This window comes from Pseudomonas sp. JV241A (genome assembly GCF_900275665.1).
Classification (GTDB): domain Bacteria; phylum Pseudomonadota; class Gammaproteobacteria; order Pseudomonadales; family Pseudomonadaceae; genus Aquipseudomonas; species Aquipseudomonas wadenswilerensis.
Genome location: NZ_OPYO01000033.1, coordinates 285,373 through 341,804, shown reverse-complemented (window position 1 = coordinate 341,804; position 56,432 = coordinate 285,373). Strand labels below are relative to the sequence as shown.

At 64.0% G+C, this 56,432-nt stretch carries 54 protein-coding genes (2 of these 54 only partly in view); 19 read left to right on the top strand and 35 right to left on the bottom strand.

Annotation, left to right across the window (positions count from 1 at the left end):
• Together JV241A_RS23220 and JV241A_RS23215 are read right to left on the bottom strand one after the other, a co-directional pair.
• On the bottom strand, positions 1-287 hold the 5' end (the start) of the coding sequence (locus tag JV241A_RS23220) for a carbon-nitrogen hydrolase family protein (RefSeq protein ID WP_166675738.1). The gene continues 463 nt to the left of window position 1, outside the view; only the first 287 of its 750 coding nucleotides appear in the window; the start codon lies at positions 285-287; its stop codon lies off the left edge, out of view.
• Positions 288-312: 25 nt separating this feature from the next.
• Entirely contained in the window at positions 313-1,194 is an 882-nt protein-coding gene (locus tag JV241A_RS23215) for a Dyp-type peroxidase (protein ID WP_134064655.1), read from the bottom strand.
• 127 nt (positions 1,195-1,321) lie between these two features.
• Here JV241A_RS23215 and JV241A_RS23210 point away from each other — a divergent pair, with 127 nt between their 5' ends.
• A complete protein-coding gene (locus JV241A_RS23210) occupies positions 1,322-2,233 on the top strand; it encodes a bile acid:sodium symporter family protein (RefSeq protein ID WP_134064653.1) in 912 nt (303 codons plus the stop codon).
• Between the two features lie 9 nt (positions 2,234-2,242).
• On the opposite strand, the gene JV241A_RS23205 is transcribed toward JV241A_RS23210, so the two are convergent.
• From JV241A_RS23205 to JV241A_RS23175, 7 genes are all read right to left on the bottom strand, one after another.
• On the bottom strand, positions 2,243-3,070 hold the full coding sequence (locus JV241A_RS23205; RefSeq protein WP_166675737.1) for an AraC family transcriptional regulator: 828 nt from the start codon (positions 3,068-3,070) through the stop codon (positions 2,243-2,245).
• On the bottom strand, positions 3,071-3,988 hold the full coding sequence (locus tag JV241A_RS23200; RefSeq protein ID WP_134064651.1) for a pyridoxal-phosphate dependent enzyme: 918 nt from the start codon (positions 3,986-3,988) through the stop codon (positions 3,071-3,073). It lies immediately after the preceding gene.
• Positions 3,985-4,461, bottom strand: a complete 477-nt coding sequence (locus JV241A_RS23195) for a RidA family protein (protein ID WP_115086686.1) — start codon at positions 4,459-4,461, stop codon at positions 3,985-3,987. Before JV241A_RS23195 ends, JV241A_RS23200 begins: the two co-directional genes overlap by 4 nt.
• A 138-nt stretch (positions 4,462-4,599) precedes the next feature.
• Positions 4,600-5,064, bottom strand: coding sequence for a sterol desaturase family protein (locus JV241A_RS23190; protein WP_134064649.1), 465 nt, complete (start codon positions 5,062-5,064; stop codon positions 4,600-4,602).
• A 54-nt stretch (positions 5,065-5,118) separates the two neighbouring features.
• The gene (locus JV241A_RS23185; RefSeq protein ID WP_134064646.1) at positions 5,119-6,060 is read right to left on the bottom strand and encodes an HlyD family secretion protein; all 942 of its coding nucleotides are present in this window, start codon (positions 6,058-6,060) and stop codon (positions 5,119-5,121) included.
• 3 nt (positions 6,061-6,063) lie between these two features.
• Complete coding sequence (locus JV241A_RS23180; protein ID WP_115086689.1) at positions 6,064-6,264, bottom strand: DUF1656 domain-containing protein; 201 nt, start codon at positions 6,262-6,264, stop codon at positions 6,064-6,066.
• A complete protein-coding gene (locus tag JV241A_RS23175; protein ID WP_115086690.1) occupies positions 6,254-8,401 on the bottom strand; it encodes an FUSC family protein in 2,148 nt (715 codons plus the stop codon). The genes JV241A_RS23180 and JV241A_RS23175 overlap by 11 nt, the downstream gene beginning before the upstream one ends.
• 463 nt (positions 8,402-8,864) lie before the next feature.
• On the opposite strand from JV241A_RS23175, the gene JV241A_RS23170 reads away from it, so the two are divergent.
• A complete protein-coding gene (locus JV241A_RS23170) occupies positions 8,865-9,572 on the top strand; it encodes an MgtC/SapB family protein (protein WP_038995292.1) in 708 nt (235 codons plus the stop codon).
• On the opposite strand, the gene JV241A_RS23165 is transcribed toward JV241A_RS23170, so the two are convergent.
• Positions 9,569-9,784, bottom strand: coding sequence for a hypothetical protein (locus tag JV241A_RS23165; RefSeq protein ID WP_134064644.1), 216 nt, complete (start codon positions 9,782-9,784; stop codon positions 9,569-9,571). The two genes, JV241A_RS23170 and JV241A_RS23165, sit on opposite strands and share 4 nt — an antisense overlap.
• A 192-nt stretch (positions 9,785-9,976) precedes the next feature.
• Between JV241A_RS23165 and JV241A_RS23160 the strand changes: the two genes are divergently transcribed.
• Positions 9,977-10,888: a LysR substrate-binding domain-containing protein gene (locus JV241A_RS23160; RefSeq protein WP_134064642.1), complete on the top strand. Its 912-nt coding sequence runs from the start codon at positions 9,977-9,979 to the stop codon at positions 10,886-10,888.
• Between the two features lie 105 nt (positions 10,889-10,993).
• Here the strand turns inward: JV241A_RS23160 and JV241A_RS23155 are convergent, their stop codons facing one another.
• The 8 genes from JV241A_RS23155 to JV241A_RS23120 form a co-directional block, all read right to left on the bottom strand.
• Positions 10,994-12,034, bottom strand: coding sequence for an ABC transporter substrate-binding protein (locus JV241A_RS23155; RefSeq protein WP_134064640.1), 1,041 nt, complete (start codon positions 12,032-12,034; stop codon positions 10,994-10,996).
• Positions 12,035-12,088: 54 nt separating this feature from the next.
• The gene (locus JV241A_RS23150; protein WP_115086693.1) at positions 12,089-13,471 is read right to left on the bottom strand and encodes an aspartate aminotransferase family protein; all 1,383 of its coding nucleotides are present in this window, start codon (positions 13,469-13,471) and stop codon (positions 12,089-12,091) included.
• Complete coding sequence (locus JV241A_RS23145) at positions 13,468-14,907, bottom strand: APC family permease (RefSeq protein ID WP_115086694.1); 1,440 nt, start codon at positions 14,905-14,907, stop codon at positions 13,468-13,470. The genes JV241A_RS23150 and JV241A_RS23145 overlap by 4 nt, the downstream gene beginning before the upstream one ends.
• Before the next feature lie 85 nt (positions 14,908-14,992).
• Positions 14,993-16,459: an aldehyde dehydrogenase gene (locus tag JV241A_RS23140; protein WP_240047901.1), complete on the bottom strand. Its 1,467-nt coding sequence runs from the start codon at positions 16,457-16,459 to the stop codon at positions 14,993-14,995.
• Positions 16,460-16,502: 43 nt separating this feature from the next.
• Entirely contained in the window at positions 16,503-17,666 is a 1,164-nt protein-coding gene (argE, locus tag JV241A_RS23135) for an acetylornithine deacetylase (protein ID WP_134064636.1), read from the bottom strand.
• Positions 17,659-18,333, bottom strand: coding sequence for a DUF1028 domain-containing protein (locus tag JV241A_RS23130; protein WP_134064634.1), 675 nt, complete (start codon positions 18,331-18,333; stop codon positions 17,659-17,661). Before JV241A_RS23130 ends, argE begins: the two co-directional genes overlap by 8 nt.
• Before the next feature lie 10 nt (positions 18,334-18,343).
• Positions 18,344-18,754: a RidA family protein gene (locus JV241A_RS23125; protein WP_003201555.1), complete on the bottom strand. Its 411-nt coding sequence runs from the start codon at positions 18,752-18,754 to the stop codon at positions 18,344-18,346.
• Positions 18,754-20,070, bottom strand: coding sequence for an NAD(P)/FAD-dependent oxidoreductase (locus JV241A_RS23120; RefSeq protein ID WP_134064632.1), 1,317 nt, complete (start codon positions 20,068-20,070; stop codon positions 18,754-18,756). Before JV241A_RS23120 ends, JV241A_RS23125 begins: the two co-directional genes overlap by 1 nt.
• Positions 20,071-20,343: 273 nt before the next feature.
• Between JV241A_RS23120 and JV241A_RS23115 the strand changes: the two genes are divergently transcribed.
• A complete protein-coding gene (locus JV241A_RS23115; RefSeq protein ID WP_134064630.1) occupies positions 20,344-20,856 on the top strand; it encodes a GNAT family N-acetyltransferase in 513 nt (170 codons plus the stop codon).
• Positions 20,857-20,868: 12 nt separating this feature from the next.
• On the opposite strand, the gene JV241A_RS23110 is transcribed toward JV241A_RS23115, so the two are convergent.
• Both JV241A_RS23110 and JV241A_RS23105 read right to left on the bottom strand, forming a co-directional pair.
• Positions 20,869-21,453, bottom strand: coding sequence for a hypothetical protein (locus tag JV241A_RS23110; RefSeq protein ID WP_134064628.1), 585 nt, complete (start codon positions 21,451-21,453; stop codon positions 20,869-20,871).
• A 124-nt stretch (positions 21,454-21,577) separates the two neighbouring features.
• Positions 21,578-22,549, bottom strand: a complete 972-nt coding sequence (locus JV241A_RS23105; RefSeq protein ID WP_134064626.1) for a DNA-binding protein — start codon at positions 22,547-22,549, stop codon at positions 21,578-21,580.
• A 179-nt stretch (positions 22,550-22,728) separates the two neighbouring features.
• On the opposite strand from JV241A_RS23105, the gene JV241A_RS23100 reads away from it, so the two are divergent.
• Positions 22,729-23,688: a site-specific integrase gene (locus JV241A_RS23100; protein WP_134064624.1), complete on the top strand. Its 960-nt coding sequence runs from the start codon at positions 22,729-22,731 to the stop codon at positions 23,686-23,688.
• A 23-nt stretch (positions 23,689-23,711) separates the two neighbouring features.
• On the opposite strand, the gene JV241A_RS23095 is transcribed toward JV241A_RS23100, so the two are convergent.
• Entirely contained in the window at positions 23,712-24,875 is a 1,164-nt protein-coding gene (locus tag JV241A_RS23095) for a glycerate kinase (RefSeq protein ID WP_134064622.1), read from the bottom strand.
• Positions 24,876-24,985: 110 nt separating this feature from the next.
• The gene (locus tag JV241A_RS23090; RefSeq protein ID WP_115086704.1) at positions 24,986-26,086 is read right to left on the bottom strand and encodes a sugar diacid recognition domain-containing protein; all 1,101 of its coding nucleotides are present in this window, start codon (positions 26,084-26,086) and stop codon (positions 24,986-24,988) included.
• A 161-nt stretch (positions 26,087-26,247) separates the two neighbouring features.
• Here JV241A_RS23090 and JV241A_RS23085 point away from each other — a divergent pair, with 161 nt between their 5' ends.
• Both JV241A_RS23085 and JV241A_RS23080 read left to right on the top strand, forming a co-directional pair.
• A complete protein-coding gene (locus tag JV241A_RS23085; RefSeq protein WP_134064620.1) occupies positions 26,248-27,582 on the top strand; it encodes an MFS transporter in 1,335 nt (444 codons plus the stop codon).
• A gap of 127 nt (positions 27,583-27,709) precedes the next feature.
• Complete coding sequence (locus tag JV241A_RS23080) at positions 27,710-28,717, top strand: aldo/keto reductase (protein WP_115086705.1); 1,008 nt, start codon at positions 27,710-27,712, stop codon at positions 28,715-28,717.
• Here JV241A_RS23080 and JV241A_RS23075 read toward each other — a convergent pair.
• From JV241A_RS23075 to JV241A_RS23065, 3 genes are all read right to left on the bottom strand, one after another.
• Positions 28,695-31,241: a PAS domain-containing hybrid sensor histidine kinase/response regulator gene (locus JV241A_RS23075; protein ID WP_134064715.1), complete on the bottom strand. Its 2,547-nt coding sequence runs from the start codon at positions 31,239-31,241 to the stop codon at positions 28,695-28,697. The genes JV241A_RS23080 and JV241A_RS23075 overlap by 23 nt on opposite strands.
• Positions 31,204-32,367, bottom strand: a complete 1,164-nt coding sequence (nosP, locus tag JV241A_RS23070) for a nitric oxide-sensing protein NosP (protein ID WP_115086707.1) — start codon at positions 32,365-32,367, stop codon at positions 31,204-31,206. The genes JV241A_RS23075 and nosP overlap by 38 nt, the downstream gene beginning before the upstream one ends.
• Before the next feature lie 366 nt (positions 32,368-32,733).
• Positions 32,734-33,915 (bottom strand): porin, encoded by a 1,182-nt coding sequence (locus JV241A_RS23065; RefSeq protein ID WP_134064618.1) that lies wholly within the window; start codon positions 33,913-33,915, stop codon positions 32,734-32,736.
• Positions 33,916-34,253: 338 nt separating this feature from the next.
• Here JV241A_RS23065 and JV241A_RS23060 point away from each other — a divergent pair, with 338 nt between their 5' ends.
• Both JV241A_RS23060 and JV241A_RS23055 read left to right on the top strand, forming a co-directional pair.
• On the top strand, positions 34,254-35,324 hold the full coding sequence (locus tag JV241A_RS23060) for an enoyl-CoA hydratase/isomerase family protein (RefSeq protein ID WP_134064616.1): 1,071 nt from the start codon (positions 34,254-34,256) through the stop codon (positions 35,322-35,324).
• Positions 35,325-35,340: 16 nt separating this feature from the next.
• Positions 35,341-36,492 (top strand): acyl-CoA dehydrogenase family protein, encoded by a 1,152-nt coding sequence (locus JV241A_RS23055; protein WP_115086710.1) that lies wholly within the window; start codon positions 35,341-35,343, stop codon positions 36,490-36,492.
• 84 nt (positions 36,493-36,576) lie between these two features.
• Here the strand turns inward: JV241A_RS23055 and pedF are convergent, their stop codons facing one another.
• A complete protein-coding gene (pedF, locus tag JV241A_RS23050) occupies positions 36,577-37,014 on the bottom strand; it encodes a cytochrome c-550 PedF (protein WP_010226528.1) in 438 nt (145 codons plus the stop codon).
• Positions 37,015-37,274: 260 nt separating this feature from the next.
• Between pedF and exaA the strand changes: the two genes are divergently transcribed.
• Complete coding sequence (gene exaA, locus JV241A_RS23045) at positions 37,275-39,146, top strand: quinoprotein ethanol dehydrogenase (protein WP_134064614.1); 1,872 nt, start codon at positions 37,275-37,277, stop codon at positions 39,144-39,146.
• A 111-nt stretch (positions 39,147-39,257) separates the two neighbouring features.
• On the top strand, positions 39,258-39,896 hold the full coding sequence (locus JV241A_RS23040; RefSeq protein ID WP_115086712.1) for a pentapeptide repeat-containing protein: 639 nt from the start codon (positions 39,258-39,260) through the stop codon (positions 39,894-39,896).
• Here the strand turns inward: JV241A_RS23040 and JV241A_RS23035 are convergent.
• Positions 39,893-40,519, bottom strand: a complete 627-nt coding sequence (locus JV241A_RS23035) for a response regulator transcription factor (protein WP_134064612.1) — start codon at positions 40,517-40,519, stop codon at positions 39,893-39,895. The genes JV241A_RS23040 and JV241A_RS23035 overlap by 4 nt on opposite strands.
• Positions 40,520-40,681: 162 nt before the next feature.
• Here JV241A_RS23035 and JV241A_RS23030 point away from each other — a divergent pair, with 162 nt between their 5' ends.
• The 8 genes from JV241A_RS23030 (at position 40,682) to JV241A_RS22990 (ending at position 50,037) form a co-directional block, all read left to right on the top strand.
• Complete coding sequence (locus JV241A_RS23030) at positions 40,682-41,347, top strand: response regulator transcription factor (protein WP_115086714.1); 666 nt, start codon at positions 40,682-40,684, stop codon at positions 41,345-41,347.
• Between the two features lie 548 nt (positions 41,348-41,895).
• On the top strand, positions 41,896-42,957 hold the full coding sequence (locus JV241A_RS23020) for a 3-deoxy-7-phosphoheptulonate synthase (RefSeq protein ID WP_115086715.1): 1,062 nt from the start codon (positions 41,896-41,898) through the stop codon (positions 42,955-42,957).
• 116 nt (positions 42,958-43,073) lie between these two features.
• Entirely contained in the window at positions 43,074-43,355 is a 282-nt protein-coding gene (locus JV241A_RS23015; RefSeq protein WP_010226518.1) for a peptidylprolyl isomerase, read from the top strand.
• A gap of 117 nt (positions 43,356-43,472) precedes the next feature.
• The gene (locus JV241A_RS23010; RefSeq protein ID WP_240047900.1) at positions 43,473-45,302 is read left to right on the top strand and encodes an extracellular solute-binding protein; all 1,830 of its coding nucleotides are present in this window, start codon (positions 43,473-43,475) and stop codon (positions 45,300-45,302) included.
• Positions 45,299-46,357, top strand: coding sequence for a microcin C ABC transporter permease YejB (gene yejB / locus JV241A_RS23005; protein ID WP_115086717.1), 1,059 nt, complete (start codon positions 45,299-45,301; stop codon positions 46,355-46,357). The genes JV241A_RS23010 and yejB overlap by 4 nt, the downstream gene beginning before the upstream one ends.
• Complete coding sequence (locus tag JV241A_RS23000) at positions 46,357-47,379, top strand: ABC transporter permease (protein ID WP_115086718.1); 1,023 nt, start codon at positions 46,357-46,359, stop codon at positions 47,377-47,379. Before yejB ends, JV241A_RS23000 begins: the two co-directional genes overlap by 1 nt.
• A 29-nt stretch (positions 47,380-47,408) precedes the next feature.
• Positions 47,409-48,800 (top strand): sigma 54-interacting transcriptional regulator, encoded by a 1,392-nt coding sequence (locus tag JV241A_RS22995; protein WP_115086719.1) that lies wholly within the window; start codon positions 47,409-47,411, stop codon positions 48,798-48,800.
• A 307-nt stretch (positions 48,801-49,107) separates the two neighbouring features.
• The gene (locus JV241A_RS22990; RefSeq protein WP_134064610.1) at positions 49,108-50,037 is read left to right on the top strand and encodes an IS110 family transposase; all 930 of its coding nucleotides are present in this window, start codon (positions 49,108-49,110) and stop codon (positions 50,035-50,037) included.
• A 90-nt stretch (positions 50,038-50,127) separates the two neighbouring features.
• On the opposite strand, the gene JV241A_RS22985 is transcribed toward JV241A_RS22990, so the two are convergent.
• From JV241A_RS22985 to gshB, 8 genes are all read right to left on the bottom strand, one after another.
• On the bottom strand, positions 50,128-51,399 hold the full coding sequence (locus tag JV241A_RS22985; protein ID WP_115089252.1) for a dihydroorotase: 1,272 nt from the start codon (positions 51,397-51,399) through the stop codon (positions 50,128-50,130).
• Complete coding sequence (locus JV241A_RS22980) at positions 51,396-52,400, bottom strand: aspartate carbamoyltransferase catalytic subunit (protein WP_010221491.1); 1,005 nt, start codon at positions 52,398-52,400, stop codon at positions 51,396-51,398. Before JV241A_RS22980 ends, JV241A_RS22985 begins: the two co-directional genes overlap by 4 nt.
• A 12-nt stretch (positions 52,401-52,412) precedes the next feature.
• Positions 52,413-52,931 carry a bifunctional pyr operon transcriptional regulator/uracil phosphoribosyltransferase PyrR gene (pyrR, locus tag JV241A_RS22975; protein WP_134064608.1) on the bottom strand — a complete coding sequence of 173 codons (519 nt, stop codon included), beginning with the start codon at positions 52,929-52,931 and terminating at the stop codon, positions 52,413-52,415.
• A gap of 62 nt (positions 52,932-52,993) precedes the next feature.
• Complete coding sequence (gene ruvX, locus JV241A_RS22970; RefSeq protein ID WP_134064606.1) at positions 52,994-53,425, bottom strand: Holliday junction resolvase RuvX; 432 nt, start codon at positions 53,423-53,425, stop codon at positions 52,994-52,996.
• The gene (locus JV241A_RS22965) at positions 53,425-53,994 is read right to left on the bottom strand and encodes a YqgE/AlgH family protein (RefSeq protein ID WP_115089249.1); all 570 of its coding nucleotides are present in this window, start codon (positions 53,992-53,994) and stop codon (positions 53,425-53,427) included. The genes ruvX and JV241A_RS22965 overlap by 1 nt, the downstream gene beginning before the upstream one ends.
• A gap of 71 nt (positions 53,995-54,065) precedes the next feature.
• A complete protein-coding gene (locus tag JV241A_RS22960) occupies positions 54,066-55,049 on the bottom strand; it encodes an ankyrin repeat domain-containing protein (protein ID WP_115089248.1) in 984 nt (327 codons plus the stop codon).
• An 84-nt stretch (positions 55,050-55,133) separates the two neighbouring features.
• A complete protein-coding gene (locus JV241A_RS22955) occupies positions 55,134-56,039 on the bottom strand; it encodes an energy transducer TonB (RefSeq protein ID WP_134064604.1) in 906 nt (301 codons plus the stop codon).
• A gap of 111 nt (positions 56,040-56,150) precedes the next feature.
• Positions 56,151-56,432, bottom strand: the 3' end of a protein-coding gene (gene gshB, locus JV241A_RS22950; RefSeq protein ID WP_115089246.1) for a glutathione synthase. 672 nt of this gene lie beyond the right edge of the window; only the last 282 of its 954 coding nucleotides appear in the window; the start codon falls outside the window, past its right edge; its stop codon occupies positions 56,151-56,153.

The window sequence follows — 56,432 nt, the reverse complement described above, 5'->3', positions numbered from 1 at the left end:
AGCAACACCTGACCACTGCCGGGCACGCGCACCGGTGCACCGACCACGCTGTACATCGCCTGTTTACGGGCAAGTTCGCGCAACGGGTCCAGGCGCGGATCGTCCGAGCTCAGGGCCAGGTCGGGCGCGGCGTCAAGTTCATAGCCGGTCAGCGACAGTTCCGGGAACAGCAGAAACTGCACGCCCTGTTCAGCGGCCAACTGCATCATCTGCAGATGACGCTGCACATTGCCGGTAATGTCCCGGGCAATGGCAACGGTTTGAGCGCAAGCGACAGTCATTGTCATGCTTTCATCCTTAAGGAGGGGCTGTTCAACCCGTGAGCACGGCGCTCAGGTCAAGCCCGTGGGCGCCCAGTGGCGGGCACCAGTAGTAGCCGCCGGTGAGCGGCCGGCTGAAGCGGTACAGGGCGTCGACCACGCCGTCTTCCAGGCCGCTCATGCGCCGCAGCTGTACTTCGAAGGCGTCGAAGGAGTGACCGAAGGCGAGGAAGGCCAGGCCGGCGCCGCGCTCGTCTGCCCAGGGCATCGAGCGACGGACGATAAAGGCCTCAGGCGCGAAGCTTTCCTGGGCGGTGCGCTTGACGTGGGCCGATTCCGGCGCGTCGTCGAGTTCTTCGTTGTCGGCCTTGCGCCGGCCGATGATGTCGTCCTGCTCGGCTTGCGGCAAAGCCTTGAAACAATTCAGGTCGTGGCGCCACAGCTGGAAGGCGGCAAAGCTTGAGCCGTTCAGGCCCGGCACATCGCTGGAGAGGATCGCCGCTTCGATGGCGGCGTCTTCCACCGGGTTCTCGGTGCCATCTTCGTAGCCGGTCAGGTCATGGCCGGTCTTGTGGCGGAAGGCATCGGTGGCCTCGGCCAGGGTGAAGGCCGGTGCCAGCAGTTGCTCCAGGTCCTGGCTGAGCAGCCACAGGTCGCCGCGGTCTTCACCGCGCAGCCACAGCCACAGATCGTGCTGGGTGCAGGGGTTGTCGACCGCCGCAGTCAGGCGTGGGAACTCGCGCAGGCCGTCGATGCTGCGGCCCAGGGCCTGCACCAGCGGCGCACCGAAACCGGCCACCACACGGCTGCCATCGACCTGTTGCAGCAGCGCATCGAGCACGCCCGGCAGCGCAGCTGGCGAGTGCAAGGTGAAAAACAGGTGGCGGGCCTGGGCGGGAACGGGGGCGGCGAGAATGCCTGGCTGAAACTGCATCGGGAATCGGGTCCTGGGGTAAAAGCGGCGATGCTACTGTCTGCTGGGCATAAACCGCAAGATAAGTAATGGATATTGAAATCCTTTCCTACACTGGCCTACATCGCCCCTTTTAAGAGTCTATGCCATGACTGCATCGCCCTTGCTCAGTGCCTTCCTGCCCATTGCCCTGGGCTTCATCATGCTCGGTCTGGGGCTGACCCTGACCCTGGCCGATTTTGCCCGGGTGGTGAAGTTCCCCAGGCCCGTGCTGATTGGCCTGGCCTGCCAGATCCTGCTGCTGCCGTTTATCTGCTTCCTGATTGCCAACGGCTTTGGCCTGGCGCCTGCGCTGGCGGTCGGGCTGATGCTGCTGGCGGCCTCGCCGGGTGGCACCACCGCCAACCTGTTCAGCCACCTGGCCCATGGTGATGTAGCCTTGAACGTGACGCTGACGGCGGTCAACTCGCTGATCGCGATCCTGACCATGCCGCTGCTGGTCAACCTGTCGCTGGCCTACTTCATGGCCGCCGACCAGGCCATCCCGTTGCAGTTCGCCAAGGTGCTGCAGGTGTTTGCCATCGTCCTGGTGCCGGTGGCCCTGGGGATGCTGATTCGCTATCTGGCGCCGGGATTTGCAACGCGCATGGAGCGGCCGATGAAAATCATTGCCGCACTGTTTCTGGTATTTACGATTGTCCTGGCGATGGTCAAGGACTGGCAGACCGTCGTCGACTATGCCCCGGTGGTAGGCGGCGCCGCGCTGTTGTTCAACCTGTTGAGCCTGAGCATCGGCTACTGGCTGCCACGCCTGCTGAAAATCCCCAAACGTCAGGCGATTGCCATCGGCATGGAGATCGGCATTCACAACGGCACCTTGGCGATTGCCCTGGCGCTGAGCCCAACCCTGCTGAACAACTCGACCATGGCGATACCGGCGGCGATTTACAGCCTGATCATGTTCTTTACCGCGGCTGGGTTTGGCTGGTGGGTGAGCCGTGGGCATGAGCCCCTGACGGCAGGAGCGGCGCAGCAGCGCCCCGACTTGACTCGCGATTGACCGCGACGCCTACCCTTCAGCGCGCGCCAGCCTGCCGACGCCTTTGCCCTGCGCCAGGCCGCGGGGTGGCGCGCCATAGGTTCGGCGGAACAAGCGGCTGAAATGGGCCTGATCGTAGAAGCCCAGGTCCAGGGCGATGGCACTTAACGGCTGGCCGGCCAGCACCCTGGGCAAGGCCCGTTCCAGGCGCAGTTGGGTCAGCCATTGCTGCGGTGGCAGGCCGCAATGGTTGCGAAAGCGGCGCAGCAACTGCCAGGGGCTGAGGTCGGCGAAAGCGGCCATCTCTTCCAGGCTTGGCGGCAGGTCCAGGCGCGACTCCAGCCATTCGCGCAGTTGCCGCCAAAGCAGCGGATCGAAGCCCTGCCCGTGTTCGCTGACCTTGAGGGTCGAGCCCAGCCCGAGCAACAGCGCCAGGGTTTCCCACAATTGGCTCTGGAACGCCAGCGGGTCGCGTTGCCGGTGCAGGCCATCGAGCAACTGCTGCAACTGCGGATGGCGCAGCTGCAGGGCATTGAGGTTGGGCAAACCTTGTCGGCCGTCGCTCAGATCGCGACTCACCTCGGCCAGCCAGGCTGGGTCGAGGGTCAGGATGCGGATGCCGTAGCCCTGGTCATCGGCACTGGCACCGTCGTGCACATGCTCCGGGGCCATCAGCAGGATGTCCCCGGCTCCGGCCAGCTGGCGCGTGCCACCGGCGGCGTAGCGCTGCTGGCCGGTGACGATCAGGCCGATGTGGTACTCCAGGTGAAAATGCCGGGGAAAGGCAAATTGCTGGTAGCGGGCATCGATCAGGCGCACGCCTGGATGCCCGGGGGCCTGATGGACGACGCTATCCAACTAGCAGGCCGCCCGCCATTGGCGGATCTGGTCGAGGGTTGCGGTCACGCCACCACATACGATCACCAGCACTTTCTGGTGGCGCTTGAGTTCGGCCGTTGGTGCGTAAGCCAGGGCCAAAGCCGCACCACAGGCGGGCTCAACCAGGATGCGCTGGTCCAGCAGGAACTGCTCGCAGGCATCCAGCGCCGCCTGATCACTGACCACATGGCTGTACACCGGCCGCTGCTGACTCCACTCGAAGGCCCGCTGGCACACCTGTTTGGCCGCCAGCGAAGTAGCCACGGTGTTGACGCCGTCCAGCGCCACCAACTGCTTTTTCGCCATGGAAGCTGCCAGCGACGCGGCGCCGGCGGTCTCGACGGCGAATACCGGCACCTGGCCCCAGCCATTGCGCGCCAAGCCTTCGCAAACCCCGGACAACAAACCACCGCCACCGACCGCGACCACCACCGCATCAGGCTTGAAACCCGTGGCGGCGACTTCATCGATCATGGTCGCGTGGCCCTGCCACAGCAGCGGGTCATCGAAGGGATGGATATAGGCGTCGTCCTCGCCCATCAGCGACAGCGCCAGGGCGTTGGCCTCGTGCCAGGCCTTGCCATGCACGATTACCTCGGCCTGTTCCTGACGGATCAGCTGCTTGGCCCGCTCGGTGGTGGTCTCTGGCACCACCACGGTTACCGGCAGGCCCAGAATGCGCCCGGCAACGGCCACGGCAATCCCGGCATTACCGCCAGACGAGGAGACGAAACGGCGCTTGCCCTGCTTGGCATAGGCTTCACAGGCGGCCCCGATGCCGCGCAGCTTGAACGAACCGGACGGCTGCAGCGCGTCGAGCTTGAGCCAGATGTCCAGGCCACTGGCCAGGCTCAACGGGCGTGACGCCACCAGCGGGGTTTCGATGTGCAGGCTCATAAGGTTTCTCCACTGGTCAATTCAACGATCAGTTCTATTTCGACACAGGCGCCCAGCGGGATCTGGCTGGCACCGAAAGCGCTACGGGCATGCTTGCCACGCTCGCCGAAGACTTCTTCGAACAGTTCCGAGCAGCCGTTGGCGACCAGGTGCTGTTCGGTGTACTCACTGCTGCTGTTGACCAGGCACAGCAGCTTGACCACTTTGGCGATGCGGTTCAAGTCACCCGTGGCCGCAAGCAAGGTGCCGAGCAAGTCGAGGCCGACCCTGCGCGCGGCCATGTGCCCGGTGGCGGTGTCCAGTTCGCGGCCGAGCTGGCCGACCCAGGGGGCACCGTTGTGCTTGGCGATATGGCCGGAGATGAACAACAGATTGCCGCTCTGCACCCAGGGCAGATAGGCGGCGGCCGGTGGGCTGGGCGGCGTGAGGGTGATGCCCAGTTGTTCGAGGCGCTGATGAGGGGATACGGACATGGCAGGTGGCCTTGAGAAGGGAACCTGGCCAGCCTACTGCTACTGGGCTGTGGGAATCTTGTATGAAATTGCGCTCGATCGCTGGCAGGTCCGGCGTGCACAGATCCCCTGTGGGAGCCGGCCTTGCCGGCGAAAATCTCAGCCGCGCTGCCGCGCCCGCAGCTGTTGCTTCAACCTGCGCAGCGGCGGCGCGTACAAAAAGCCGAACGACACGTTGTTGTCCCGCCCCTTCAACGCATGGTGGAGCATATGCGCGCGGTACAGACGCTTGAGGTAGCGGTTGCGCGGCCGTGGCCGGAACGGCCAGTGCCGGTGGACGATGCCGTCATGGACGATCACGTAGATCACCCCGAACGCCGCCACTCCCGCCCCCACCCACTGCAACGGCGCATGCCCGGCCCGGCCCAGCGCCAACAGGGCCAAGGCGATCAGGGCCAAGGCCAGCAGGTAGACATCGTTGGTTTCCAGCGCCCCCAGGTGCGGCTCATGGTGCGAGCGATGCAGGAACCAGCCCCAGCCGTGCATGATGTAACGATGCGCCAGGTAGCCGATGCCCTCCATGGCCGTCAGGGTGCAGAGAAATACAGCGAGGTTGAGGATCATGCGTCGAGGTTCGCGTGGCTGGGCAGAAACGCCACAAAGCCTACCACCTCGGCCCTATTCGCGCACCGTCACCGTGGCCGTGGTACCGGCACGCAGGTTGGCCTTGCCGGCATAGTCCGGGTCGATCTCGATGCGCACCGGGATGCGCTGGGCCAGTTTTACCCAGGTGTAACTGGGGTTGATATTGGCCAGCAGGCGGTTGCCGGGGGCGTTTTCGCGGTCGGTAATGGCATAGGCGATGCTCTGCACCGTGCCCTGGAAGCGTTCGCCGCTCATCAGGGCGATATCCACCTTGCTGCCGGGGTGAATGCGCGGCAGCTTGGTTTCCTCGAAATAACCGCTGATATGGAACGAGCCGCTATCGACCAGCGCCAGCAGCGGCCCGCCGGCAGTGGCGTAATCCCCCTGACGGGTCAGCAGATTGGTCACATATCCGCTGACCGGCGCGTAGATCCGCGTGCGTTGCAGGTCCAGCTCGGCCTGGGTCAAGGCGGCGCTGGCCAGTTGCACGTTTGCCGTTGCCAGGCTCAGGTTGGCCTGGCCGCGCATCAATTCGGCCTGGGCCACGGCAACGTCGGTGCTGGATTTCTCCCATTCTTCACCGGAGATGGCAAAGCCCTGCTTCAAGGTACGCCGCCGTTGCTCTTCGCTCTGGCGCTGCTTGAGCAGGGCCTGGCTGGAGATGATCGCAGCCTGGGCCAGGCCTTCGCTGGCCTGCGCCACCTCGATGGCGCGGCGCGCATGCTCGACCGCCAGGGCGTAACGTTCGGGGTCGATCTCCAGCAGCAGCTCGCCCTTGTCCACGTGCTGGTTGTCCGCCACCTTGAGGCTGACGATGCGCCCGGCGACATCTGCCGACAGCGTCACTACATCGGCGCGCACCCGCGCATCGCGGGTCCACGGCGCACGGGTGTAATGCTCCCAGGCAAACCAGCCGAGCACCAGCGCCAGCACCACCACAACCAGGGTCGAGACCTGGGCTACACGTTCGTTCAAGGTTCAGCTCCCCATGTACAGGATGATCAACGCGCACAGGCAGGCGTACAGCGCGCCTTCAAACAGGGCCGGATGCCAGACCCGCTGCATGACCCCCAGCTTTTGCAGCAGCCAAAGCACGGCAATCAACAGCGGCACCGCCAGCAACAAGGCCTGGGCAATCGGCGGCAGATAGACGCCGCCAATCTCGAAATCAATGGGCAAGGGCCGGGGCTCCTTCTGCAGCAGGTTCAAGATAGGGGCTGTAGTGGCGCAAGAAGCCGGCAATCACCAGCAAGGCGACACGGATACGGAACAGCGAGCGTAGCTGCTCGGCAGGCGCCTGCAGCTGTTCGCCGTGCAGGTTGTCGAGGCTTTCACCCAGCGCCTGCAGGGTCTGCAGCAAGCTCGGCAGCACCACCGAGGTGCGCCCGGCGATGTATCGGCCGGCATTGCGCAGCACCTGCTCAAGCTGCACGCGCAATGCCTCTGGCAGCAACGGGTTGGCCCTGCCCTGCTCCTGCAACTGGCGCATGGCAACGCCCAGGGCCATGCAACCCAGGTTGACCTCGAACAGTGCCCGCGAGCGTTCGTCGCGGGTCGCCGGCAGCAGGCCGATAATCAGGGTCAGGCGGTCGACCATGCGGCTTTCAAAGGCGAACTGGCGTTCATCCGACGCCGGGCCCTTGAGCAAGGCATACACCTGTTCACGGGTTTCGCGAAACAGGCGCTCGATGCGTAATTGTGGGTTAAACGGGAAAATCCAGGCATACACCATCAGCGACAGCGCCGCGCCACAGACATACGCGCCAGCGAACTCGAACCACTGGATGGCGGTGTTTTGCCAGGCGCCGATGTTCTGCGGGCCGAACAGCAAAAAGCTCGACAGCCCCAGGCCCATGCCGATCCCTGCGGTCATCGGCCCCGACAACCCCACCGCCACCACATACAGCAAAGGCAACAACAGCAGTGCGAGCATTTCGAAGTCGACTACCTGGGGGATCAGCCAGAACTGGTACAGCGCCGACACCACCAATGCCAACCCCAGGCCGCGGGCATAGTTCTGCGCGGCCATCAGCGGGCGCGGAAAGGTCGCCATCAGCGAGCACAGAATCCCCACCAGGATCATTCCGGCGCGGGCACCGTCCCAGGCGGTCTCTATCCAGATCAGCCCGGCAGCGACCAGGGCGATAAAGGCGCGGCTGGCGTTCATTGCCGCCAGACGCCAGTCCAGGTGCAAGGGATTGGTGCGCCCTTGGCGGTACAGGCAGTCTCCGGGCCGGCCTTCCTGGATGGCATCGCTGAGCTCGAGCATTTCGCCCAGCTGTTCAAGCAGGCGCGCCTGCTCCCAGCGCAAGGCCCAGGCCAGCGAGCGCAGCGGGGTTGGCAGGTCGCTTTGCAGTTGCTCGGCTTGCAGCGCGGCCTGGTCGAAGCGCCGCTGCAAGGCACTGAAGTGCTCGCGGGCCTCCGCTGGCAAGGCCCGGCCCTGTTGCGCCAGCAGGTCAAGGAAGGCCAGCTCATCGGCCAGCAGGCGGCTGATGAATTGCGGGTAATCGCCTTGCCAGCGCTCGGCGATCATCAGCTTCTGGTTACGCAGCACCGTCAGCCGCGAGCTGAGCAGCACCAGTTGGTTGCCCAGCAGTTGCACCAGGCCATTGGCCCCGCGCAAATGCGGCGCGTCGAAGTACAGGTGCCGACGCAAGCCTTCCAGGGCGCTGATCTCGCCGAGGATCTGCATCTGCCGCTGGCTGAACTCGGCAGCGCTCTCTTCGCCGCGAATCGCCGCCGCGGCATGGCTGGCCATGAGTTTGATCAGGTTGTCGACCTTGGCAAAGTACCCGCTGGCCACCGCCTGCGGCCGCGCACTGAGCAGGCTGACCGCACATACGCAGGCCACTGCCAGCAGGGTTTCAGTGACCCGGGTAATCGCCAGCATCAGGGTGTTGTCCTGTTCCGGGATCGCCAGCATCGCGACCACTACGGCGGTAAAACCGCTGAGCACGAAGGCATGCGAACTGGTGTAGCGCAGCAAGGTGCCGCCGGCGGTACACAGGGCCAGCCACAGCGCCAGGGTAATGATGAACGGCAACGGCGCCTGCGGGAACAACGCCATGATCAGCACCGCCACCGCCGCCCCCAGGGTCGTGCCGACCACCTGGGCGAAGCTGCGCTGCAAGGTCATGCCGCCCAGGGGCTGACTGACGATGAACACCGCCATGATCGACCACTTGGGTTGGTCCAGGTCAAAGATGAACGCCAGGTACAGGGTCAACAGGCAGGCGACGATGGTCCGCAGGGCGAAGCGCAAGGTGTCTGCGCCTGGGTGCAGCACCAGTCGCCAGTAATTGATCAAAGGTTGCACACAGGTCTCTCGAAAGTCCTTTGAGGGAAACAGTAGCTATTGAAGCCCATCAGGGAAAGACAACGAGATGACCCTCAGCGTTGCATATCTGGAACGATCCGCTGCGGATGCAAAAATTGTCATGCTTTTAACCTTGACCCTGCGCTGCCCGAGAGTTAGTTTCTCGCCCGCATTTTTGCATGCCTACACAGGAGTCCTGCATTGGACAGTAGCTCTAGTCGATTGCGACAGGTCCACACGGCGCGCTAGTTCAGCAGGTTCCTTCTGCCACTGGCACGCCGAACACGGCGGTTAGTGGCGATTCGCATCCCTTGCGGATGACAAATCCTCATTCTCCCTCCCGCACACCTTGCACCTTCAATGGTGATGAAGGTTCGTGGCCCTGCGCATTCTCTTTATTCACGTGCATCACCCCCGGGGTTCGGTGCCAAAGCGGCGTATTGCCGTGGATTCGAGGTTTGCTATGGATTGGAAAGTATTTCTGCTGCGCGTCACCGTCGCGCTGGTACTCGGGGCGCTGATCGGCGCCGAACGTCAACTGCGCCAGCGCCTGACCGGCCTGCGCACCAACGCCCTGGTCAGCACCGGCGCCTGCCTGTTCGTGCTGATGACCCAGGCGGTGCCGGGCATGGCCGCGACCGACGCCTCGCGCGTCGCTGCCTATGTGGTCTCGGGCATCGGCTTTCTCGGCGGTGGCGTGATTATGCGCGATGGCCTAAACGTGCGCGGCCTGAACACCGCCGCCACCCTCTGGTGCACCGCCGCCATCGGCGTGCTGTGCAGCCTGGGGCTGCTGCTGGAGGCGGCGCTGGGCAGCTGCGTGGTGCTGTGCGCCAACATCCTGCTGCGCGACATCGCCCAGCGCCTGAATCATCAGGACGTGCTGCCGGCCAACGAGGCCGAGCAACGTTTCGAAGTGCGTATTACCTGCCGTGCCGAGGACGAGATCCAGGTGCGCAGCCTGATGCTGCACAGCTTCGGCAACGACGGCCTGCGCCTGCAGTCGTTGCACAGCGAAGACCTGGCCAACCCGGCCAAGCTGGAAGTGCGCGCCGAGCTGATGGGCAGCCCCGATGCACCCACCCAGCTGGAACGCCTGGTCAGCCGGGTGAGCCTGGAGAAAGGCGTCAGCTCGGTGCGCTGGCAAGTGCAGGAGCTGACGGCGGACTAACGGCGTTCGTCCGACAGCGGCGTGGGCTGATCCGGCTCGGGCAAGCGGCCATCCTGGTCCGGAGCATCGGGCAGGCGCTCGATGTCCTGGGGCTGGTCGCGCCGCTGCGGCTCGCCGGGAACATTCGGGTCGGTGACCGGATCATGTTCACGTTGCGGGTTGTTAAGCGGATCTTTCCAGAGCGGATCATCTTCGGGACGTGGCTGACTCATGACAACTACCTCGCAAAAGCGGCGCAAGCAAATGCGCGCCGTACAGTTTCGAGGCTTGGCACTGGCCCGCCGTGCCGTCCAGGCGATCAACGGTACACCCGCGAAAATATGCTCAATGGCCAGCAAAATCCGCTGCAGCACCCAGCCGCTCAAGGGGTATCGTGTAGCAAAATAATCAGCCAGAGGTGCACTGTGGCGTCCTATACCTTGCGACAACTGAAGTATTTCGTCACCACCGTAGAATGCGGCAGCGTCGCCGAGGCATCGCGCAAGCTGTACATTGCCCAGCCGTCGATTTCCACGGCGATCAAAGGCCTGGAAGACAGCTTCGGCGTACAGCTGTTCATCCGCCATCACGCCCAGGGCGTGTCGCTGACACCCGGTGGCGCGCGTTTTTACCGCAAGGCCCAGGAGCTGCTGCGCATGGCCCGCGAGTTCGAGCAGAACGCCCTGGCCGACAACGACGTGGTCTGCGGCCAGATCGACATCGGCTGCTTCGAAACCGTCGCCCCGCTCTACCTGCCGCGCCTGATCGCCGGCTTTCGCGAGCGCTTCCCGGGCGTGGAGATCCGCCTGCAGGACGGCGAGCAGCAGGAACTGGTGCAAGGCCTGACGGGTGGGCGTTTTGACCTGGCGATCTTCTACGAACACGACCTCGACAGCACCATCGAGACCGAAGCCCTGACCGCACCGCAGCGCCCCTATGCGCTGGTGCCGGCCGGCCATCGCTTTGCCGGACAGGCCCAGGTGTCGATCCGTGACCTGGCCCTGGAGCCGATGATCCTGCTGGATGTGCAGCCGAGCCGGACGTATTTCGTGAGTATTTTCGAAGAGCTGCAACTGAGCCCGAACATTGTCTTCAGCTCGCCATCGATCGAGATGGTGCGCGGCATGGTGGGTCAGGGCTTTGGCTTTGCCCTGCTGGTGACCAAGCCCCATGGCCACAGCACCTATGACGGCCAGGAAGTGGTCTGTGTGGAGATTGCCGAGGATGTCACCGGATCGGCACTGGTGGCCGGCTGGCTCAAGCGTGCGCAGCTGACCAAGCCTGCGCAGCTGTTTGTCGATTACTGCAAGGAGCAGTTTGCCGCCTGGCTGAACTGAAGCACTCATCGCCGGCAACGCGGGCTCCCACAAGGGATCGGTGTACACCTGACCTGTGGGAGCTGGCTTTGCCGGCGATGCAAGGCAAAGCCTTGCCAATCAGCCTCAGCGCGCAGCCCAGGCGTTAAAGCGCTGCTCCAGCTCCTCGCCATGGTCCACCCAGAACCCGGCATCCACCGCCCGCGCCCCGGCCAGGTTGGCTTCGGCGGTCGGCAACTGCTGCTGGACAGTCGCCGGTAGCAGCTTCAATGCCTCGCGGTGTACCGGCCCGTAGGGGATCTGCTCGGAGAACACCTTCTGGGTCTGTGGCTGGCTGGCAAAGGCGATGAAGTCCTCGGCCAGGGCCTTGTTCGGCGTGCCCTTGACCACCGCCCAGTATTCCGGATCGTACAGGCTCTGCGGCCAGACGATACTGAGCTTCATGCCCTCCTTCTGCGCCGAGGCAATCCGGCCGTTGTAGGCCGCGCTCATGACCACGTCTCCGGCGATCAGCCACTGCGCCGGTTGTGCGCCGGCCTCCCACCACTGGATATTGCCCTTGATCTGGTCCAGCTTGGCAAAGGCGCGGCTGACGCCCTCGGCGGTGCCCAGCACTTCATACAACAGCTCGGATTTGACGCCGTCGGCGAGCAAGGCGATTTCCAGGGTGTACTTGGCGCCCTTGCGCAAGCCGCGCTTGCCGGGGAAGTCGGCGACGTTCCAGAAGTCCGCCCAGGAACTCGGCGCCCTGGCCAGCTTGCCGTTGTCATACGCCATGACCATCGACCACACGTAGGTGGCCACCCCGCACTCGCTGAGGGTGCCCGGGACGAACTGCGCCGGGTCGCCGAAGCGCGCCGGATCGAGGCGCTCGAACAGACCCTCGTCACAGCCGCGCAGCAGCTCCGGGCTTTCGACTTCGACCACGTCCCAACTGGTATGGCCGACATCGACCATGGCCTTGATTTTCGACAGTTCACCGTTGTACTCGCCGGCAACCACGCGTCCTGCGCCGCTGGCGTTGAAAGGTTGGAAGTAGGCCTTGTCCTGGGCCTGCTTGGTGGCACCGCCAAAGGAGATGACAGTGAGGTTCTGCGGCGCAGCCGACACCGCGCTGCACAGCAAAACCAGGGCAAAGGGAACACAGCAACGCAAGGATCTGGACATGAAGCGGTTCCTCTAATAGGCCGGCACGCCCGCGCGCGCCGGCCGCTTTTGGGCTTACAGGCGACCGAATTCGCGGGCGGTACGGTCTACGGCGGTACGGGTCTTGTCGACCAGTTCATCGATGTCGGCGTGGCTGGCCACCAGGGCCGGGGCCATGATCATTCGGCCCAGGGTCGAGCGGATGATCAGGCCTTCTTCAAAGCCGAGGGTGCGGCAACGCCAGGCCATGTCGTTCTCGTTGGCAAAACGCTTGCGGCTGGCCTTGTCTTCGGCGAACTGCAAGGCGGCAACCAGGCCGGTGCCCTGCACCTCGCCAATCAACGGATGGTTGCCGAACACTTCGCGCAGGCAGCGCTGCAGGTACGGGCCGGTCTCGTGCTTGACCCGGCTGACGATGCCTTCGTCGCGCAAGGCCTTGAGGTTGGCAATCGCCACCGCCGCCGCCACCGGGTGGCCGGAATAGGTCAGGCCGTGGGCGAACACCCCGCCCTGCTCCACCAGCACTTGCGCCATGCGTTTGGACAGGATCAGGCCGCCCATGGGGATGTAGCCGCTGGTCAGGCCCTTGGCGATCGACAGGGTGTCGGGCTCGAAACCGAAGTGCTGGTGGGCGAACCACTCGCCGGTACGGCCAAAGCCTCCGATCACTTCATCAGCGCACAGCAGCACGTCGTACTGGCGGCAGATACGCTGGATTTCCGGCCAGTAGCTTTCTGGCGGGAAGATCATGCCGCCAGCGCCCTGGAATGGTTCGGCAACGAAAGCAGCAACGTTCTCGGCGCCAAGTTCGAGGATCTTTTCTTCCAGCTGGCGCGCCGCGCGCAGGCCAAACTCGGCCGGGGTCAGGTCGCCTTCGTGGGCGAACCAGTACGGCTCGTCGATGTGCGCGACATCGGGGATCACCCCGCCCATGTCGTGCATGAATTTCATCCCGCCCAGCGCCGTGGCGCCCAGGGTCGAGCCGTGGTAGCCGTTCCAGCGGCCGATCATGATCTTCTTCTGCGGCTTGCCGAGGATCTGCCAGTAGCGGCGCACGGTACGGATCAGCACCTCGTTGGCTTCGGAGCCGGAGTTGGTGTAGATCGCGTGGCTGTAGTGCGCGGGCAACAGGCTGAACAGCAGCTCGGACAGCTCGACCACCGCCGGGTGGGTGGTGTGGAAGAACATGTTGTAGTACGGCAGCTGCTCAAGCTGCTGGCTGGCAGCCGCGGCCAGGTCCTTGCGGCCATAGCCGAGGTTGGTGCACCACAGCCCCGACATGCCGTCCAGGTAGCGCTTGCCGTCGTTGTCCCACAAGGCCAGGCCTTCGCCACGGACGATCACCCGCGGGCCTTCGGCGTTCAGCGCTTTCTGGTCGAGGAAGGCATGAATGTGGTGCGCGGCATCCGCTGCCTGGTAATCGCCGGTGCTACGGACAGGTTTCACTTGAGCGGTCATTGCGAGTCTCCTTGCGGGTTTTTATCGTTTTGAGTGCCCAGCACGCTTTCCAGCGGCTCGGGCTTGAACAGCGGCTTGCCCATCACGCCCTTGATCCACAGCACGGCGATGATCGAGACGATCAGCAGCACCAGGCCGGCGTAGGCAAAAATCGAAAAGGTCATGTCCGGGCTGGGCGAGACGTTCCAGATCGCAAACAGCATGCCGGCGATGCCGAACAGCTGCGGCAACGGGTAGAACGGCGTACGGAACGGCCGCGCCACCTGCGGGTAACGCCGGCGCAGGGCAATGACGTTGACATGGGTGATGATGTACGCCAGCAACCAGGCCAGGGCGGCGGACAGCAGCAGCTGGTTGATCGCATCGGCATGGTCGTGCATCAGCAGCAACGGCAGGCCGGTGACCGCCGCGATGAACAGCACCGCCACCCACGGCGCGCCGGTGCGCTTGCCCTGACGCTTGAAGATGCCGAAGGCCTGGCCGTTGCGCGCCATGCCGAAGAGCATGCGCGGGATGGCGGCCAGCGAGCTGTTGAGGGTGCTGCAGGTGGCGGTAATTGCGGCGGTGACCAGGAACACCTTGCCGGCCTCACCGAAAACGGTGGTGGCGAACAGGTAATGTGGCAGGCCGTTACTGGCCAGTTCCGCCTGCGGCACGGTGAGCAAGGCGCCCAGCCCGTACAGGCTGATGATCACGAAGATGATGGTCAGGCCGAGCATCATCGAGCCCGGGATGTTGCGCTCCGGACGGCGGGTTTCTTCTACCAGCGGGCAGACGAACTCGGCGCCGACAAAACCCCACACCGCCATCGCCGTCAGGGCAATCACCCCCAGGCCCAACGGGTTCCAGTGGGCACTGTCGAACAGGGCCGGGTTGGGCGCGACAATATCGCTGTTCATCGCGCTCAGGCCCATCACCAGCAGCACCACGGTCATCACTACCGCCAGCACCGTTTGCAGGCGGGCGAAGATGTCGATGTTGAACAGGTTGAGCACCGTGAACAGCGCCAGTACCGCCAAGGCCACGGTCAACGGCGGCATCGAGTGCGGGTAGACCTTGTCAATGATGAACTCCATCAGCAGCAGTTCGGCTGACAGCGCGAACATCGCCACCACGATGTAGCCGGAAAAGGTCGCGAGGATCGCCGGGAACTGGCCGATGGCAACTTCGGTGTAGGTGCTCAGGCTGCCGGCGCGGGGGATCATCAGCGCCAGTTCCGAGAACGAACAGGCGTAACTCAGGGCCAACAGGTAGGCCAGGCCCAGGGGCACGATAAAGCCCAGGCCGGCGATGCCGACGCCCTGCAGCATCAGCACCATCACGCCCTGGGACACCACCAGGCCGATGGCCACCGCCAACAGCGCAGTGAGGCCGAGTTTCTTGCGACTTGCAGGCGGCGCCAGGGCGCCGGTTTGCACGCTTGCATTGCTGTTCATCGGTTGCTCCGAGTTGTTGTTATTGGAAGAACAGAGTTGTTGCCTGTGCTGGCCTCATCGCGGGTCAAGCCCGCTCCCACAGGCCTCAACCACGCAGCTGAATCCAGGTCGTCTTCAACTGCGTGTACTTGTCGAACGAATGCAGCGACAGATCCCGCCCAAAGCCCGACTGCTTGCCGCCGCCAAAGGGCACGGTCACATCCAGGGCATCGACGGTATTCACCGACACCGTGCCGGCATTCAGCCGTCGGGCGACGCGGTGGGCGCGGTTGAGGTCGTCGCTCCACAGCGAAGCCGCCAAGCCATAGATATGGTCATTGGCCATGGCCACCGCCTGGTCTTCGTCATCGAACACGCTGACCGCCAGCACCGGGCCGAATACCTCTTCGCGGGCCAGGGTCATGTCGGCAGTGACACCAGTAAAAATCGTCGGCTCGATGAAGTTGCTCGAGCCGTCGAAGCTCAGTTGCCGTCCGCCACAGACCAATTGGGCGCCCTCGGCCTGGGCCTGCGCGATGTAGTGCATGATCCGCTGCGCCTGGCGAGAGTCGACAATGGCCCCGGCGCGGCTCGCCGGGTTCAGCGGATTGCCCGGTAGCCATTGGCGCGCCTTGTCGATCAGGCGCTGAATGAACTCATCGGCAATCGAGCGCTGCACCAGCAGGCGCGAGTTGGCCGAGCAGACTTCGCCCTGGTTGAAGAAGATGCCGAACGCGGCTTTCTCGGCCGCCAGGTCCAGGTCCTGGCAATCGGCGAACACCAGGTTCGGGCTCTTGCCGCCGCATTCCAGCCACACCTGCTTGAGGTTCGACTGCGCGGCGTACTGCATGAAGTACTTGCCGACCTCGGTGGAGCCGGTAAACACCAGGGCATCGACGTCCATGTGCAGGCCCAGGGCGCGACCGGCCTCTTCACCCAGGCCCGGCACGACGTTGAGCACGCCCTTGGGAATGCCCGCTTCAATCGCCAGCTCGGCCAGGCGCAGCGCCGAGAACGGCGATTGCTCGGCGGGCTTGAGCACCACGCTATTGCCCGCAGCCAATGCCGGGGCGAGCTTCCAGGCGGCCATGTCCAGCGGGAAATTCCACGGCACCACCGCACCGATCACCCCCAGCGGCACCCGGGTGATGGTCGCCAGGGCATTGCTGGCAGTCGGCGCCACCTGGTCGTAGAGCTTGTCGAGGCTTTCGCCGTACCAGGCAAACACATGGGCGGCGCCCGGCACGTCGATGTTCCAGGCATCCATCACCGGCTTGCCCATGCTCAGCGAGTCGAGCAAGGCCAGCTCGTCACGGTGCTCCAGCATCAGTTGCGCCAGGCGCAGCAGCACGGCCTTGCGCTCGGCCGGTGCCCGCTTCGCCCAGGAGCCTTGCTCGAACGCCTGGCGAGCACTGTGCACGGCCTGGTCGACCTCGATCTGGCCGCACGCGGCGACCTGGGCCAGCAGCTTGCCGGTGGCCGGGTTGATGACATCGAATCGCGCCCCGCTTGCGGCCTGACAGGCCTCGCCTTCGATAAACGCGCTGTCGATCAGGCGCTGCTGTTGCGCCAGGGTTGTCCACTCGTTGAAATGCTTCACCGCAGACTCCTTGTTGTTATCCGTTGTTGGAGAGGTATTCGGCCAGGCGGTCCATCAAGCGGTCACAGGCCGCCATCTGCTCGACGCTGACAAATTCATCCGGCTTGTGGCCCTGGTCCATGCTGCCCGGCCCGCACACCACGGCCGGGATCCCGGCCTGGTCGAACAAGCCGCCTTCGGTACCAAAGGCCACAGTGCTGAAGGCGTCGCTGCCGCACAGCTGCGCCACCAGTCGCGCCGCCGCGCTTTCAGGCGCGGTGGCCAGGCCCGGATAGGCCGAAATCGCTTCGAAGCGAATCGCCGTGTCGGCCTTGACCGCTTGCATGGCCGGCAGCAGCGTTTGCTCTGCGTAGGCTTGCAGCTCGTCCACCACCGCCTGCGGCGCGAAGGCCGGCAAGGCACGCACTTCAAAGTCGAAGCGGCAATCGGCCGGGACAATGTTCAGCGCCGTGCCGCCGTGGATCACCCCGACCTGCACGGTCGAGAACGCCGGATCAAAGCGCGCATCGTGATGCTCCGACGCCGCCAGGCGCTGGCCGATCTCGCCCAGGCGCCCGATCAGCCGCGCCGCCTGCTCGATGGCGTTGACGCCATAAGGCGCATAGGCCGAATGGCACGGCGCACCGTGCACATGGCAACGCATGGCCAGCTTGCCCTTGTGGCCGAGCACCGGTTTGAGCTCGGTGGGTTCGCCGATCAGGCACAGCGCCGGTTGCGGGATGCGCTGGGGCAGCACGTCCAGCAGGCTGCGCACGCCCAGGCAACCGACCTCCTCGTCATAGGAGAACGCCAGGTGCACCGGCCGGCGCAGGGGGCTGGCGAGAAACACCGGCACTGCCGCCAGCACCGAGGCCAGGTAGCCTTTCATGTCGGCGGCGCCACGGCCGTACAGCTTGCCGTCGCGCTCGGTGAGGCTGAACGGCTCGAGCGTCCACCGCTGACCGTCGACCGGCACCACGTCGGTATGCCCCGACAACACCACACCGCCCACCACTGCCGGGCCAATGCTGGCCAGCAGGTTGGCCTTGGTCCGCTCCGTGTTGTAGATCAGCTCGCAGCTCACGCCCAGGCCGTGCAGGTAGTCGCGGACGAACTCGATCAGGGCCAGGTTCGAATCGCGGCTGACCGTGGCAAAGCCAATCAGCCTGGCCAGCAATGCACGGCTGCGCAGCTCACTCATCGCCCGGCACTCCGTAGCTCGGCGCCAGGGTCGGGTTGAGGGCGCGGGTCAGGTAGTCCTGCAACTGCGGCTGATAAGCGGCCCAGAGTTTGTTCAGCTCGCCAATGGGGTTTTCCTCGGCCCAGTCCACGCGCAGGTCAACGATCGGCCAGATCAGCTCGCCGACCACCGACAGCGCCGCCGAATGCACCGCCCCGGCTTCGCCGCCGGCGTCCTGGCCGGCCTGCAGCGCGCTCAGCAAGCGGGCGGCCAGGCAGCCCTCGCTGTTTTCGAAGGCCTCGACCATGCGCTCGATCACCGCGCTGTTGGCCAGCAGGTTGCCCGCGGCCACGCATTGCTCACCGGCCACGGCGTTATTGATGCCCAGCGCATGGTTGCCGCTGAACAGCGCCGTGCGGCCCTGGGCATCGACCACCGCCACCTGGCGGTACTGGCTGTAGCCGTTGCGCGTCAAAGCGCGGTCCAGGGCCTGGTGTGGCGCCAGGCCTTCGTCGAGGCCGTCGAGTATTTGCGGGCCGAGGGCCGGCAAGGTGATGTTCTGGCTCGACACCGCACCCACGCCGGTGCGCAGCCACGGGCAGCGGGCGCCGACGGCGATGCTGGATGAGCTGATGGCTATGCCCAGCTGGCCGGTTTCGGCGCAGCGCCCAACGATGGAGAAGGTCATGGCACGCTCCTTATTCGGGGATGACCGCAATCACGTCGATTTCCATCAACCACTGCGGCTGGCCGAGAGCGCTGACCACCAATCCCGTAGAGATCGGGAACACGCCCTTGAGCCATTTGCCGACCTCCTGGTACACCGGTTCGCGGTAGCGCGGGTCGATCAGGTAGGTGGTGGTCTTGACGATATGACTGAGGTCGCTGCCAGCTTCCTCCAGCAGTTGCTTGACGTTGCGCATGGCCTGCTCGGCCTGGGCCCGTGGGTCGCCGAGGCCGACCAGTTGGCCGTTGAAATCGGTGCCCACCTGACCCCGTACATACACGGTGTTGCCGGCACGCACGGCCTGGCACAGGTCGTTGTCCAGGGTCTGGTTGGGGTAGGTGTCTTTAGTGTTGAACATGCGAATACGGGTATGAGTAGGCATCAACGGGCTCCCATGAGGCTGACAGGTTGGCTGGACGCTTGGTGCTCGGCTTGGCGCTGCGAAGCGTCGCGATAATTGAGGTAGGTGCGCTGTTTTACGATGTGGTCGGCGATGTGCTTGGCGTCGTGCCACACCCCCCAGATAAAGGCCGAGCCGCGTCGCGACAGCCAAGGCAGGCCGACGAAATAGACCCCTGGCTCGCTGGACACGCCGCGCTGGTGCTTGGGTTTGCCGTTGTCCTTGAAGGCGTCGACCTGCAGCCAGCTGTAGTCCACCGAATAGCCGGTGGCCCAGATGATGGTGCTGACGCCGGCCTTGGCCAGGTCGAGTTCCAGCAGCGGCTGGGTCAGGCACTGCGGGTCGGGAAGAATCTCCCGCGCCTGCGGTTCTTCCGGCAGGTTCAGGCCATTGCGGGCGATGTAAGCGTCGGCCGCATCGAGCAACGCCAGGTAGTTTTCGTCACCGCGGGCGATGTTCTCGGCCAGGTTGGCCTCGAAGCTGACCACCCCGTTGTCGAAGCCCTTGGTCAGGCCGACCAGGGTCATGCCCTGCTGGGCCAGCTTGCGAAAATCGACGGTGTGGCCGCCACGGGCGCCGCTGACGGCGATGGTCACATGCTCCTTGCCCGGCTGCATGGTCTCGGCATCCCACTCGCCGAGCACGCCCAGCCACCAGCAGAAATCACGGTTGCGATAAGCCCGTGGCGGCCGGTCGTGGGCACCGACCGAGAGGTATACCTGCTTGCCGGCGCGCTGCAGTTCATCGGCGATCTGCACGCCCGAGGAACCGGCACCCACCACCAGCACCGCGCCTTCAGGCAGCTGCTGCGGGTTGCGGTAAGCGGCCGAGTGCATCTGTTGCACGCTCGACGCTTGCACGGCAATAGGCGGGATCACCGGGCGCTGGAACGGGCCGGTGGCGACCACCACCTGCTGCGCTTCGATCACCCCGTCGCTGGTTTGCACGGTGAAACCCGGGCGGTCGCTGTTACGCACCACCTGGGTGACATCGACACCGGTGCGGATCGGCGCGTTGAACTTACGGGCGTAGGCTTCGAAGTAGTCGGCGACCTGGTCCTTGCCAGCGAAGGCGTCCGGGTCCAGGCCCTCGAATTCCAGGCCCGGGAAGCGGTCGTGCCAGGCCGGGCCGTTGGCCACCAGCGAATCCCAGCGGCCGGTGCGCCAGGCTTCGGCAATGCGCTTGCGCTCCAGCACCAGGTGCGGCACGCCCAGGCGGCTCAGGTGTTCACTCATGGCCACACCGGCTTGCCCGGCGCCAACTACAAGCGTATCGATTTTGGTTTTATTGGTTGTCATGTCTGCGCCCTACTGAGTTGTCCCACGCGGGTGGCCGTGGGAGGGTGTAGGTCGCATTCTGGGAGCGCGCGGGAAAACGCGAAATTATGATTTTTATGGTTGTTAGAGAGTAAAAAACTGGGGCGGCTTTGCAGCCCATCGCTGGCAAGCCAGCTCCCACAGAGATGTTGCACACCACAACTCCTGTGGGAGCTGGCTTGCCAGCGATCGAGCGCGGTTGCGGACCGGCCGACGATTGACGACACTGCAGCTTTACCCTGCACAGTTGCCGTCATGTCCCTGAACATCCGCCTTTCCCGCGCTGAAGACGCACCTTTACTACCCGCAGTCGAACGTTCGGCAGCGCAGGCCTTTGCCTGTCATCCAGGACTGGAATGGATTGCCGAAGGACCGCTGCTCAGTAGCGCCGAGCACATGGCATTCATCACCTCAAACCAGGAGTGGGTGGTGGTCGATCAACAGGATGAGCCCCAAGGATTCATTTGTACGAAAGCCATGGGGCACAACCTGCACATCGTTGAATTGTCAGTGGCTCAGGCTTATCAAGGGTTGGGCTACGGTCGGCGACTGATCGCTGCCGTGGGCGACTGGGCCGGCACTCAAGGTTTTGTTGCACTGACGCTCACGACCTTTACCGACGTCCCTTGGAACGCCCCCTTTTATGCACGCTTAGGCTTTACGCGCCTCGCTGATAGCGACCTGGACGGCGCGCTTGCGCAGCTACTGGAAGTGGAAGTCACTCAGCATTCGAGTGCGCGCTGCGCCATGTCGCTTGCCCTTCGCTAATACCGAGCCAGACTAGCGTGGCATCGGGATATCGGGAACATTGACAGCGATGATATCCAGCACCAGGTCGACTGTTTGCCCTCGGCCAACGCTGGCATAAAGATTATGCGTGTTGTGAACCGCAGGGCCTTTTTGTTGTTTGTCTACCCTAATGGCTTTTTTTCCTTCCGGCACAAGGCTGACGGGCGATAGTACTCCGCGTTGAGCCTCGACCTCTTTGCCATTGGTGAGCAAGCTCCAGAATTGCCCTTTGCCATAGGCTAATGGCGTGCGGTAAAGCCCCAGATAGTCATTGGTACTGATATCCACTGACCAGCCGTGGAAGGCGCTTGCAGGATTGTCAACGCAGATCTGGTAGAGAAGTTTTTGTTCTTCAGGGTTAAAAAAGCACGCAAAGAGAAAGCCCATGGGGGCCGCAGCGTCCCGTGGCAGATTGAAGGTCAGCCAACCGTCACTTTGCTTGAGGCGCTTTTCGGGATTTATATTGCGGTAATCCTCCTGATACTCCCAAGTGTCCAATGTGCCCGCGTGCCCCTCTGTAGTGGAACGGACATAGGCAACAAATGAGCGCTCGGGTTGGTAATCATACGTCGGCATTGGCAATTTCCTCTGTTCTTCAGTTTGATCTAAGCGCAAAGCGCGCCCCATCAAGCTAATCTCAGGTTCCAATCGCTGAGAATGAGGAAAAGTCCCCACCGCGCACCTGCCTGGCGGGTGAAACTCATCCAGCGTCCCGATGCTGCTCAATTTTTTTCTCTAACTGGCGCAGCTGCGCTTCCTGCTTGCCGATCAGCTGCAACTGGCGGCGCAGCTCCGAGACTCGCTCGGCCAGGCTCAAGGCCAGGTCCTTGTTCTGTTTCTCCAGTTCGTCACGTGATCCGCTGAGCTGCGCAAGCTTCACCTCCAATCCGTGGATTTGCGCCTGCTGACGTTCGCCCTGGGTCTTGAAGCCGCGCTGGGCATCCTTGAGCGCGCGGATCTGTACCAGCAAGCCTTCGTTGTCGCGGTTGAGCCGGGTCAGCTCGTCCTGTTTGACGATCAGGGTCTGCTGCAACTGGCGCACTTCCACTTGCAGCAGCTGCACCTGCGCCTCATGGCGACGCTGATCCTGATCGCGCTGTTCGCGACTGGCGTTGCGGTAATGCTCCAGGGCGTCGCGGGCATGCTGATGCTTGTCTTCCAGCGAGCGGATCTGCTCGTCCTTGTCCGCCAGGCGCAGGTTCAGCTCGCCCACGGCCTGGTTGAGCGTGGCGTTACGTGTCTGCTCGCTTTGCAGGGTGCTGCGGGTAGTGGCCAAAGCTTCTGATTCGCTGGCCAGTGCCGCGGCCTGGATCTCATGCTGCTGTTGCAGCGCCGCCAATGCCTGCTGGCTGATCTGTACCTGGGCCAGCAGCGTCTGGCGCTCTTGTTCGAAGGCGCTACGGGCTTGCTCGATGCGCGCCTCGCCCTCCTGCTGCAGCTGCTCAGCCAGTTGCTCGACCAGCGTCGCCAGAGCCTCGCTGAGGTTTGGCGCGGTGGTAGGCGCGGCTGGCTGCAGGCTTTCCAGTTCTTTCAGATAGCGGTGAATGGTGGTTTTCGAGCCGGTATTGCCCAGTTCGATACGTACCGCATCGATACTTGGATGCTCGCCACGGGCCAGCAGCGCCTGCCGCGCCTTGTGCACTAATGCTTTATTGATACCGCCACGGGCCATGTGAGCTCCTACTATTTCATACTGTGTTACGTACCATGTATTTACATACTATCTCATTCATTGATTCTGTGATCGATGAACCTGTTGCTAAGATGAAATAATCACGGCTTATCGCATGTTAAGGGTTAAAATGTCGGCCTGAAGTGCCGAGGTCGGTACGTTTGGCCAGGAGCACCGCCATGAACCCCATCGAACGCTATCTGCAGGCCGCCACCCGGGAGAACACCCGGCGCAGTTATCAGGCCGCCGTTGAGCACTTCGAAGTGAGCTGGGGAGGCTTTTTGCCGGCGACAGCAGACAGCATCGCCCGCTACCTCGCCGACCACGCCCAGACCCACTCGATCAGCACCCTCAAGCAGCGCCTGGCAGCGCTCGGGCAATGGCATGTCAGCCAGGGCTTTCCCGACCCGACCAAGGCGCCGATGGTGCGCCAACTGCTGAAGGGCATCCGCACGCTCCACCCTGGCGAACCGAAGCAGGCAGCGCCGCTGCTGATACAGCATCTGCAAACAGCCGTTGCGGCAATTGAGCATGACGCTGTCCAGGCCCGCGCCCGGCACGACCTGCCTGCGCTGCTGCGCGCCAGTCGTGACAAGGCCTTGCTGTTGATCGGTTTCTGGCGTGGGTTCCGCGGCGATGAGCTGGCGCGTCTGCAGGTCGAGCATATCCAGGCGCAGGCAGGCGTCGGCATGACGATCTTCCTGCCCCGCAGCAAGGGCGACCGCCAGGCGCTGGGCGTGCGTCACCGGGCACCGGCGCTGAAGGTGCTGTGCCCGGTACAGGCTTACCTGCAATGGCTAGAGGTGGCGGGCATTGCCCATGGGCCGGTGTTTCGCAAGCTCGACCGCTGGGGCAACCTGAGCGAACAGGCGCTCAACAGCAACAGCCTGATCGGCCTGTTGCGGCGCATACTTGAGCGCGCGGGTGTACCGGCGGCTTTATATACCGGTCACTCACTGCGCCGCGGTTTTGCTACCTGGGCGACCAGCAATGGCTGGGAGCTCAAGGCCCTGATGAGTTATGTCGGCTGGAAGGATGCCAAGTCGGCACTGCGCTATATCGATGCGTCGGTGTCGTTTGGCGAACTGGCGCTGCTCGAAGGTGGCAGCAGCGCTGGGCTACTGACGGATCAGGCTTGACACAAATAGTGAAGGTGCTGGCCTCATCGCGGGGCAAGCCCGCTCCCACAGGTCTGGCGGGCGCAATTCCACAGGCGGGCAATGTCGCGAGCACGCGCCTGGAGCAAGGCTGGTGCGTTGGCACAGGCCGCTTCCAGGCTCATCGGGCCGCTGGTCAAGGCAAATGCGGCGTCGATGCCATGGGCATACAGCTGCTCATAGCCCTCGCCCAGGGTGCCGGCAATCACTACCACGGGTACGGCGTGACGCCGCGCTACCCGGGCCACGCCGAACGGCGTCTTGCCGCGCAGGGTCTGGGCATCGAAGCGGCCTTCGCCGGTAATCACCAGGTCAGCGCCCTGCACCGCCGCCTCGAGACCGGCCAGTTCGGCCACGACCTCAATCCCGGGACGGAAGGCGGCCTGCAGGAAGGCTTTGGCGGCGAACCCCATACCGCCTGCCGCGCCACATCCGGGAAAATCACGCACATCAGTGCCCAACAGTTGCGCGCAGTGATCGGCAAAGTGACCCAGGGCCTGGTCGAGGGCTTGTACCTGCTCGGGGCTGGCGCCTTTTTGCGGACCGAAGATGGCCGAGGCCCCATTGCTGCCACACAGGGGGTTGTCGACATCGGCGGCGACTTCCAGCTGCACCTCTGCCAGGCGCGAGTCCAGCGCGCTGGCATCGATGCGGGCTAGCCGGGACAACGCCAGCCCACCTTCAGCCAGCGGCTGATTCTCAGCATCAAACAACTGCAGGCCAAGCGCACGCAGCATACCGCTGCCCGCATCATTGGTCGCACTGCCGCCAATGGCCAGAATGATCCGCCGGGCGCCGGCGTCCAGCGCCGCGCTGATCAGTTGCCCGGTCCCGTAGGTGCTGCTGCGGCAGGCATCGCGCTGGCCCAGCGTGAGCAGCTGCAGGCCACTGGCAGTGGCCATTTCGATAATCGCCGTGTGACTGTCGCCCAGCCACCCCCAACCGGCCTCGACCGCCTCCCCCAGTGGCCCGCGTACGCGCTGGCTGCGCAGCTCGCCAGCACAGGCGGCAACGATGGCCTCCATGGTGCCCTCGCCACCGTCGGCCATCGGGCACTTGACCAGTTGCGCCTGCGGCAACACCTGGGCAAAACCTGCAGCAATGGCGTCGGCGACGCCTTCGGCGCTGAGGCTGTCCTTGAACGAGTCGGGGGCGATGACGATTTTCATGGGGATTCTCCTGATCCAGATGCCTGCATGCTGACAGTTGGGCCTTGATTGTTCGTCAGTCGAATGCACAAAAACCGGCGGCCTTTGTTTGGCACTTGGCCAAAGTCGAGTCAGCTACCGGCCGGCAGCAATTGCAACCCCAGGTACAGGCTGAGCATCCCCTCCAGCCGCAGCGGGTCGACTTCGCTCAGTTCGGCGATGCGCTCCAGGCGGTAGCGCAGGCTGTTGCGATGAATGCCCAGGGCATCGGCGCAGGCCTGGCTCTGGCCATCATGGGCGCACCAGGCACGCAGGGTTGCCAGTAACTGGCCGCTGTTGTCCTTGGCGCGAATCCGCTGCAGCGGCTCGAGCAACTCATCCAGGGCGTCATCGTTGCGGTGGCGCCACAGCAAGGCCGGTAGCCGATAGCGGCTCAGGGTCAGCAGGCGCTCGGCTGGCAGCACTTCACGCCCATAAGCCAGAAGGTCGCGAACCCGGCGATAACCGCGGCGCAGCTGCTCCAGGCCTTGCGCCGCCGACCCTGCGGCCAGGCGCTGGACCTGCCAGCCGTGACGCTGCAGCCGATCCAGCAACTTCGATTCATCGAGCACCACCGTGGCGGGCCGGCACCAGAGCAGTGATTGCCGCGCCGGGCTGACGCACCAGCTGTCCGGATAACGACTCATCAACCAGCTGGCCAGCGCTTCGGCTGCGGGCCCGGCATCCAGTTCGAACAGGCAGGGAATGCGCGGCAGCTGTGGCTTGAGCCCCAGTTGCCGGGCCTCGTCGACCAGGCGCGGTGAATCGCCGGAGCCACCCAGCAGCAACGCCAGCAAGTCATCGCAGCGCTGGCGCCGCCATTGCTGCTCGACCTGCAGGTGACGCTGGGCCAGAAGCATTTCGGCGGTCATGCGCACCAGCTCGCCATAGGTGCGCAACTGCTGGGGATCGCCGGTCAGGCCGAGCACACCGATCAGCCGACCGTCGAGCAGCAGCGGCAGGTTGACCCCGGGCTGCACGCCCTTGAGGCACTTGGCTGCTTCCACATCCAGTTCGACGATACGACCATTGGCCAATACCAGTTGCGCGCCTTCGTGGCGGGTGTTGATGCGCTCCGGCTCGCCACTGCCGAGGATCAGGCCCTGGCTGTCCATGACGTTGACGTTGCACGGCAAAATCGCCATCGCCCGCTCGACGATGTCTTGTGCCAGGTCATGGTCCAGTTCGAACATGGGAGGATCCTTGTTGTCGCAATGATTGGTCCGGGGCACAGCAGGCCAGGCAAAATGCTGTGCAAAAGCACAAAGACAGCCACGGCCCGCTCACCGAGACTCGCAGCAGCAGCCGCCTCGATGCAGGCTGCGGCGATAAACATAACAACAGAGAGAGAATCATGTCATACAGCCCTGCCCCTGACCAAGGCCAAGACGCCACCCGCAATGCGCTGTATCGGCGCATTACCCTGCGGCTGATTCCATTCATCTTCATCTGCTACCTGTTCAACTACCTGGACCGGGTCAACGTCGGCTTCGCCAAGTTGCAGATGCTCGATGCGCTCAAGTTCAGCGAAACCGTCTACGGCCTGGGTGCCGGGATTTTCTTCATCGGCTATGTGCTCTGCGGGCTGCCCAGCAACCTGGCGCTCAACCGCTTCGGCCCGCGGCGCTGGATCGCGCTGATGATGATCGCCTGGGGCACGCTGTCGACCTGCCTGCTGTTCGTCACCACGCCCATGGAGTTCTACGTGCTGCGCCTGTTCACCGGCGCCGCCGAAGCGGGCTTCTTCCCCGGCATCGTGCTGTACCTTTCGCGCTGGTTCCCGGCGACCCGGCGCGGGCGGATCATGGCCCTGTTCATGTCGGCGATCCCGGTGTCCGGCTTGCTCGGCGGGCCGTTCTCGGGCTGGATTCTCAATCACTTCGCCGCCGGCCAGCATGGCCTGGCCGGCTGGCAGTGGATGTTCCTGATCCAGGGCCTGCCCACCGTACTGCTCGGCTTTCTGGCAATTTTCCTGCTCAGTGACGGCTACGCCAAAGCCAAGTGGCTGAGCCCTGCTGAACGGCAGATGATCGAGGCCGACCTCAAGGCCGATGCCGCCAGCAAACCGCCGACCACCAGCGACAGCGTACTGTCGGTGTTCGCCAACCCGCTGATCTGGACCTTCGGTTTCGTCTACTTCTGTATCCAGAGCGGGGTTTACGCGATCAACTTCTGGCTGCCGTCGATCATCAAGAACCTGGGCTTCAACGATGCCCTGCTGATCGGCTGGCTGAGCGCGATCCCCTACCTGCTGGCCGGGGTGTTCATGCTGCTGGTCGGGCGCTCGGCGGACCTGCGCAACGAGCGCCGCTGGCATTTGGTGGTACCGATGCTGATGGGTGCCCTGGGCCTGGTGATTGCGGTCAACTTCGCCCACAGCCCGGTGATCGCTATCATCGGCCTGAGCATCGCCACCATGGGCGCCCTCACCGGCCTGCCGATGTTCTGGCCCATGCCCACCGCGCTGCTGAGCGCCGGCACCGCAGTGGCGGGCCTGGCGATCATCAACTCGGTCGGGCAGATGGCGGGCTTTCTCAGCCCGTACCTGGTCGGGTTCATCAAGGACCAGACCGGCTCGACCGATGCGGCGTTGTATTCGCTGGCGGGCTTGATTGTGTTTGGCAGCCTGGTGGCGTTGCGGGTTTCGCGGGTGCGGACTGCCGGGGCGGTGGCTGAACCGGTGAACTGAGGCACCCCCATCGCGGGGCAAGCCCGCTCCTGCAATAGGTGGGAGCGGGCTTGCCCCGCGATGCTTTAAATCGGAGGTGGAACTGTGTAAAACAGATCGAATTCCAACCGCGAAGGGACTTTCGATCATGATCTACCGTCCTCTGGGCCAAAGCGGCCTGCAGGTGTCTGCACTGACCCTGGGCAGCATGATGTTCGGCGAGCAGACCAGCACCGAAGACTCGCTGCGCATCATCGACAAGGCCTGGGATCAGGGCATCAATTTCATTGACACTGCCGACGTGTACAACGCCGGGCGCAGCGAAGAAATCGTCGGCGAGGCCATCGCCCGCAACCGCCAGGACTGGATCCTCGCCTCCAAGGTCGGTTTCGGCCCTGCCGAGGGCCTGCCCAACCGCAGCGGCCTGAGCCGCAAGCATATTTTCAACGCCATCGAAGCCAGCCTGACCCGCCTGGGTAGCGACTACCTGGACATCTACTACCTGCACCGCGAAGACCACAACACCCCGCTTGAGGTCACCGTCAGCGCCATTGGCGACCTGCTGCGCCAGGGCAAGATCCGCCACTGGGGGGTGTCCAACTTCCGTGGCTGGCGCATCGCCGAGATCTGCAACCTGGCCGAGCGCCTGGGCGTGGCCAAGCCGGTGGTCAGCCAGCCGCTGTACAACATCGTCAACCGCCAGGCCGAACCCGAGCAGTTCACCGCGGCCGCCTACCACGGCCTGGGTATCGTGCCGTTCAGCCCACTGGCCCGGGGCGTGCTCAGCGGCAAGTACGCGCCCAATGCCAGCCCCGACGCCAACAGCCGCGCCGGGCGCCAGGACAAGCGCATCCTGGAAACCGAATGGCGCCCTGAATCCCTGGAAATCGCCCAGAAGATCCACGCCTATACCCAGGCCAAGGGCGTTGGCATGGTCGAGTTCGCGATTGCCTGGGTACTCAATAACACGCTGATCAGCTCGGCGATTGTCGGCCCGCGCACCGAGGCCCAGTGGGACACCTACAGCGGCGCCCTTGAGGTGAAAATCAGCGCTGAAGACGAAGCCTTCATCGATTCGCTGGTCACCCCCGGCCACGCCTCGACTCACGGCTACAACGACAGCGCGCACTTCGTCAGCGGGCGCTTGCCACGCTGAGTTCGGTCCCCAGCAGGTGGCTGATCGCGGCCTTGAGCCTCATCGGCCGCACCGGCTTGTGCATCAGGGTGTGGCCCAGTTCGCGCACCTGCTGCTTGAGCTCGTTGCTATAGTTGGCGGTGATCATCAGCGCCGCTAGCGGTGTACGCCGTAGGGCGTTGATCGCCGCCACTGCGTCGACACCATTGCGGCCGTTGTCCAGATGATAATCGGCAATCAGCAGGTCGGCCTCGGCGCTGTCGGTTGCCACCTGTCGCGCCAGGTCCTGCTCGCTCAGGGCCGTCACCACTTCGCAGCCCCACTGCTCAAGCAGCGTACGCATACCTGCGCAGATCGCCGCATCGTTATCCAGCACCCAGATACGTGCGCCTTCCAGGCGTTCGCGCAGCGGCTCGCTCAGGTCAGGCTCCGCCACCCGCTTCGGCGCTTGCCGGCTGCGCGGCACTTCAATGGCAAACATCGAGCCCTTGCCGGGCACTGAACGCAACTGCAGGCGATGGCCGAGGATCCCGGCGATCTTGTCGACGATGGCCAGCCCGAGCCCCAGGCCGCGATCCTGATCCGGACGCTGGACGTCACCGCGCTTGAACTCCTGGAAGACTTCCTCGCGGCGGTCTTCGGCGATGCCGATGCCGGTGTCCCAGACTTCGATCCACAGTGCCTTGCCACGTCGCCGGCAGCCGAGCAACACGCGGCCACCAGGGGTGTAGCGGATGGCATTGCTGAGCAGGTTGCGCAGGATCCGCGCCAACAGCTGGATATCGCTGTGCACGCTCAGGCCGCACGGCACGTACGCCATCCGCAAGCCCTCACTGGCGGCGGCATGGGCATATTCGGCGGCAAGATTGTCGAGCAGGTCGCTGACGGCGAAGCTGGCCAGGTCTGCCTTGATCACCCCGGCATCGAGCTTGGAGATGTCCACCAGGGTGCCGAGCAGGTTCTCGACGTCATCCAGCGAGTTGCTGACGTTGCGCACCAGCGCCGGGTTGGCGCTGCTCTGTTCGAGCAAGGCACTGGTGAACAGCCGCGCCGCATTCAAGGGTTGCAACAGGTCATGGCTGACGGCAGCGAGGAACTTGGTCTTCGACAGGTTGGCCTGCTCGGCCTCCTGCTTGGCCTGGCTCAGTTCGGCGGTGCGTTCGCGCACCCGCACTTCGAGGTTCTGGTAGGCCTGGTGCAGGGCCTCCGCAGTGCGCCGGCGTTCGGTGATGTCGCGGATCAGCACGAAGATCCCCACCACCTCGCCACTGGCCAGGCGGTTGGGCACGTAGGAGCGCAGCATGTAGCGCTGCTGGCCGTTGACGTGAGTTTCGGCGCACTCGAAGGTCACGCTCTCGCCGGCCAGCGCCCGCTCGATGTAGCCCTCCAGGCGCTGGTAGTGCTCGGGGCTGTGCACCTCGCGCAGTTTCTGCCCGAGCATCACCCCCGGCGGCCAGCAGTACCACTGCTCGTAGACTTTGTTGGTGAACTCGTAGACCAGTTCGGCATTGAGGTAGGCGATCAGTGCCGGTACATGGTCGGTGATCAGCCGGATCCAGCGTTCGCTTTCGCTCAGGGCCTCGGCGTGCTGGTAGCGTTCGGTGATGTCGGTGAAGGTATTGACGAAGCCGCCGGTAGGCAGCGGGTGGGTGCGAATCTCCAACATGCGGCCATCGAACAGACGTTGTTCCAGCTCATGCACGCAGCGGCCGTTGCCGTCGCGGCTGGCCGGGGTCAGCAGCGCCAGTTCGCTGTCGGCGATCACCTCGGTAAAACTGCGGTGCGCGGCGATCGGCGCCAGGCCGCTGAGTTCGAGAAAGCGCCGGTTCCACAACTCCAGCACGCCATCGGCATTGACCATGGCCACGCCTTGGGACAGGTTGTCGACCGCCCGTTGCAGCAAGTAGGACTTCTGCGCCACCGCCTGCTCGCGGCGGCGGGTTTCGCTGTGCTTGACCTCGGTGATATCGGTGAACAGCATCACCCGCCCGCCGTCCTGGGTCGGCCGTTCGCTGACCTGCAGCCAGCGTCCACCTTGCAGGCGATACAGCAGGTGCTCGTCGCTGGCACCGCGCTGTTCTTCGCGGAACAGGCCGCTGCTGTGCATCAGGCGCTTGACCTCGGCCAGGCGCATGCCGCTGATGATGCGGATGCGACTGTTGGCCCAGAACGCTTTGAAGCGGCTGTTGAACAGCACGATGCGCAAGTCCGGATCGAACAGTACGAACGCGTCGGAGATACTCTCGATGGCATCGACCAGGTGCTGGTGAGCGGTTTCCGCACGCAAGCGGGCATCGCTGAGCAGGTGGTTGCTGGCCTTGAGCTCGACCAGGGTCTGGTTCAGCGCATCGGTACGCTCGCGCACCTGCTCGGCCAGCACCACCGAGTGCTGGAACGCCGCATAGGAGTCGTCCGGCCGCGCCGCGCCGGACTCCAGGCGTTCGATCAGTGCGGCGTTGATCCGTAGCAGCTTGTGGTTGGCCCTTTGCAGCTCGGCCAGCCGCTGGTCACTGTTCAAGCTGGCCACGGGGCCGTCCGATGGCAACGCCGGTGAAGGTCTGGTTGATGTGCATGCCATTGAACTGTTCTCCGTAGGAGTTGAAACCCAGCACCCGCTGTTGGCGCAGGAAGCTGCCGACCTCGGCCAGGCTGTCGCTGCCTTCCAGTTCCAGGCGGCGCAGGAAACAGTCGCAACCGATGGTCAGCAGCAAGGGGCCAAGGCGCTGTTGCAGCCCTTCGAACAGGTTTTCCAGATTGGGCAGCAAGGGCCCTGGGCGCATGGCGGTAAGGACGATGCCATTCTCTACTGCGCAGTAAAAACTCAGGCTCAGGTCCTCGTGCACCTGCTGGATGGCGCGCACGTAATAACGTTCGTTGATACGCACCGCCAGCGGGTGGGCGGCAAAGGTGCGGTGGTTGATCTGGCTGACCGGCACATTGATCAGTTGTGCGTATTCCAGCGCCGCCGGCTCGGCATTGAGTTCGTAGACCCGGCGCAGGTTGCGGTCGGCGCGGGTGACCACCAGTTTTTCGCTGCGCGGCTCGATGTGATGGGTGGTGAACACCTCGAACTCCAGCCAGGTATTGACCAGCAGCACCACGGCGGCGCCCGTGCGGAAGGCGCCGTCGAAGTAAACGTGGGTGTGGTTGAGGTAGTTGTCATCACCCGCCGAGCCGCCAAAATGCGGGATGTCGCCCAGCGCCGCGCTGAGCGCTGCCAGCACGGTTTCTTCGCGACTCGACAGGCCATCGAGCAGGGTCAGGGCAAAGCTGTGGCCCTTGATCGGCGCCAGGGTGTTGCTGCGGCACTCGCCCACCAGCCGCTCGACCGTGGCTTGGGCCTGGATTAGGCTGAACTGCGGCATGGCGTCGATCAGTTCGGCGGCGATGGAAAACTGCCGGTGATCGAAACCCAGGGCGGTAATGCAGCCCCGGCCATAGCCGTCGGGGGTCAGTTCACCGGCACTGGTGCAACCGGCCAGGCGGATGCCCCCGAAGCTCTGTTGCAGGGCCTGGGCCAGGGCTGGCAGGTCGTACTCGGCGGAGCAGAAGAACAGCACAAAGCCCAGGTGCGGGTGCAGCAGCTGGCTGGCCAGCTCCTGGGCGGCGAGCTCGGCGGCGCTGGCCCGCGACACGGCACTGATCACCCCCTCGGCTTGAAACTGCTGCATGGCTGCCTCCTGGGTGGGCATTGATGGATGCAGGCAGTTTATGGAGGCTCGGGAGCGGGCCGAATGCTACTTGGGTACTGGGTGTGGGTGGCATTGGTTGTAGAACGGAACCTGTGGGAGCTGGCTTGCCATGCACATAACGCGTCGCCTGGATTACGACCGCTGCGCGCTCGATCGCCGGCAAGTCCGGCTCCCACAGGATTGGCTGTGCTCCCAGGGGCAGTGCAAGACCTGTGGGAGCTGGCTTGCCAGCGATGAGGCCAGTACAGCCAACCCATCATGCGGCGCCTGGATTACGACCGCTGCGCGCTCGATCGCCGGCAAGTCCGGCTCCCACAGGATTGGCTGTGCGCTCAGGTCTGGTGTTTACCAGGTCAGCACTGCCCCCACGGCAAAGGTATCGGTGTCTTCATTCTGCGCATCGCCCTCATGCCCGTCGATCTCGAACTGGTTGTACTCGGCCACCAGCTTGAGGTTGTCGTTGATGTCATGAAACAACGCAATACCACGGGTTTCGTAGTCGGCGCCGGTGTTCACCGCGCCATTGCCGTCATCCTTGGTCTTGCCATACGACAGCGCCAGGCGGTTCTTGCCGACCTTGTACGAGCCCTGCAGCAGGTAACCCTTGCTGTCCACTTCGCGCAAGGTCGCCTCGCCGGCATTGTTGGTGAAGAACGGGTTGATGCCCTTGGCGGTAAAACCCGAACCGGTCAGCGAGAACCCGCCGATCTTTGCCTGCACGCCATAGCCGAGACCTTTGGAGGTGACCGAGTCGACACTGCTGTCGGTATTGTCCGAAGTCTGGTAGGTGCCGTTGAGCCAGCTGTAGACCTGCGCCCCGCCCAGGTCGAACTGGTAGGTGATCTCGCTCTCGGTGCGCGGGTTTTCCTGATAGGCCTTGCCCACCGCGCTGTCGTCGTTGGTGTCGACCGGGTCCATGATCCCCACGGCGATGCGCAGGCCTTCCATTAGCGGTGTGCGGTAGGTGATCTGCGAGGTCGGGAACGGGTACGGGTAGCCACTGCCGATATTGCCGAACGACACGCCGCCGCCATCCACCAGGCCCAGGGTGTCACTGACCTGGCCATAGCCTGCCAGCAGCTCGTCGAGGAGGATGTTGGAGCGGGCGAACAGGCCGAAGTCCTTGCCGATCAGCACCTCGCCCCACTCCGGGTTGGCGACGGTGCCGTAGAACTGCCGCACGTCGATGGCGGTGTCGGTGCCGTTGGTTTCGCTGTCGTTGATGGTCACCCAGAACGAGGCGCGGCCACCGAGCTTGAGGTCATCCACCTGGCGGGTCATGTTGAAGCCCAGGTAGTTGGGCAGAAAGCCCATCTTCACCCGCGACTGGCGACGATCGTACTGCTCCCCTGCCCGATCGACGTCGCTGTTGACGTAGAAGGCGTTGATGTAGCCGTCGGTGGAAAAGGTCGTCTGCTCCTTGTCGTAGAGCATGATTTCGGCATCGGCCAAGGGGCTCAGGCCCAGGGCCACGAGGCTGGTCAGCAAAGGCAGGAAACGGCGATTGGCGTTTTTATTGTTGTGCATGGCGCTCTCCGCAAACGGGGGGACGAATGTCGGAGGGGATTATCGAAATGCGCGCCAGGCAGCCATACGCTGCCTTGGAACGTACAGAGTGCTGCTTTGGCGCCGCGGGCCTGGCTCCCCGCAGGCGGAACTAATACCTTGTTCGCCGGTGTCACAAGGCTAAAGTGGCAAGACCCGGTGCGTTAGGCGCGCCTACCCATGCAAAAATGCAGATTCAGCCTGCAGATTTACGGATTGTATTGGGCAAATTTGCACTGATACGATCCTTCGATCCTCTAGCGCCTATCCAGACCGTGTTAAAACACGTGGAAAATCAATAACAAAGCAGGGAGACAGCGATGACCGCGCACGCTCAAGCGCCAACCGAAGCCCATGTACTGGCCGAGGTTCGCAATCATATCGGTCACTTGACCCTCAACCGCCCCACCGGCCTCAACGCCCTGACCCTGGACATGGTCCGCAGCCTGCAGCACCAACTGGACGCCTGGGCCGCCGATACCCAGGTGCACGCCGTGGTGCTGCGTGGCGAAGGCCCGAAAGGCTTCTGCGCCGGTGGCGACATCCGTTCGCTGTACGACAGCTACAAGGCCGGCGACAGCCTGCACCGGGATTTCTTCGTCGAGGAATACGCCCTCGACCTGTGCATCCACCATTACCCCAAGCCGATCCTCGCCCTGATGGACGGCTTCACCCTCGGCGGCGGCATGGGCCTGGCCCAGGGCGCCGACCTGCGGGTGGTCACCGAGCGCAGCCGCCTGGCCATGCCGGAAACCGCCATCGGCTACTTCCCTGATGTGGGCGGCAGCTATTTTCTCTCGCGCATTCCCGGCGAGCTGGGCACCTACCTGGGGGTCAGCGGCGTGCAGGTGCAGGCGGCCGATGCGCTGTACTGCGGCCTGGCCGACTGGTACCTGGACAGCAGCAAGCTCGCCAGCCTCGATGAACGCCTGAACACCCTGAGCTTTGGTGAATACCCGCTCAAGGACCTGCAAGGGGCGCTGGCCAAACTCGGCACCCAGGTGCTCGAAGACGCGCCGCTGGCCAAGCTGCGTCCGGCCATCGATCACTTCTTCGCCCTGCCCGATGTTGGCAGTATCGTGGAGCAGTTGCGGGCAGTCACCGTGGCCGACAGCCACGACTGGGCGGTGAAAACCGCCGACCTGCTGGACAGCCGCTCGCCGCTGGCTGTGGCCGTGACCCTGGAGATGCTCCGCCGTGGCCGCCACCTGAGCCTGGAAGACTGCTTTGCCATGGAGCTGCATCTGGACCGCCAGTGGTTCGAGCATGGCGACCTGATCGAAGGCGTGCGTGCGCTGATCATCGACAAGGACAAGCAGCCACGCTGGAACCCCGCCACCCTCGCCGGCCTCAGCCGCCAGCGCGTGGATCAATTCTTCGAAGGCCTCTGAGGCCTGGAGTACGCAGATGCAAGACCTGGAACTGACTGAAGAACAGATCATGATCCGCGACATGGCCCGGGATTTCGCCCGCGGCGAAATCGCCCCCCATGCCCAGGCCTGGGAAAAGGCCGGCTGGATCGATGACGGCGTGGTGCAGAAGATGGGCGAGCTGGGCCTGCTCGGCATGGTCGTGCCCGAGCAATGGGGCGGCAGCTACACCGACTATGTCGCCTATGCCCTGGCGGTCGAGGAGATCGCCGCCGGCGATGGCGCCACCGGCGCGCTGATGAGCATCCACAATTCGGTGGGCTGCGGCCCCCTGCTCGCCTATGGCAACGCCGAGCAGCAACAGACCTGGCTCGAACGCCTGGCCAGCGGGCAAGTGATTGGCTGCTTCTGCCTGACCGAGCCGCAGGCCGGCTCCGAAGCCCACAACCTGCGCACCCGCGCCGAGCTGCAGGGCGAGCACTGGGTGATCAACGGCGCCAAGCAGTTCGTCAGCAATGCCCGGCGTGCCGGGCTGGCCATCGTCTTCGCCGTCACCGACCCGGAGCTGGGCAAAAAAGGCATCTCGGCCTTTCTGGTGCCCACCGATAACGAAGGCTTCGTGGTCGATCGCAGCGAACACAAGATGGGCATCCGCGCCTCCGACACCTGCGCGGTGACCCTGAACAATTGCCGCATCCCCGCCGCCAACATGCTCGGCGAACGCGGCAAGGGCCTGGCCATTGCCCTGTCCAACCTCGAAGGCGGGCGTATCGGCATCGCCGCCCAGGCCCTGGGCATTGCCCGCGCGGCGTTCGAGGCGGCGCTGGTGTATTCGCGTGACCGCATCCAGTTCGGCAAGCCGATCAACGAGCACCAGAGCATCGCCAACCTGCTGGCCGACATGCAGGTGCAGATCAACGCCGCGCGGCTGTTGATCCTCCACGCCGCGCGCCTGCGCAGCGCCGGCAAGCCATGCCTGAGTGAAGCCTCACAGGCCAAGCTGTTCGCCTCGGAAATGGCCGAGCGGGTGTGCTCCAAGGCGATTCAGGTGCATGGCGGTTATGGGTATCTGGAGGACTACCCGGTCGAGCGCTACTACCGGGATGCGCGCATTACCCAGATCTACGAAGGCTCCAGCGAGATCCAGCGCATGCTGATTGCGCGGGAGTTGAAGCACTACACTTTGTAAACACGGCCTACTGTAGGAGCGGGCTTGCCCCGCGATAGCGATTCAACCGTGATATCGCATCGCGGGACAAGCCCGCTCCTACAGTCACTCCTCGACGTGCACACTGTCGAGGTAGCTGCGCACCGCCCATAACGCCTCCTGGCTGAGGTAGTCGGCCATCTTCGGCATGTACACCCGGCCATCGCGTACCGCGCCATTGCGCACCCGCTCAACGAACCACTCATCACCGGCGGCGCCTTCATCGAGCAGGCGCAGGTCCGGCGCGATGCCACCGGACTTGGCCTCCAGGCCGTGGCAGGCGGCGCAGTTCTGGTTATAGGCCGAAGCGCCGATCGACACCGCCTCGTCGTGGTCCTTGCTGTTGCGGTAAGGGTTTTCTGCGCGCCACTGATCACCGAGCTTTTCCAGGTTGCCGGTATTGACCGCGGTCGGCGTGACGTTGCCATGGGCGAAAGCCCCGGCGCTGCTCATCAGGCCGACACCGACGATCAGGCTCAACCAGGCGTGTTTTGCTGTTTTCATTGTTCTGCCCTCGACTGCTGTTTGCACGCAAGAACCTCTCGGCTGAAAGGTTGTGCCGGCATCTTAGGAAGGCCCTGGCAAGGGCCCCATGCTGCTTTGGTGGTCGCAGCCTCCTCCCTTGGTAGTAGCGCTTGTGGGGCAGTGCCAAATCATGTCCGGCTTGGGAAATTCTCCCGTGAAAGCCGGGAGATTTTCCGTATCGATCCCACCCTTGGCGTTCCAGGCTATGCAGGCCAAAACCTTCATTGGGAACTCCAACCATGACAATAAGATCGTTACCCGCCGCCCTTTCTCCGCTGTCTGCCGCCGTGCACACCGTCCTCCTGCTCGGCAGCCTGGCCCTGGCCCCGCATGCCCTGGCAAAACCGGTGAGCTGGGAAGACATCGCCGACGACCACAAGAGCACCGGCAACGTGCTGCAGTACGGCATGGGCACCAATGCCCAGCGCTGGAGCCCGCTGGCCCAGGTCAACGACCAGAACGTGTTCAAGCTGACCCCGGCCTGGTCGTACTCCTTTGGTGATGAGAAGCAGCGCGGCCAGGAGTCCCAGGCCATCGTCAATGACGGGGTGATCTACGTCACCGGCTCCTACTCGCGGGTATTTGCCCTCGACGCCAAGACCGGCAAGCGCCTGTGGACCTACAACCATCGCCTGCCGGACAACATTCGCCCGTGCTGCGACGTGGTCAACCGCGGCGCCGCCATCTATGGCGACAAGATCTACTTCGGCACCCTCGATGCCCAGGTCATTGCCCTGAACAAGGACACCGGCAAGGTGGTGTGGAAGAAGAAGTTCGGCGACCACAGCGCCGGCTACACCATGACCGGCGCCCCGACCCTGATCAAGGACCAGAAGAGTGGCAAGGTGCTGCTGATTCACGGCAGCTCCGGCGATGAGTTCGGCGTGGTCGGCCAGCTGTATGCCCGTGACCCGGAGACCGGTGACGAGGTATGGATGCGGCCCTTCGTCGAAGGCCATATGGGCCGCCTGAACGGCAAGGACAGTACCCCCACCGGCGACGTCAAGGCGCCATCCTGGCCCAACGACCCGACCACCGAGACCGGCAAGGTCGAGGCCTGGAGCCATGGCGGCGGTGCCCCGTGGCAAAGCGCAAGTTTCGATGCCGAGACCAACACCATCATCGTCGGCGCCGGCAACCCCGGCCCCTGGAACACCTGGGCGCGCACATCCAAAGACGGCAACCCGCACGACTACGACAGCCTTTACACCTCCGGCCAGGTCGGTGTCGACCCGAGCACCGGCGAGGTCAAGTGGTTCTACCAGCACACCCCCAATGACGCCTGGGACTTCTCCGGCAACAACGAGTTGGTGCTGTTCGACTACAAGGACAAGGACGGCAAGCAGTACAAGGCCACCGCCCATGCCGACCGCAACGGCTTCTTCTACGTCGTCGACCGCACCGACGGCAAGCTGAAGAACGCCTTCCCGTTCGCCGACAACATCACCTGGGCCAGCCATATCGACCTCAAGACCGGCCGCCCGGTAGAAAACCCCGGCCAGCGCCCGGCCAAGCCCGAGCCAGGGCAGACCAAGGGCAAGCCAGTGGAAGTGTCGCCGCCGTTCCTCGGTGGCAAGAACTGGAACCCCATGGCCTACAGCCAGGACACTGGCCTGTTCTATGTGCCGTCGAACCAGTGGAAAGAGGAATACTGGACCGAAGAGGTCAACTACAAGAAAGGTTCGGCCTACCTGGGCATGGGTTTTCGCATCAAGCGCATGTACGAGGATCACGTCGGCTCGCTGCGGGCCATGGACCCGACCACCGGCAAGATGGTCTGGGAGCACAAGGAGCGCCTGCCACTGTGGGCCGGGGTGCTGGCGACCAAGGGCAACCTGGTGTTCACCGGCACCGGTGACGGCTACTTCAAGGCCTTCAACGCCAAGACGGGCGAAGAGCTGTGGAAATTCCAGACCGGCAGCGGCATCGTCTCGCCGCCGATCACCTGGGAACAGGACGGTGAGCAGTACATCGGCGTGACGGTCGGCTATGGCGGCGCGGTACCGCTGTGGGGTGGCGACATGGCCGAGCTGACCAAGCCGGTGGCTCAGGGTGGCTCGTTCTGGGTGTTCAAGATCCCGGCCTGGGACACCAAGACAGCCCAGCGCTGATTTGACGCCCTCTCGCCGGCAAGGCCGGCTCCCACAGTGGATCGGTGCATACCAAACCCTGTGGGAGCTGGCTTGCCAGCGATTGCTATCGCCCAGCCCCAGGAGATCCCCATGAAATACCTCCCGCTACTGCTCACCCTGGCCTGCACCCCCGCCCTCGCCGATGACGACGCCTCATTGACCATCAACGGCTGCACCATCGCCCAAGAGAGTCAGTGCCCCAACGCCAACCTGCGCAACGCCGACCTGAGCAACCAGGACCTGCGCAAGATGAACCTGGCCGGTGCCGACCTGCGCGGGGCGAATTTGCGTCATGCGCGCCTGGACCTGGCCAACCTGGAAAAGGCCCAGCTGCAAGGCGCCAACCTCACCCGTGCCAGCCTGCAGCAAAGCAACCTGCGCCTGGCCGACCTGCGTGACGCCAAGCTGGTTGCCGTACAAGCCTGGGGCATGTTCGCCCAGGGCGCCAACTTCGAGAACGCCGACTTGAGCGCCGCCTACCTGGAGTTCGCCCGCCTCTCCGGGGCCAAACTGCACAACAGCAAATTGCAGGCCGCCGACCTGGAAATGACCTGGTTGAGCAAGGCCGACCTCAAGGGCGCCAACCTTGCCGACGCCAACCTGCAGGAAGCCAAGTTCGGCGAAAGCAACCTGGAACAGGCCGACCTGCGCGGCAGCCGTCAGCACTACGCCAACTTTCAGGACAGCAACATGGAAGGCTGCCAGGGTTGCCCGAAAACCTGGGATTAAGCGGCAATGCGCAACAGGCCCGCCTCGATCGCCAGGTGCACCATCTCGGCCTGGGAAGCGACCTGCAGTTTGCTCTTGAGCAGGGTCAGGCAGTTGGACACAGTCTTGGCGCTGATGCACAACTGCTCGGCGATCAGCCGGGTCGGCGTACCCTTGGCCAGCATCAGGAAGATTTCGGTTTCGCGCGGGGTCAGGCCTTGCACGCGGGTATGACGCCCTTGGCAAGCCAGGTCGGTGGCCAATGCCTGTTCGATGTAGGCACGCCCGGACAGTACCCGGCGCACAGCTTCCAACAGCACCGCTGGCCCCGCCACCTTGGACAGAAAGCCACAGGCGCCCGCCTCCATGGCCTGGCGCACCAGGCCCAGGTCAGTGTGCTCGCTGAAAAACAGCACACGCAGTTGCGGCAGGCGCTGGCGCAGGCGCCGGGTGGTTTCCAGGCCGCTGATCCCGGGCAGGTCGAAGTCCATGATCACCAGCCCCGGCAACTGCTCGCCGACCTTGTGCAGGGCCTCTTCGCCGCTGGCCGCCTCAATGATCGCCATGCCCTCCAGGCCCTGTTGCAGCGCAGAGGCCAGGCCCAGACGCAGCATGGGGTGATCATCGACCAGTAAAATGGCCATCTCAACGTGCTCCTGCGGGTTTTCCCCATGCTAGATCGCCCATCTGGGCGCCCGACTACTACTTTGGTACTGTTTTGCTTGTCGATGGTCGCATTCCCAAAGCGTTGCACCTGGCCTGTAATACAGGGGTGCAGCACAACCACAACAATAAGGTGCAAAGCCATGTACAAGATCCTGATCGCCGACGACCACCCGTTGTTTCGCGAGGCCATCCACAATGTCATCAGCGACGGCTTTCCCGGCAGCGAGGTGATGGAAACCGCCGACCTCGACAGCGCCCTGGCGATCACCGGCGATCACGATGACCTCGACCTGATCCTGCTCGACCTGAACATGCCCGGCATGCATGGCCTGGGCGGGCTGATCAACCTGCGCAACGAGGCGCCGACCATCCCGGTGGTGATCGTTTCGGCCGAACAGGACAAGCAGGTGGTACTGCAGGCCATCACTTACGGCGCCGTCGGCTTTATCACCAAGTCCTCGCCGCGCTCGCAGATGACCGAGGCCATCGAGCAGATCCTCAACGGCAACGTCTACCTGCCACCGGACATCATCCGCACCCAGAAAAGTAGCAGCCGGCGCAGCCATGGCGAACACCAGGGCTTTGCCCCGGAACTGCTGCAAGCCCTGACCCGCAAGCAATTGCTGGTGCTCGAACGCATGACCAAGGGTGAATCGAACAAGCAGATCGCCTACAACCTCGACATCGCCGAAACCACGGTCAAGGCTCACGTGTCGGCGATTCTGCGCAAGCTCAATGTGCACAACCGCGTGCAGGCGATCCTCAGTGCCGGCGACATCGACTTCACCGCCTACCTGCGGCGATAGCCCTGGCATATCGTATTCATGCAAATTAGCCATTGAAACCACGGTAACGCCTGAAGTAAGCTCGGGACCATCAACTGGAGAGTCACATGTCGCACATCACCCTCACTCACGCTTGCAGCACCGGTCGCTTGTCGCGCCCTGTGGCGGCTGTCGAGTGCGCGACCGCCTCCCCGGCAGCGTTTTATTTTGGGTATTGGTTTAGCCACAGGCGCCGCTGATACCCACACCGGCGCCCACTTTCAAGGGGCCGCCGAACACGAGAATACTCAACCCCCGGTCGGCCCCCCGACCGGGGGTTTTGCGTTTCAAGGCCCCGGCAATTACCGAATTACATTGAGGAACAGAACATGAACTACGCCACCTACCACCGTTACCAACGCTTCAGCTTCTGGCGATTTAGCCAATCCCGTTCGGGCCAGCCTGCCGCCTCCGATCGGTCACTTGTTGGTGGCACGCACACACATGACGTCAATCCGGCCAACTGTCGAACACCTCGATAGGGCCGACAGCGCGGGCCAGACCCCGCCAGCCGCCCAGGAATCCAGAACATGCAATCGTCCACCCTCGCTCTGCCACTGTCCGAACCTTGCGCTGCCAACAGCGCTGTCAGCCAACGTCTGCCGAGCCCGTTGCTGCTCAAGCAGCAAATGCCGCTGTCCCCCGCCCTCGCCGCCCAGGTCGAAGCCCATCGCCAGGCCGTGCGCGCCATTCTCGACGGCAAAGATAAGCGCCTGCTGCTGATCGTCGGCCCTTGCTCGCTGCACGACCCCCGCTCGGCCCGCGAGTACGCCCAGCGTCTGGCGCGTCTGGCCGCTGAGGTCAGTGACAAGATGCTCCTGGTGATGCGCGCCTACGTGGAAAAACCGCGCACCACCGTCGGCTGGAAAGGCCTGGCCTACGATCCGCACCTGGATGGCAGCGACGACATGCACGGCGGCATCGCGCTGTCCCGCGGGCTGATGCTGGCCATGCTCGAATGCGGCCTGCCGGTAGCCACCGAGCTGCTGCAGCCGATGGCGGCCGGCTACTTCGATGACCTGCTGAGCTGGGCGGCGATTGGTGCGCGCACCACCGAATCGCAGATTCACCGCGAGATGGTCAGCGGCCTGGGCCTGCCGGTCGGTTTCAAGAACGGCACCGACGGCGGCGTTGGCATCGCCTGCGACGCGATCCGCAGCGCCGCCCACAGTCATCGGCATTTCGGCATGGACGTGCAAGGCTACCCGGCGATTGTCGAAACCCTGGGCAACGCCGACACCCACCTGGTGCTGCGCGGCGGCAACAAGGGGCCGAACTACGACCCGCAAAGTATCGCCCTGGCTCGCCAGGGCCTGGCCAAGGCCGGGGTCGCGGCGCGCATCATGGTCGATTGCAGCCACGCCAACAGCGGCAAGGACCCGTTGCGCCAACCGGCGGTGTTCAACGACGTGCTCGAGCAGCGCCTGCAGGGCGACACCTCGCTGGTCGGCATGATGCTTGAGAGCCACCTGTTCGACGGCTGCCAGGCGCTGGGCGCGCAGCCGCTGAAATACGGTGTGTCGATTACCGATGGTTGCCTGGGCTGGGATTCGACCGAACGTTTGCTGCGTGAGGCGGCTGAGCGGTTGTGAGCCTTATCGCGGGGCAAGTCGGGTCGCCGCACCGCCCCTCCCACTTGCCCCGCGATTACTATCAGCCAACCCTCATTTGCGTTAGGCTTGGGGTTTTACCCCAAGGAGCCACTCCCATGGCCAAAGCCACTGCCCGTCACATCCTGGTTGCCACTGAAGACAAGTGCAACGAACTGAAAGCCCAGATCGAAGCTGGCGCCGATTTCGCCGAAATCGCCAAGGCCAACTCCACCTGCCCATCGAGCCGCCAGGGCGGCGACCTGGGCTCGTTCGGCCCGGGCCAGATGGTCAAAGAGTTCGATACCGTGGTGTTCAGCGCACCGGTCAACACCGTGCAAGGCCCGGTGAAAACCCAGTTCGGTTATCACCTGCTGGAAGTGACCAGCCGTCAGGATTGATCGCTGGCTGACAAGCCGGCCCTCAGGGCCGGTTTGTTCACCCGAGTGACCTGCTAAGCTTCAGCCACAGTCGTGGTTCAGGTGGTCAGGCGCTTGCGAATTGCTCCCTTCCCCTTCCTGTTGTTCGTCTTCGGCCTGGCACTTGCCTGGTCATGCGCCGCCACGTCAGCACCCGTTCACGCCCTGACCGTCTACGGTGAAGCGCCGCGTTACCCGGCCGGCTTCCAGCACTTCACTTACGCCAATCCCAACGCGTCGAAAGGCGGAACGTTGCGCCGCTCGGCCATCGAGATCGGCCAGTTCGACCACCTCATTCCCTATATCGACAAGGGCATCGGCGTTGCCGAGGTCGATGGCTGGCTGTACTCGCCGCTGGCCGTGCGCTCGCAGGACGAGCCCTACACGGTGTATGGGCTGGTGGCGCAAAAGCTTGAACGCGATCCCGACGGGCACTGGCTGCGCTTCTATCTTGACCCTCGAGCACGCTTTGCCGATGGCCAGCCGATCCGCGCCGAGGATGTGCGCTACACCTTCGAGCTGTTCATGCGTGCGGGCAATCTCAGGTACCGCACTCAATTCGCCGATGTTGATGAGGTCACGGTAGAGAACCCGCGGCAGATCATCTTCCACTTCAAAAGCAACCAGAACCGCACGCTGCCCCTGGACCTGGCGACCTTGCCGGTACTGCCCGAGCACTGGTGGAAGGACCGCGACTTTGCCAATGGTGCCGGCTTCGAAGCACCGCTGGGCAGCGGCCCGTACAAGGTCGGCCGGGTCGACAACGGCCGCAGCATCACATTCGAGCGCGACAAAAGCTGGTGGGGCCGCGACCTGCCGGTCAACCGCGGCCGCTACAACTTCGACCAGCTACGCATCGAATACTTCGGCGACACCGAGGTGGCGCGCCAGGTGCTGCGCGGCGGCGGCTTCGACTACAACCGCGAGTTCTCCGCCACCGCCTATACCCTCGGCTATGCCAGCCCGGCCCTGGACGATGGCCGCCTGCAACGCGCGCACCTGGCCAAGGATGCGCCGCAGACCGCCCAGGGTTTTGTCTTCAACCTGCAGCGCCCGGTGTTCAAGGACCGCCGGGTACGCCAGGCGCTGGCGCTGTTGTGGGACTTCGAGTGGAGCAACCGGCAGATGATGCGCAACCTGTACATTCGCCAGCAGAGCTTTTTCGCCAACAGTGACCTGGCGGCGCGCAGCGTGCCCGATGTGCAGGAGCTCAAGTTGCTCGAACCGTTGCGCGGGCAGGTGCCCGACGAGGTCTTCAACCAGGTGTTCGAAGCTCCGCGCACCGACGGTTCGGGGCTGATTCGCGACAAGCAACTGCAAGCGCTGGCACTGCTCGAGGCGGCTGGCTGGAAACCCCGGGGCGATCAGCTGGTCAACGCCCAGGGGGAGCCGCTGACCTTCACCTTCCTCAATGGCCAGGCCGGTTTCGAACGCCTGCTGTTGCCGTGGAAGCGCAACCTGGCGCAGATCGGCATCACCCTGGAGATCCGCCGCATCGACGCCTCGCAGTACGTCAACCGGCTGATGGCCCGCGACTATGACCTGATCGTCACCGGCTACCCGGTGTCGCCGTCGCCGGGGCTTGAGCTGTACAACTATTTTGGCTCGGCGGCAGCCAACGACCCCGGCTCGAACAACTACATGGTGCTGCAGGACCCGGCGGTGGACCGCCTGCTCGACGGCCTGGTCAAGGCGGCGAGCAAGGCCGACATGCTCCACCATGCCCATGCCCTGGACCGGGTGCTGAGCTGGAACTACTACTGGATCCCCAACTATTACCCGCCTGGCTCATCCACCGTCTGGTGGAACCGCTTCGGCCTGCCCAAGGTGCAGCCGAGCTACGACGAAGGCCTGGACAGTTGGTGGGAAGTCAGCCCGACGCCGCTGACCAACGCGCAGATGGCCGAGCGCCTGGGGAGCCCGCCATGATCGGCTACATCCTGCGCCGTCTGCTGCTGATCATCCCGACCTTGTTGATCATCCTGTTGGTCAATTTCGTCATCGTCCAGGCCGCGCCGGGCGGCCCGGTCGAGCAGGCGGTTGCGCGCCTGCAGGGCATTGGCGGCGGTGCGCCCGGGGCCAGCGCCGAAACCCTGCACGCCAGCTCGCGCGCCAGCCGCGGCCTGGACCCCAAGTTGCTGGAAGACATCAAGCGCCAGTACGGCTTCGACAAGTCCGCGCCCGAACGCCTGTGGCTGATGCTCAGCCAATATGCCCGGCTGGACTTCGGTTCCAGCTTCTTTCGCGGCGCCAAGGTTACCGACCTGATCCTGGAGAAGATGCCGGTGACCCTGTCGCTCGGCTTCTGGGCCACGTTGATCACCTACCTGGTGTCGATTCCTTTGGGGATCCGCAAGGCGGTGCGCCACGGCACGGCGTTCGATGCCTGGAGCAGCAGCCTGATCGTCATTGGCTATGCCCTGCCTTCGTTCCTGTTCGCCCTGCTGCTGATCGTGTTGTTTGCTGGCGGTACCTCGCTGAACTGGTTTCCGGTGCGCGGGCTGGTTTCGGAAGACTTCGGCCAGCTCAGCCTGCTGGGCAAGATCGCCGACTACTTCTGGCACCTGGTGCTACCGGTGGGTGCGCTGGTGATCGGCGGTTTTGCCACCCTGACCCTGCTGACCAAAAACGCCTTTCTCAACGAGATCACCCGCCAGTACGTGATCACCGCCCGGGCCAAGGGGCTGAGCGAGCAGCGGGTGCTGTATGGGCATGTGTTTCGCAATGCCATCCTGCTGGTGGTGGCCGGCATTCCCCAGGCGCTGATCAGCGTGTTCTTCGCCGGCTCCCTGCTGATCGAGGTGATTTTCTCCCTCGACGGCCTGGGGCGCATGAGCTACGAGGCGGCAGTGTCGCGGGATTATCCGGTGGTGTTCGGCTCGCTGTTCATCTTCACCCTGTTCGGCCTGCTGGTGAGGCTGATCGGTGACCTGTGCTACACCCTGGTCGACCCGCGCATCGACTTTGCCACGAGGGCGCACTGATGTTCAGCCTGTCGCCGGTTTCGCGCAGGCGCCTGCAGCGCTTTCGGCGCAATCGCCGGGGCTGGGTTTCGCTGTGGCTGTTTGCCTTGTTGCTGCTGGTGAGCCTGGGCGCGGAACTGGTGGCCAACGACAAGCCGTTGCTGCTGGGCTATCAGGGCCAGCTGTATCTCCCGGCATTCAAGCGCTACAGCGAACAGCAATTCGGCGGCCAGCTACCGTTTCAGCCGGACTATCGCAGCCAGTACGTACGCCAGCTAATCGAGGGTCAGGGCGGCTGGATGCTGTTTGCACCGGTGCCCTTCAGCGCCGATACGCCGAATTACGATTTGTTGGTACCCGCACCCAGCCCGCCGTCTGCGGTCAACTGGCTGGGCACCGACGACCAGGCCCGGGATGTGCTGGCGCGGGTACTGTATGGCACCCGGGTATCGATACTGTTTGCCCTGGCGCTGACGGCGATCAGCACGCTGATCGGCATCGCCGCCGGCGCCTTGCAGGGCTACCACGGCGGTTGGGTCGATCTGATCGGGCAGCGTCTGCTGGAAGTCTGGTCGGGCCTGCCGGTGTTGTATCTGCTGATCATCCTCAGCGGCTTTGTCGAGCCGAATTTCTGGTGGCTGCTGGGGATCATGGCGCTGTTTTCCTGGCTGGCGCTGGTGGATGTGGTGCGCGCCGAGTTCCTCCGTGGACGCAACCTCGAGTACGTGCTGGCCGCCCGCGCCCTGGGCCTGCCGGACCGTTGGGTGATCCTGCGGCACATCCTGCCCAACGCCATGAACGCCACCCTGACCTACCTGCCGTTCATCCTTACCGGCGCGATCACCACCCTCACCGCCCTGGATTTTCTCGGCTTCGGCATGCCGGCCGGCAGCGCGTCGCTGGGTGAGCTGGTGACCCAGGGCAAGCAGCATTTGCAGGCTCCGTGGCTGGGCTTTACCGCGTTCTTTGCCCTGGCATTGATATTGTCGCTGTTGGTGTTCATAGGCGATGCCTTGCGCGAAGCCTTCGATCCACGGGCATAATCGCAGCCTTTACTCCGGCGGAGCGGCCCATGCAGGACAGTGACAGCCTCAAGGACTATCAGCAGGTGCGCCTGCTGGCGATTCGTTCGCTGTTCGAGATCATCGAGCAGTCCAGCGAAGGCACGATCATCGTCGACCGTGATGCGCGCATCGTCTGGATGAACGAGCGCTATGCCCGGCGCTTTGGCCTTGAAGACGCCAGCAGCGCCATCGGCCAACCGTGCGAAAGTGTCATCCCCGGCAGCCTGATGCGCGACGTGGTGAACAACGGCCGACCGATCCTGTTGGACATGCTCGACACCCCCAAGGAGCCGCTGGTGGTGATGCGCCTGCCGGTGCACGACGCTGCCGGCAAGCTGATCGGCGCCATCGGTTTTGCCCTGTTCGACGAGCTGCGCAGCCTCTCGCCGCTGCTCAAGCGCTACGCCAGCATGCAGCAGGAACTGGCCTCGACCCGCTCGTTGCTGCGCGCCCGCCAGGCCAAATACAGCTTTGCCCAGTTCATCGGCACCAGCGCCGCCAGCCTTGAGGTCAAGCGCCGCGCCCGGCGTGGCGCCAGCAGTGATTCCCCGGTGTTGCTGCTGGGCGAGACCGGCACCGGCAAGGAGCTGCTGGCCCACGCCATCCATGCTGCCTCGCCGCGGGCGCACAAGGCGTTTGTCAGCATCAACAGTGCGGCGATTCCCGAAACCCTGCTCGAAGCCGAGTTCTTCGGTACCGCCCCGGGTGCCTTTACCGGTGCCGAGCGCAAGGGCCGCCCGGGCAAATTGCAGATTGCCGAGGGCGGTACCTTGTTCCTCGATGAGATCGGCGACATGCCCTTGCCCCTGCAAAGCAAGTTGCTGCGGGTGCTGCAGGAAAAGGAATACGAGCCGGTGGGTTCCAACCAGATGATCCAGAGCGATGTGCGGATCATCGCCGCGACCTCCACCGACCTGCAGGCGGCCATGGCCCGTGGCGAGTTCCGTGCCGACCTGTACTACCGGCTCAATGTGCTGCCGATCCAGGTGCCACCGTTGCGTGAGCGGCTGGACGATTTGCCGGCACTGAGCGAAGCCATTCTTGAAGAGCTGGGCAGCCAGCACGAGCTGGAAGATGAAGCCCAGGCGCTGCTGGCCCGGCATGCCTGGCCGGGCAATATCCGTGAGCTGCGCAATGTGCTGGAACGAACGACCTTGCTGACGGATCAATTGCGTTTGGGGGTGCGGGATGTGCAGGCGGCGCTGGGCAACCTGGCGCCGCTGCAGGTCCAGGCGCCGCAAGTGAACTATAAACAGGCCTGTGCCGAGTTTGAGCGGCAGTTACTCGAAAACACCCTGGCGCGCTGTGCCGGGAATGTACCGGAAGCGGCGCGGCAGCTGGGGTTGGGGCGGTCGACGCTGTACAAGAAACTGGTGGCGCTGGGAATCAAGTCCCAATAACTGGAATCAAGTCTCTTATTAGAGACTTATGCCTATCCCTATGGGAGCCGGCCTTGCCAGGCTTGGGGCTGCTTTGCAGCCCATCGCCGGCAAGGCCGGCTTGTGTCTTGAGGTAGGAATAGAATCAGAAGTGAGAGCGGTGAATGGCAAGCTGTACGCCGGTAGTGCTTAAAGCACGTGTGGGAGCAAAGCTGCCATTCACCTCTCCACTCTGGCCCGAGCCCGAACAGTTGATTGAGCGCCTCTCGAATCACAAGCGTGGGCCAAGCCAGAGCGCTCTCACAACTGAGTGTAAGAGGGTTCAGCCATGTTGTCTTCTGTTGGAATCGACACTGCCAAAGCCACTTTGGAAATCTGCATCAAACCTCAGAAAATTCGCTTCGAAGTGGCCAACAACTCCGCAGGCTTCGAGGCGTTGCTTGAGCGTCTGAAGGACTTCAATATCAGTCGAGTGCTGATCGAAGCGACAGGCGGCTACGAGAAAGATGTGTTGATCGCCCTAGCCTCAGCAGGACTGGAAACCATCTGCATCAACCCAGCCCGTGCCCGAAAATTCGCCGATGCCATGGGTAAAAAAGCCAAAACCGACAAGATCGACGCCGAGGTCCTTGCGGACTTCGCTGCACACCTCAGCGCTCCTCAAGGCCAACCGGTCAGCCCTGAACGCGAAGAGCTGCGAGAGCTGGTGAAGCAGCGCGCCCAATTTGTGCAGAGCCGTGATGACGACAAGCGGCGTCGCCAGCAATGTCGCTCGGCAACAGTGATGGCCCACTTCGATGAGCATATAGAGCAGCTGAAAGTGCTGATCAAACGCCTCGACGAAGAAATTGACCAGGCGATGGTGCAACTGGACGATACCAGGGCGCGTCAGTTATTGGCAGTGACCGGAATCGGTCGAGTAACCGCCGCAAATCTGCTCGCCTCACTGCCTGAACTGGGGCAGTTGGACCGCCGTCAGATCGCCGCTCTGGTGGGCGTAGCGCCTTACAACAACGATAGTGGTAGCCATCGAGGGCACCGCCAGATATGGGGTGGTCGGGCCCATGTAAGGCGAGTGCTGTACATGTCGAGCTGGATCATCATCCGTCACAACACAGAATTTAAAGCACGCTACGAAGCACTTCGGGAGCGTGGGAAGTGCGCCAAGGTAGCCCTCGTAGCCTGTATGCGGGTGCTGATCGTCAGGCTGAATGCAATGCTGCGGGACAATACCCCTTGGCGAGAGCAAACAGCCTGATCAAGACAGTTGCTCCCACAAGGATCGGTGCATACAGGACCTGTGGGAGCCGGCCTTGCCGGCGATTGGGCCGCAACGCGGCCCCGGATATCAAGCCTCGTGGCTGATATGCCCATCGACCAAGGTATAACGCACCGCGCCCGGCAGGCAGTGGCCGATGAACGGGCAGTTGTCGCCCCTGGAGCGCCACTGCTCGCCGGCTACGGTCGAGGCCTTGGCATCGAACAGCACCAGGTCGGCCGCACTGCCAACCTTCAGCTCGCCCGCGGGCAGGCGCAGCGCCGCGGCCGGGCCCGCAGACAAACGCTGCAACAAAGTCGGCAGGTCGAGCAGGCCGTCTTCCACCAGGGTCATGGCCAGCGGCAGCAACAGTTCGACACTGCTGATGCCCGGTTCGGTCGCACCGAACGGCGCCAGCTTGGCATCACGCTCATGGGGCTGGTGATGGCTGGAGATCGCCTGGATCACCCCGGACCTCACCGCCTCGCGCAGGCCGTCGCGGTCGGCGCGGGTGCGCAGCGGCGGTTGCACGTGGTACAGGCTGGAGAAGTCGCGCAGCGCTTCGTCAGTGAGGATCAGTTGGTACAAGGCAACGTCGGCGGTCACTGGCAGGCCCAGTTCCTGGGCCTGGGCGATCAGCCGCGCGCCGCGGGCGCTGGTCAGCTGGCTGAAGTGCGCTCGCACGCCGGTCTGTTCGACCAGCAGCAGGTTGCGCGCCAGGGCCACGGTTTCGGCGGTTTCCGGAATTCCCGGCAGGCCGAGGAAGCTGGCCATGGCGCCTTCGTGGGCCAGGCCGTCCTGAGCCAGGTCGCGGTCCTGGGAGTGGAAGATCACCGTCAGGTCGAAGGTCGCGGCGTATTCCAGCGCGCGGGCCAGGGTGCGGTTGTTGCCAAAGGCATTGAGGCCGTTGCCAAAGGCCACGCAGCCGGCGTCACGCAACGCAATCAGCTCGGCAAGCTGCTCGCCTTCCAGGCCTTTGCTCAGGGCGCCGATCGGGTAGACCTTGCTGTGCCCGGCTTCGCGGGCGCGGTCGAGAATCAGCTCGGCCACCGCCGAGGTGTCCAGCACCGGCTTGGTCTGCGGCGGGCAGCACAGGCTGGTGACGCCACCGGCAGCGGCGGCGCGGGTTTCGCTGGCGATGCTGCCTTTGCGGCTGTAGCCGGGCTCGCGCAGGGCGACGTTGAGGTCGACCAGGCCGGGCGCGGCGACCAGGCCCTGGGCATCGATGCTGCGTGCAGGCTTGAAGCCTGCCGGGGCGGCGCCGATGGCGATGATCTTGCCGGCATCGATGTGCAGGTCAGTGGTCTGGTCCAGGCCGCTCAGGGGGTCGATGACCCGGGCGCCGAGAATACTGAGGGTCACTGGGCGTTCTCCTGCTCGAATTGACGTTGCGCGGTCTGCCCGCTCATGGCCATGGACAGCACCGCCATGCGTACGGCGATACCGTAGGTGACCTGGTTGAGGATCACCGAGTGAGCACCGTCGGCCACCGCTGATTCAATCTCTACGCCGCGGTTGATCGGGCCCGGGTGCATGACGATGGCATCCGGCTTGGCCCCGGCCAGGCGTGCGGTGGTCAGGCCGAACAGGCGGTAGAACTCGCCTTCGCTGGGCAGCAGGCCGCCGGCCATGCGCTCACGCTGCAGGCGCAGCATGATCACCACGTCGACGTCTTTCAGGCCCTGTTCCAGGTCGGTGTAGACCTTGACGCCGTACTGCTCGATACCGATCGGCAACAGGGTTTTCGGGCCGATCACGCGGATGTCCGGGCAGCCCAGGGTTTTCAGTGCAAGCATGTTCGAGCGCGCTACCCGCGAGTGCAGGATGTCGCCGACGATGGCCACCGAGAGGTTTTCGAAACCGCCCTTGTGCCGACGAATGGTGAGCATGTCGAGCATGCCCTGGGTCGGGTGGGCGTGGCGGCCGTCGCCGCCATTGATGATCGCCACCTCCGGGCATACGTGCTCGGCGATGAAGTGCGCGGCGCCCGAGTCGGCATGACGCACGACGAACATGTCGGCCGCCATGGCTTCGAGGTTGCGCAGGGTGTCGAACAGGGTTTCGCCCTTGCTGGTCGAGGAGGTCGACACGTTCAGGGTGATGACGTCCGCCGACAGCCGCTGGGCGGCCAGTTCAAAGGTGGTACGGGTGCGGGTGGAGTTTTCGAAGAACACGTTGCAGACGGTCTTGCCGCGCAGCAACGGAACCTTCTTGACGGCCCGGGCGCCGACTTCGAGGAACGAGTCGGCAGTGTCGAGGATTTCGGTCAGCAGTTCGCGGGGCAAACCGTCGAGCGAGAGGAAGTGGCGCAGCTGGCCCTGATCATTGAGCTGCAGCGGGCGCTTGGCGTCGATTGGCGTCATCGCAGGGGACTCTTAAAGGGCGGAAGCGGAGGCGAGGTCCTGGCGCTCGAGGGCGAGCGGTGCGGGTCCGGTCAATTTTACCCGTTCATGGGCGGCCAGCGACAGGGAGGCACCGACCACATTCGGCCGGATCGGCAATTCGCCGGCATCCAGGTCGAGCAGGCAGACCAGGGTTACACTGGCCGGACGGCCATAGTCGAACAGTTCGTTGAGGGCGGCACGGATGGTACGTCCGCTCATCAGCACGTCGTCGATCAGCACCAGGTGCTGGCCTTCGATCTCGAACGGCAAGTCGGACGGGCGCACCTGCGGGTGCAGGCCGTTCTGGCTGAAGTCGTCGCGGTAGAAGGAAACGTCGAGTGTGCCCAGGGCGGTGTCGCTGCCCAGTTCTTCAAGCAGTGCCTGGGCGACCCAGACACCACCGGTGCGGATGCCGATGAAGCGCGGCTCGGCAATGGCGCGCCGGGCCAGATGGGCGCGAAGGTCGACGGCCATCTGCCGGATCAGTTCGGCGGGATTGGGTAGGCTCATACTTGCTCCTCAAGAGGCCGGGGAGCGGTGCGCTAGCCCGGCTTGAATGCGATGATCGGGGCTCAGGCCCCGGTATTGGCCTCCAGCCAGCCCTGCAGCAGCAAGGCGGCGGCAATGGCATCCACCGGGTTGTCGCGGTAACTGCCGCGCTGGCCGCCACGGGCCATGCGCTCGCCCTTGGCCTCGAAGGTGGTCAGGCGTTCGTCGTGGGTGTGCACCGGCAGGTTGAAACGGCCATTGAGGCGGCGGGCGAACTTTTCCGCGCGCTCGCTCATCTCGCTGGGGGTGCCGTCCATGTTCAACGGCAGGCCGACCACCAGGGCGTCGGGCTTCCATTCCTTGATCAGTTTTTCCACCTGGGCCCAGTCCGGCGTGCCGTTCTGCGCCTTGAGGGTGCACAGCTCGCGGGCCTGTCCGGTGATCACCTGGCCGACCGCGACGCCGATCTGGCGGCTGCCGTAGTCAAAGCCCAGCAGTAGGCGTACTTCAGTCATCAGGCGTGCCCCGCCTGGCTGGTCAGCAGGCTGAGGTTGATCCCAAGGCTTGCGGCGGCCGCTTCAAGACGTTGCTCGCAGGCCATGCCGAAGATGATCTCGGGGTCGAACGGGCAGTTCAGCCAGGCGTTGTCGGCCAGCTCCGCTTCCAGCTGCCCGGCTTCCCAGCCGGCGTAGCCGAGGGTGATCAGGCTCTGTTTGGGGCCGAGGCCATCGGCAATGGCGAACAGCACGTCCTGGGACGTGGTCAGCGACAGGCCGTCGAGCTCGACGGTAGCCTGGAAAGTACGGTCACTGGTGTGCAGGACGAAGCCGCGGTCGGTTTGCACCGGGCCGCCCATGTAGATTGGCACGTGAATGCAACTGGCCGGCGGGTCGACGTCCGGACGCAGCTGTTCGAGGATATCGGCCAGGTTGAGGTCCTGTGGCCGATTGACCACCAGCCCCATCGCCCCATTGGCGTTGTGCTCGACGATGTAGGTCAAGGTCTGCGCGAAGTTCGGGTCGGCCATGTGTGGCATGGCGATCAGGAACTGGTGCTTGAGGTAATCCGGGCTGAGGTTCTTCATGGTTGATAGTGTGGCGGTGAGCGGCCACGCTGACAAGGTGCTGGCGTCACCTTGTCAGCTTTACTGCGGGGTTACTTGAACAGCTTGACCACTTCTTCGGTATACAGGGTTGGCGACTCTTCAGCGGCCGACAGCACGTACTCCTGGACGGTCTTCTGCTTGGCCTGCGGGTACTTGGCCAGGTAGCTCTCCGGGAACGCCGGGGCCTTCAGGCTGGAGCCGGCCTTGATCAGTGCGGCGACGCAGTCCGGGTTGTCCGAGCGGGCGGCTTCTTCCAGCGGCGTACCGACCGGGAAGGTGCCGTGCTGCTCGTGGTAGGCATCGATCGAGCTGCCTTTTTTCAGCAGCAGGGCGATGCGCTGGGCGGCTTGCGGGTCGGGCTGGCCGTTCATTTCAAAGGCGCGTTCGCAAACATGGTGCAGCGGCGTCGAGCCGGTTTGGGTGACCTGGTACGGATTGGCGCCGGCAGCGACCAGCAGCTTGATCACCTCCAGGTTCGAGGCACCCGGCCCGGTCAATGGGGTAAAGCCGTTCGGCCGGACGGCCTTGGCATCGGCGCCGGAATCCAGCAGCAGCTTGATCAGTTCGGGTGAGCCCTTGCGTGCTGCGGTGTTCAGCGGCGTGGCGGAATCGCCCTGGGCTAGCACGTTGACGTTGGCGCCGGCCTTGATCAGGCCCTTGACCATGCGCAGGTCAGCCTCGGAGGCCTTCGACTGTTCGGCCTGGTTGAGGACGAACAGCAGCAGGGTTTCGCCGTTTTCCTGGATTGGCGTGTTGACGTCACCGATCTTTGGCAGGAACAGCTCGAACGGCGCGACGATCTTGTAGGAGGCGGCCAGGAACATCGGCTGGCCTTTCGGGTCGGCACCCTGGTCGAGCAGGCCCTGGATCTTGGCCAGGCGCGCCGGGGTTTCGTCGTACTTGTACTCGCCAACTTCGTTGTACAGCTTCTGCGACAGCTCGGCGGCGTCGGCGAAGGCGGCAGCAGGCAGGGCGCAGGCGGCCAGGGCCAGGCCGAGAGCAGCGGTTTTGCGGGCAAAATTGATGCGCGACATCAACAGAATCCTTTCTTGAGGGGGATATACGGGCGCGCATCATCGCAAAATGGCTATTGTTTTGCCATCAGGCGGAGCCTTAGATCAGTTGCTTTGCAACCGGTCGCCGCGGGCGAAACGCCAGGTACGGATGATCTCCAGCCGGTCGATATCGGCCAGGTCGCCGGTGAACGGCGCGAACGGCGCAGCCAGGCGCACAATGCGCTGGGCAGCCTGGTCGAGCAGGGGCTGGCCGGAGGACTCCAGCACCAGCACTTCATACAGCGAGCCGTCGCGGTTGATCGACACCATCAGCCGCAAGCTGCCGTAGATCTGCTGGCGCCGGGCTTCGTCGGGGTAGTTGAGGTTGCCGATGCGCTCGACCTTCTTGCGCCACTCGTCCTTGTACCAGGCGCCCTTGTCGCGCATGGTCGAGGCGGCGTTGAGGCGGTGGATGCGCGGACGCTTGGCATATAACTGCTGCTCATGGGACAGCTCGGCCTCGAGGCTGGCGATCTGGCTGGACAGCTGTGAGCTGTCAAAATCCGGGGTCGCAGTCTGGGGTTTGGGCTGCGGCTTGGTTTCCTTGGGCCGGGTCTCGACTTTTTCCGGCTTCGGTGCCTTGGTCGCTACCACGGCTTTAGGTGGCGTCGGTTGCGGCTGCACTTCAGGCTTGGCTGCCGGAGGCGGTGTGACCTTGTTGATCTTGCTGTCCTGGAAGGGCGCCACTTCGGTGGTTTTCGGCACCGCTTTCTTGTCCAGGGTGCCACTGCCTTGCTGGTTGTCCTGGGCCAGGTAGTCAGCCTTCTGCGGCGCTTTTTCGCTCTTGAAGGTGGCCAGGGTAATTTCCATGGTCCGGCGGATTTCTTCGGGCTTGGCGAAGGTGAAACCGACGCCGAGGATCAGCACCAGGTGCAGCAGCGCCGCCAGGAACAGGGTAAAGCCCAGGCGATCCACCGGGCGTACGCGGGGTGGAGAGAAGTCGGCAGGGATGTCAGCAGGAAGCGTCATCAGGTATCCAGCAACTGCAAAAACCGGGAAAAACCGGCAGAGCAGGTGCCCAGGTCATAAAAAAACGACTGGCATGATACCCCACTCTGCGCGGTTGCTCCGCGTCGGCTGTCAGCGCGCCTTGAGCTTGCGATCAATGGCATCCATCAACTGCACGCCGATCTGGGTGCCGAAGGCATTGTCGATCTCGCGGATGCAGGTCGGGCTGGTGACGTTGATTTCGGTCAGGTGCTCGCCGATCACGTCCAGGCCGACGAACAGCAGGCCCTTCTCGCGCAGGGTCGGGCCGACCTGTTCGGCGATCCAGCGGTCGCGGTCGGTCAGCGGGCGGGCTTCGCCACGGCCGCCGGCGGCGAGGTTGCCACGGGTTTCGCCCGAAGCCGGGATGCGCGC

Bases quoted from the DNA above. Each gene is read 5' to 3' on its own strand.
- JV241A_RS23170 (WP_038995292.1), top strand. From the start codon at position 8,865: ATGGATTGGAAAGTATTTCTGCTGCGCGTCACCGTCGCGCTGGTACTC.
- yejB (WP_115086717.1), top strand. From the start codon at position 45,299: ATGATCGGCTACATCCTGCGCCGTCTGCTGCTGATCATCCCGACCTTG.
- JV241A_RS23190 (WP_134064649.1), bottom strand. From the start codon at position 5,064: ATGATCCTCAACCTCGCTGTATTTCTCTGCACCCTGACGGCCATGGAG.
- JV241A_RS22955 (WP_134064604.1), bottom strand. From the start codon at position 56,039: ATGACGCTTCCTGCTGACATCCCTGCCGACTTCTCTCCACCCCGCGTA.
- JV241A_RS23055 (WP_115086710.1), top strand. From the start codon at position 35,341: ATGCAAGACCTGGAACTGACTGAAGAACAGATCATGATCCGCGACATG.
- JV241A_RS23065 (WP_134064618.1), bottom strand. From the start codon at position 33,915: ATGCACAACAATAAAAACGCCAATCGCCGTTTCCTGCCTTTGCTGACC.
- JV241A_RS23100 (WP_134064624.1), top strand. From the start codon at position 22,729: ATGAACCCCATCGAACGCTATCTGCAGGCCGCCACCCGGGAGAACACC.
- JV241A_RS22965 (WP_115089249.1), bottom strand. From the start codon at position 53,994: ATGAAGAACCTCAGCCCGGATTACCTCAAGCACCAGTTCCTGATCGCC.
- JV241A_RS23150 (WP_115086693.1), bottom strand. From the start codon at position 13,471: ATGACCGCTCAAGTGAAACCTGTCCGTAGCACCGGCGATTACCAGGCA.
- JV241A_RS23215 (WP_134064655.1), bottom strand. From the start codon at position 1,194: ATGCAGTTTCAGCCAGGCATTCTCGCCGCCCCCGTTCCCGCCCAGGCC.
- JV241A_RS23125 (WP_003201555.1), bottom strand. From the start codon at position 18,754: ATGCCTACTCATACCCGTATTCGCATGTTCAACACTAAAGACACCTAC.
- JV241A_RS23040 (WP_115086712.1), top strand. From the start codon at position 39,258: ATGAAATACCTCCCGCTACTGCTCACCCTGGCCTGCACCCCCGCCCTC.
- nosP (WP_115086707.1), bottom strand. From the start codon at position 32,367: ATGCAGCAGTTTCAAGCCGAGGGGGTGATCAGTGCCGTGTCGCGGGCC.
- ruvX (WP_134064606.1), bottom strand. From the start codon at position 53,425: ATGACTGAAGTACGCCTACTGCTGGGCTTTGACTACGGCAGCCGCCAG.
- JV241A_RS23080 (WP_115086705.1), top strand. From the start codon at position 27,710: ATGATCTACCGTCCTCTGGGCCAAAGCGGCCTGCAGGTGTCTGCACTG.
- JV241A_RS23195 (WP_115086686.1), bottom strand. From the start codon at position 4,461: ATGTCCGTATCCCCTCATCAGCGCCTCGAACAACTGGGCATCACCCTC.
- JV241A_RS22960 (WP_115089248.1), bottom strand. From the start codon at position 55,049: ATGTCGCGCATCAATTTTGCCCGCAAAACCGCTGCTCTCGGCCTGGCC.
- pyrR (WP_134064608.1), bottom strand. From the start codon at position 52,931: ATGAGCCTACCCAATCCCGCCGAACTGATCCGGCAGATGGCCGTCGAC.
- JV241A_RS23085 (WP_134064620.1), top strand. From the start codon at position 26,248: ATGTCATACAGCCCTGCCCCTGACCAAGGCCAAGACGCCACCCGCAAT.
- JV241A_RS23155 (WP_134064640.1), bottom strand. From the start codon at position 12,034: ATGTCCAGATCCTTGCGTTGCTGTGTTCCCTTTGCCCTGGTTTTGCTG.
- JV241A_RS23095 (WP_134064622.1), bottom strand. From the start codon at position 24,875: ATGAAAATCGTCATCGCCCCCGACTCGTTCAAGGACAGCCTCAGCGCC.
- JV241A_RS23165 (WP_134064644.1), bottom strand. From the start codon at position 9,784: ATGAGTCAGCCACGTCCCGAAGATGATCCGCTCTGGAAAGATCCGCTT.
- JV241A_RS22995 (WP_115086719.1), top strand. From the start codon at position 47,409: ATGCAGGACAGTGACAGCCTCAAGGACTATCAGCAGGTGCGCCTGCTG.
- JV241A_RS23110 (WP_134064628.1), bottom strand. From the start codon at position 21,453: ATGCCGACGTATGATTACCAACCCGAGCGCTCATTTGTTGCCTATGTC.
- JV241A_RS23210 (WP_134064653.1), top strand. From the start codon at position 1,322: ATGACTGCATCGCCCTTGCTCAGTGCCTTCCTGCCCATTGCCCTGGGC.
- JV241A_RS23090 (WP_115086704.1), bottom strand. From the start codon at position 26,086: ATGTTCGAACTGGACCATGACCTGGCACAAGACATCGTCGAGCGGGCG.
- JV241A_RS23105 (WP_134064626.1), bottom strand. From the start codon at position 22,549: ATGGCCCGTGGCGGTATCAATAAAGCATTAGTGCACAAGGCGCGGCAG.
- JV241A_RS23035 (WP_134064612.1), bottom strand. From the start codon at position 40,519: ATGGCCATTTTACTGGTCGATGATCACCCCATGCTGCGTCTGGGCCTG.
- JV241A_RS23000 (WP_115086718.1), top strand. From the start codon at position 46,357: ATGTTCAGCCTGTCGCCGGTTTCGCGCAGGCGCCTGCAGCGCTTTCGG.
- pedF (WP_010226528.1), bottom strand. From the start codon at position 37,014: ATGAAAACAGCAAAACACGCCTGGTTGAGCCTGATCGTCGGTGTCGGC.
- JV241A_RS22980 (WP_010221491.1), bottom strand. From the start codon at position 52,400: ATGACGCCAATCGACGCCAAGCGCCCGCTGCAGCTCAATGATCAGGGC.
- JV241A_RS23200 (WP_134064651.1), bottom strand. From the start codon at position 3,988: ATGAGCCTGCACATCGAAACCCCGCTGGTGGCGTCACGCCCGTTGAGC.
- JV241A_RS22990 (WP_134064610.1), top strand. From the start codon at position 49,108: ATGTTGTCTTCTGTTGGAATCGACACTGCCAAAGCCACTTTGGAAATC.
- JV241A_RS23115 (WP_134064630.1), top strand. From the start codon at position 20,344: ATGTCCCTGAACATCCGCCTTTCCCGCGCTGAAGACGCACCTTTACTA.
- exaA (WP_134064614.1), top strand. From the start codon at position 37,275: ATGACAATAAGATCGTTACCCGCCGCCCTTTCTCCGCTGTCTGCCGCC.
- JV241A_RS23130 (WP_134064634.1), bottom strand. From the start codon at position 18,333: ATGACCTTCTCCATCGTTGGGCGCTGCGCCGAAACCGGCCAGCTGGGC.
- JV241A_RS23060 (WP_134064616.1), top strand. From the start codon at position 34,254: ATGACCGCGCACGCTCAAGCGCCAACCGAAGCCCATGTACTGGCCGAG.
- argE (WP_134064636.1), bottom strand. From the start codon at position 17,666: ATGAGTGAGCTGCGCAGCCGTGCATTGCTGGCCAGGCTGATTGGCTTT.
- JV241A_RS23015 (WP_010226518.1), top strand. From the start codon at position 43,074: ATGGCCAAAGCCACTGCCCGTCACATCCTGGTTGCCACTGAAGACAAG.
- JV241A_RS23030 (WP_115086714.1), top strand. From the start codon at position 40,682: ATGTACAAGATCCTGATCGCCGACGACCACCCGTTGTTTCGCGAGGCC.
- JV241A_RS23020 (WP_115086715.1), top strand. From the start codon at position 41,896: ATGCAATCGTCCACCCTCGCTCTGCCACTGTCCGAACCTTGCGCTGCC.
- JV241A_RS23145 (WP_115086694.1), bottom strand. From the start codon at position 14,907: ATGAACAGCAATGCAAGCGTGCAAACCGGCGCCCTGGCGCCGCCTGCA.
- JV241A_RS23120 (WP_134064632.1), bottom strand. From the start codon at position 20,070: ATGACAACCAATAAAACCAAAATCGATACGCTTGTAGTTGGCGCCGGG.